The 57,671-nt window shown below is 66.4% G+C and carries 53 protein-coding genes and 1 tRNA gene (2 of these 54 running past the window's edge); 25 read left to right on the forward strand and 29 right to left on the reverse strand.

Annotation, left to right across the window (positions count from 1 at the left end):
* Positions 1–788, forward strand: the 3' portion of a protein-coding gene (locus tag AB4Z27_RS13125) for a cytochrome c oxidase subunit 3 (RefSeq protein WP_092291632.1). Its footprint begins 73 nt before the window's first position; 788 of the gene's 861 nt are visible here — the last part of the coding sequence; its start codon lies off the left edge, out of view; the stop codon is at positions 786–788.
* 100 nt (positions 789–888) lie between these two features.
* Here AB4Z27_RS13125 and AB4Z27_RS13130 read toward each other — a convergent pair whose 3' ends face one another.
* Positions 889–1,098, reverse strand: a complete 210-nt coding sequence (locus AB4Z27_RS13130; protein ID WP_092291634.1) for a twin transmembrane helix small protein — start codon at positions 1,096–1,098, stop codon at positions 889–891.
* A gap of 69 nt (positions 1,099–1,167) precedes the next feature.
* On the opposite strand from AB4Z27_RS13130, the gene AB4Z27_RS13135 reads away from it, so the two are divergent.
* The 5 genes from AB4Z27_RS13135 (at position 1,168) to AB4Z27_RS13155 (ending at position 5,364) form a co-directional block, all read left to right on the forward strand.
* The gene (locus AB4Z27_RS13135) at positions 1,168–1,935 is read left to right on the forward strand and encodes an SURF1 family protein (RefSeq protein ID WP_092291636.1); all 768 of its coding nucleotides are present in this window, start codon (positions 1,168–1,170) and stop codon (positions 1,933–1,935) included.
* Positions 1,936–1,942: 7 nt separating this feature from the next.
* On the forward strand, positions 1,943–2,599 hold the full coding sequence (locus AB4Z27_RS13140) for an SCO family protein (protein WP_092291638.1): 657 nt from the start codon (positions 1,943–1,945) through the stop codon (positions 2,597–2,599).
* Positions 2,600–2,605: 6 nt separating this feature from the next.
* Positions 2,606–3,718, forward strand: a complete 1,113-nt coding sequence (locus tag AB4Z27_RS13145; protein ID WP_441644589.1) for a COX15/CtaA family protein — start codon at positions 2,606–2,608, stop codon at positions 3,716–3,718.
* 8 nt (positions 3,719–3,726) lie between these two features.
* Positions 3,727–4,653 carry a heme o synthase gene (cyoE, locus tag AB4Z27_RS13150; RefSeq protein WP_177219866.1) on the forward strand — a complete coding sequence of 309 codons (927 nt, stop codon included), beginning with the start codon at positions 3,727–3,729 and terminating at the stop codon, positions 4,651–4,653.
* Between the two features lie 93 nt (positions 4,654–4,746).
* The gene (locus AB4Z27_RS13155; protein WP_092291642.1) at positions 4,747–5,364 is read left to right on the forward strand and encodes an SCO family protein; all 618 of its coding nucleotides are present in this window, start codon (positions 4,747–4,749) and stop codon (positions 5,362–5,364) included.
* Between the two features lie 67 nt (positions 5,365–5,431).
* Here the strand turns inward: AB4Z27_RS13155 and rpoH are convergent, their stop codons facing one another.
* On the reverse strand, positions 5,432–6,316 hold the full coding sequence (gene rpoH / locus AB4Z27_RS13160; RefSeq protein WP_255370730.1) for an RNA polymerase sigma factor RpoH: 885 nt from the start codon (positions 6,314–6,316) through the stop codon (positions 5,432–5,434).
* A gap of 417 nt (positions 6,317–6,733) precedes the next feature.
* Between rpoH and AB4Z27_RS13165 the strand changes: the two genes are divergently transcribed.
* On the forward strand, positions 6,734–7,609 hold the full coding sequence (locus AB4Z27_RS13165; RefSeq protein WP_441644590.1) for a pirin family protein: 876 nt from the start codon (positions 6,734–6,736) through the stop codon (positions 7,607–7,609).
* A gap of 35 nt (positions 7,610–7,644) precedes the next feature.
* On the opposite strand, the gene ybiB is transcribed toward AB4Z27_RS13165, so the two are convergent.
* From ybiB to AB4Z27_RS13185, 4 genes are all read right to left on the reverse strand, one after another.
* Positions 7,645–8,640 (reverse strand): DNA-binding protein YbiB, encoded by a 996-nt coding sequence (gene ybiB / locus AB4Z27_RS13170; protein WP_441644591.1) that lies wholly within the window; start codon positions 8,638–8,640, stop codon positions 7,645–7,647.
* A 93-nt stretch (positions 8,641–8,733) separates the two neighbouring features.
* The gene (locus AB4Z27_RS13175; RefSeq protein WP_441644592.1) at positions 8,734–9,537 is read right to left on the reverse strand and encodes an ABC transporter ATP-binding protein; all 804 of its coding nucleotides are present in this window, start codon (positions 9,535–9,537) and stop codon (positions 8,734–8,736) included.
* 24 nt (positions 9,538–9,561) lie between these two features.
* Positions 9,562–10,473 carry a nitrate ABC transporter permease gene (gene ntrB, locus AB4Z27_RS13180; protein WP_092291652.1) on the reverse strand — a complete coding sequence of 304 codons (912 nt, stop codon included), beginning with the start codon at positions 10,471–10,473 and terminating at the stop codon, positions 9,562–9,564.
* A 48-nt stretch (positions 10,474–10,521) separates the two neighbouring features.
* On the reverse strand, positions 10,522–11,829 hold the full coding sequence (locus AB4Z27_RS13185) for a CmpA/NrtA family ABC transporter substrate-binding protein (RefSeq protein ID WP_441644593.1): 1,308 nt from the start codon (positions 11,827–11,829) through the stop codon (positions 10,522–10,524).
* Positions 11,830–12,359: 530 nt separating this feature from the next.
* On the opposite strand from AB4Z27_RS13185, the gene AB4Z27_RS13190 reads away from it, so the two are divergent.
* Together AB4Z27_RS13190 and maiA are read left to right on the forward strand one after the other, a co-directional pair.
* Entirely contained in the window at positions 12,360–13,061 is a 702-nt protein-coding gene (locus tag AB4Z27_RS13190) for a fumarylacetoacetate hydrolase family protein (protein ID WP_441593640.1), read from the forward strand.
* Between the two features lie 7 nt (positions 13,062–13,068).
* Positions 13,069–13,713: a maleylacetoacetate isomerase gene (gene maiA, locus AB4Z27_RS13195; protein WP_177219867.1), complete on the forward strand. Its 645-nt coding sequence runs from the start codon at positions 13,069–13,071 to the stop codon at positions 13,711–13,713.
* A 94-nt stretch (positions 13,714–13,807) separates the two neighbouring features.
* On the opposite strand, the gene AB4Z27_RS13200 is transcribed toward maiA, so the two are convergent.
* Positions 13,808–16,144 carry a carboxypeptidase-like regulatory domain-containing protein gene (locus tag AB4Z27_RS13200; RefSeq protein WP_441644594.1) on the reverse strand — a complete coding sequence of 779 codons (2,337 nt, stop codon included), beginning with the start codon at positions 16,142–16,144 and terminating at the stop codon, positions 13,808–13,810.
* A gap of 236 nt (positions 16,145–16,380) precedes the next feature.
* Positions 16,381–17,706 carry a signal recognition particle-docking protein FtsY gene (gene ftsY, locus AB4Z27_RS13205; protein WP_441644595.1) on the reverse strand — a complete coding sequence of 442 codons (1,326 nt, stop codon included), beginning with the start codon at positions 17,704–17,706 and terminating at the stop codon, positions 16,381–16,383.
* A gap of 61 nt (positions 17,707–17,767) precedes the next feature.
* On the opposite strand from ftsY, the gene AB4Z27_RS13210 reads away from it, so the two are divergent.
* The 5 genes from AB4Z27_RS13210 (at position 17,768) to AB4Z27_RS13230 (ending at position 22,461) form a co-directional block, all read left to right on the forward strand.
* The gene (locus tag AB4Z27_RS13210) at positions 17,768–19,318 is read left to right on the forward strand and encodes a M16 family metallopeptidase (RefSeq protein WP_441644596.1); all 1,551 of its coding nucleotides are present in this window, start codon (positions 17,768–17,770) and stop codon (positions 19,316–19,318) included.
* A gap of 9 nt (positions 19,319–19,327) precedes the next feature.
* Positions 19,328–20,695: a M16 family metallopeptidase gene (locus tag AB4Z27_RS13215; protein WP_092291665.1), complete on the forward strand. Its 1,368-nt coding sequence runs from the start codon at positions 19,328–19,330 to the stop codon at positions 20,693–20,695.
* A 117-nt stretch (positions 20,696–20,812) separates the two neighbouring features.
* Positions 20,813–21,457 carry a 16S rRNA (guanine(966)-N(2))-methyltransferase RsmD gene (rsmD, locus tag AB4Z27_RS13220; RefSeq protein ID WP_177219859.1) on the forward strand — a complete coding sequence of 215 codons (645 nt, stop codon included), beginning with the start codon at positions 20,813–20,815 and terminating at the stop codon, positions 21,455–21,457.
* 192 nt (positions 21,458–21,649) lie between these two features.
* On the forward strand, positions 21,650–22,135 hold the full coding sequence (gene coaD / locus AB4Z27_RS13225) for a pantetheine-phosphate adenylyltransferase (protein ID WP_092291667.1): 486 nt from the start codon (positions 21,650–21,652) through the stop codon (positions 22,133–22,135).
* Between the two features lie 65 nt (positions 22,136–22,200).
* Positions 22,201–22,461, forward strand: coding sequence for a YfhL family 4Fe-4S dicluster ferredoxin (locus AB4Z27_RS13230; RefSeq protein WP_092291669.1), 261 nt, complete (start codon positions 22,201–22,203; stop codon positions 22,459–22,461).
* 108 nt (positions 22,462–22,569) lie between these two features.
* On the opposite strand, the gene pth is transcribed toward AB4Z27_RS13230, so the two are convergent.
* The 7 genes from pth to AB4Z27_RS13265 form a co-directional block, all read right to left on the reverse strand.
* Entirely contained in the window at positions 22,570–23,166 is a 597-nt protein-coding gene (gene pth / locus AB4Z27_RS13235; RefSeq protein ID WP_092291671.1) for an aminoacyl-tRNA hydrolase, read from the reverse strand.
* Positions 23,167–23,288: 122 nt separating this feature from the next.
* On the reverse strand, positions 23,289–23,906 hold the full coding sequence (locus AB4Z27_RS13240) for a 50S ribosomal protein L25/general stress protein Ctc (protein ID WP_092291672.1): 618 nt from the start codon (positions 23,904–23,906) through the stop codon (positions 23,289–23,291).
* A gap of 170 nt (positions 23,907–24,076) precedes the next feature.
* Positions 24,077–25,030: a ribose-phosphate pyrophosphokinase gene (locus AB4Z27_RS13245; RefSeq protein WP_092291674.1), complete on the reverse strand. Its 954-nt coding sequence runs from the start codon at positions 25,028–25,030 to the stop codon at positions 24,077–24,079.
* 98 nt (positions 25,031–25,128) lie between these two features.
* A tRNA-Gln gene (locus tag AB4Z27_RS13250) sits at positions 25,129–25,205 on the reverse strand.
* A 60-nt stretch (positions 25,206–25,265) separates the two neighbouring features.
* On the reverse strand, positions 25,266–26,144 hold the full coding sequence (gene ispE / locus AB4Z27_RS13255) for a 4-(cytidine 5'-diphospho)-2-C-methyl-D-erythritol kinase (protein WP_441644612.1): 879 nt from the start codon (positions 26,142–26,144) through the stop codon (positions 25,266–25,268).
* A gap of 8 nt (positions 26,145–26,152) precedes the next feature.
* Complete coding sequence (locus AB4Z27_RS13260) at positions 26,153–26,773, reverse strand: outer membrane lipoprotein LolB (protein WP_304441450.1); 621 nt, start codon at positions 26,771–26,773, stop codon at positions 26,153–26,155.
* Between the two features lie 137 nt (positions 26,774–26,910).
* The gene (locus AB4Z27_RS13265) at positions 26,911–28,824 is read right to left on the reverse strand and encodes a tetratricopeptide repeat protein (protein ID WP_441644597.1); all 1,914 of its coding nucleotides are present in this window, start codon (positions 28,822–28,824) and stop codon (positions 26,911–26,913) included.
* 215 nt (positions 28,825–29,039) lie between these two features.
* On the opposite strand from AB4Z27_RS13265, the gene mutM reads away from it, so the two are divergent.
* The 3 genes from mutM (at position 29,040) to mutY (ending at position 33,478) form a co-directional block, all read left to right on the forward strand.
* Positions 29,040–29,975, forward strand: a complete 936-nt coding sequence (mutM, locus tag AB4Z27_RS13270; protein WP_441644598.1) for a bifunctional DNA-formamidopyrimidine glycosylase/DNA-(apurinic or apyrimidinic site) lyase — start codon at positions 29,040–29,042, stop codon at positions 29,973–29,975.
* A gap of 318 nt (positions 29,976–30,293) precedes the next feature.
* Positions 30,294–32,237 carry a dynamin family protein gene (locus AB4Z27_RS13275; protein WP_441644599.1) on the forward strand — a complete coding sequence of 648 codons (1,944 nt, stop codon included), beginning with the start codon at positions 30,294–30,296 and terminating at the stop codon, positions 32,235–32,237.
* A gap of 71 nt (positions 32,238–32,308) precedes the next feature.
* Positions 32,309–33,478: an A/G-specific adenine glycosylase gene (gene mutY, locus AB4Z27_RS13280; protein ID WP_441644600.1), complete on the forward strand. Its 1,170-nt coding sequence runs from the start codon at positions 32,309–32,311 to the stop codon at positions 33,476–33,478.
* Between the two features lie 27 nt (positions 33,479–33,505).
* Here mutY and AB4Z27_RS13285 read toward each other — a convergent pair whose 3' ends face one another.
* The 11 genes from AB4Z27_RS13285 to AB4Z27_RS13335 all read right to left on the reverse strand — a co-directional run bounded on the left by AB4Z27_RS13285 (position 33,506) and on the right by AB4Z27_RS13335 (position 42,783).
* Positions 33,506–34,168, reverse strand: a complete 663-nt coding sequence (locus AB4Z27_RS13285; RefSeq protein WP_441593633.1) for an LON peptidase substrate-binding domain-containing protein — start codon at positions 34,166–34,168, stop codon at positions 33,506–33,508.
* Between the two features lie 45 nt (positions 34,169–34,213).
* Complete coding sequence (gene rapZ / locus AB4Z27_RS13290; RefSeq protein ID WP_441593632.1) at positions 34,214–35,116, reverse strand: RNase adapter RapZ; 903 nt, start codon at positions 35,114–35,116, stop codon at positions 34,214–34,216.
* 64 nt (positions 35,117–35,180) lie between these two features.
* Positions 35,181–35,513: a PsiF family protein gene (locus AB4Z27_RS13295; protein WP_092291688.1), complete on the reverse strand. Its 333-nt coding sequence runs from the start codon at positions 35,511–35,513 to the stop codon at positions 35,181–35,183.
* A 108-nt stretch (positions 35,514–35,621) separates the two neighbouring features.
* Positions 35,622–36,593 (reverse strand): HPr(Ser) kinase/phosphatase, encoded by a 972-nt coding sequence (gene hprK / locus AB4Z27_RS13300; RefSeq protein ID WP_008650955.1) that lies wholly within the window; start codon positions 36,591–36,593, stop codon positions 35,622–35,624.
* A 56-nt stretch (positions 36,594–36,649) separates the two neighbouring features.
* On the reverse strand, positions 36,650–37,105 hold the full coding sequence (locus AB4Z27_RS13305; RefSeq protein WP_092291690.1) for a PTS sugar transporter subunit IIA: 456 nt from the start codon (positions 37,103–37,105) through the stop codon (positions 36,650–36,652).
* Positions 37,106–37,583: 478 nt separating this feature from the next.
* Positions 37,584–37,937 (reverse strand): ribosome hibernation-promoting factor, HPF/YfiA family, encoded by a 354-nt coding sequence (gene hpf, locus AB4Z27_RS13310; protein ID WP_092291692.1) that lies wholly within the window; start codon positions 37,935–37,937, stop codon positions 37,584–37,586.
* A 50-nt stretch (positions 37,938–37,987) separates the two neighbouring features.
* Positions 37,988–39,469: an RNA polymerase factor sigma-54 gene (locus AB4Z27_RS13315; RefSeq protein ID WP_092291696.1), complete on the reverse strand. Its 1,482-nt coding sequence runs from the start codon at positions 39,467–39,469 to the stop codon at positions 37,988–37,990.
* Between the two features lie 133 nt (positions 39,470–39,602).
* Positions 39,603–40,403, reverse strand: a complete 801-nt coding sequence (lptB, locus tag AB4Z27_RS13320) for an LPS export ABC transporter ATP-binding protein (protein ID WP_092291698.1) — start codon at positions 40,401–40,403, stop codon at positions 39,603–39,605.
* A gap of 40 nt (positions 40,404–40,443) precedes the next feature.
* On the reverse strand, positions 40,444–41,088 hold the full coding sequence (lptA, locus tag AB4Z27_RS13325) for a lipopolysaccharide transport periplasmic protein LptA (RefSeq protein ID WP_441593631.1): 645 nt from the start codon (positions 41,086–41,088) through the stop codon (positions 40,444–40,446).
* Between the two features lie 63 nt (positions 41,089–41,151).
* Positions 41,152–41,787: an LPS export ABC transporter periplasmic protein LptC gene (gene lptC / locus AB4Z27_RS13330; RefSeq protein WP_092291702.1), complete on the reverse strand. Its 636-nt coding sequence runs from the start codon at positions 41,785–41,787 to the stop codon at positions 41,152–41,154.
* 12 nt (positions 41,788–41,799) lie between these two features.
* Positions 41,800–42,783 carry a KpsF/GutQ family sugar-phosphate isomerase gene (locus tag AB4Z27_RS13335; RefSeq protein WP_092292131.1) on the reverse strand — a complete coding sequence of 328 codons (984 nt, stop codon included), beginning with the start codon at positions 42,781–42,783 and terminating at the stop codon, positions 41,800–41,802.
* Between the two features lie 173 nt (positions 42,784–42,956).
* Here AB4Z27_RS13335 and AB4Z27_RS13340 point away from each other — a divergent pair, with 173 nt between their 5' ends.
* Positions 42,957–44,936 (forward strand): monovalent cation:proton antiporter family protein, encoded by a 1,980-nt coding sequence (locus tag AB4Z27_RS13340; protein WP_092291704.1) that lies wholly within the window; start codon positions 42,957–42,959, stop codon positions 44,934–44,936.
* A 24-nt stretch (positions 44,937–44,960) separates the two neighbouring features.
* Here AB4Z27_RS13340 and AB4Z27_RS13345 read toward each other — a convergent pair whose 3' ends face one another.
* On the reverse strand, positions 44,961–45,344 hold the full coding sequence (locus AB4Z27_RS13345; RefSeq protein WP_092291706.1) for a ribbon-helix-helix domain-containing protein: 384 nt from the start codon (positions 45,342–45,344) through the stop codon (positions 44,961–44,963).
* 76 nt (positions 45,345–45,420) lie between these two features.
* A complete protein-coding gene (locus AB4Z27_RS13350; protein WP_441593630.1) occupies positions 45,421–45,999 on the reverse strand; it encodes a DJ-1/PfpI family protein in 579 nt (192 codons plus the stop codon).
* Between the two features lie 135 nt (positions 46,000–46,134).
* Here AB4Z27_RS13350 and AB4Z27_RS13355 point away from each other — a divergent pair, with 135 nt between their 5' ends.
* Complete coding sequence (locus AB4Z27_RS13355; protein WP_092291710.1) at positions 46,135–46,707, forward strand: adenine phosphoribosyltransferase; 573 nt, start codon at positions 46,135–46,137, stop codon at positions 46,705–46,707.
* Positions 46,708–46,854: 147 nt separating this feature from the next.
* Positions 46,855–48,537, forward strand: a complete 1,683-nt coding sequence (locus AB4Z27_RS13360; protein WP_092291712.1) for a Na/Pi cotransporter family protein — start codon at positions 46,855–46,857, stop codon at positions 48,535–48,537.
* A gap of 18 nt (positions 48,538–48,555) precedes the next feature.
* On the opposite strand, the gene uvrA is transcribed toward AB4Z27_RS13360, so the two are convergent.
* Positions 48,556–51,420 carry an excinuclease ABC subunit UvrA gene (uvrA, locus tag AB4Z27_RS13365; protein ID WP_092291714.1) on the reverse strand — a complete coding sequence of 955 codons (2,865 nt, stop codon included), beginning with the start codon at positions 51,418–51,420 and terminating at the stop codon, positions 48,556–48,558.
* 291 nt (positions 51,421–51,711) lie between these two features.
* Here uvrA and AB4Z27_RS13370 point away from each other — a divergent pair, with 291 nt between their 5' ends.
* The 5 genes from AB4Z27_RS13370 to AB4Z27_RS13390 form a co-directional block, all read left to right on the forward strand.
* Positions 51,712–52,968 carry an MFS transporter gene (locus AB4Z27_RS13370; protein ID WP_441644601.1) on the forward strand — a complete coding sequence of 419 codons (1,257 nt, stop codon included), beginning with the start codon at positions 51,712–51,714 and terminating at the stop codon, positions 52,966–52,968.
* Between the two features lie 207 nt (positions 52,969–53,175).
* On the forward strand, positions 53,176–53,739 hold the full coding sequence (locus AB4Z27_RS13375) for a single-stranded DNA-binding protein (RefSeq protein WP_092291718.1): 564 nt from the start codon (positions 53,176–53,178) through the stop codon (positions 53,737–53,739).
* 284 nt (positions 53,740–54,023) lie between these two features.
* On the forward strand, positions 54,024–55,214 hold the full coding sequence (locus AB4Z27_RS13380; protein WP_441644602.1) for a tyrosine-type recombinase/integrase: 1,191 nt from the start codon (positions 54,024–54,026) through the stop codon (positions 55,212–55,214).
* Entirely contained in the window at positions 55,211–56,842 is a 1,632-nt protein-coding gene (locus AB4Z27_RS13385) for a tyrosine-type recombinase/integrase (protein WP_441644603.1), read from the forward strand. The genes AB4Z27_RS13380 and AB4Z27_RS13385 overlap by 4 nt, the downstream gene beginning before the upstream one ends.
* Positions 56,817–57,671: the start of an integrase gene (locus tag AB4Z27_RS13390; protein WP_441644604.1), read on the forward strand. Its footprint extends 1,176 nt past the window's final position; 855 of the gene's 2,031 nt are visible here — the first part of the coding sequence; the start codon lies at positions 56,817–56,819; the stop codon falls past the right edge of the window. Before AB4Z27_RS13385 ends, AB4Z27_RS13390 begins: the two co-directional genes overlap by 26 nt.

The following is a 57,671-nucleotide window of genomic DNA, read 5'->3' on the forward strand; positions in this document are numbered from 1 at the left end:
TCGGCCTGCTGATGACCGGCGCCGGCGCCGCGGGTTGGGTCAACGGCCAGTCGTGGGCCCCGTTCCTGTGCGGCTTCGGCCTGCTGTGGTTCCTGTTCGTGCTCAAGAGCTGGTTCGGCGACGCCATCCGCGAGTCGGAAGGCGGCCTGTACGGCAAGAACATCGACGTCTCGTTCCGCTGGTCGATGGGCTGGTTCATCTTCTCCGAGGTGATGTTCTTCGCGGCCTTCTTCGGCGCGTTGTTCTACGCCCGCACCATCGCCATGCCGTGGCTGGGCGACCTGAACAACAAGATCATCTGGCCGGACTTCGCGGCCGTGTGGCCCAACCTCGGCCCGGCGGGCACGGTGGAGAGCTTCCAGACCATGGGTCCGTGGCCGATCCCCACGATCAACACGGCGCTGCTGCTGACCTCCGGCGTCACGCTGACCTGGGCGCACCACGCGCTGCTGGCCGGCAAGCGCAGCCAGCTGATCCAGGGCCTGGTGCTGACCATCCTGCTCGGCGCGCTCTTCATGTGCCTGCAGGTCTACGAGTACATGCACGCCTACTCGGAACTGAACCTGAAGCTGACCTCCGGGGTCTATGGTTCGACGTTCTTCCTGCTGACCGGCTTCCACGGCTTCCACGTGACGATGGGGGCGATCATGCTGGCGGTGGTGCTGGGCCGCGTGCTGCGCGGACACTTCACGCCGCAGCACCACTTCGCGTTCGAAGGCGCCGCCTGGTATTGGCACTTCGTTGACGTGGTCTGGCTCGGCCTCTACGTGGTGGTGTACTGGCTGTAARGRCAGGAACGGGCCGCTGCGGCGGTCCTGCGGTACAAGACGAAGCGCCGCGGAGGACGATCCTCGCGCGGCGCTTTTTGTTTTGGGGACTGGCAKCCGCTCAGGGCGACATATGGATGCCGGTGCTGTGGATCCATCCCATCCAGTTGGCGAACAGGATGAACAGGAACAGCGCCACCGAGAAGCCGACGCGCAGCATCAACGAGCGCATCATGTTGGGGGTGCGGCCACGGTCGCGCATCATGAAGAACAGCGCGGAGGCCAGGCTGCCGATGATCAGAATGAAGGCGACGATGATGACGAAGCGCATGCTGGAGCGAAGGGAGGCCGCGGGTCACGAAAGTGGCCATTATGGCACCGTGGCCTCGCGAGGCCATTCGTGACGACCCGCAATCGGGGGAGCCTGTGGCGCTCGCCGGGGGCGGTGCCGCTGGTGGCGGCACTGACCGTGGTCGTCGTGACCTGCGCGCTCGGCAACTGGCAATTGCGCCGGGCCCACGAGAAGGTGGACCGCGCCGCGCGGCTGGCCGCGCTGGCGGCGCAGGCGCCGGTGGACCTGAACACGGCCCGCATCGACGCCACGCAGGTGGTCGACCGCCGCGTACGCGCCCGGGGCCGCTTCGACGCCGCCCGCACCGTGTTGCTGGACAACCGCCCGCACGGCAACGGCTCGGACGGCCGCGCCGGCTTCCTGGTGCTGACGCCGCTGAAGCTGGCCGATGGCGGCGCCAGCGTGCTGGTGCTGCGCGGATGGCTGCCGCGCGACGCCCAGGACCGCACGCGGATCGCCCCGTTCCCCACGCCCGATGGCGACGTCACGCTGGACGGCACGGCGGTGGCCACGGCGCCGCGCGTCTACGGCCTCGGGCAAGACGCGTCGGCCGAAGCAGGGCAGAAGATCCGCCAGAATGTAGACTTGGCGGCGTTCGCCCGGGAAACCGGGGCGCCGCTACTGCCGTTGGTGATGCAGCAGGCCACCGATACCGGCGATGGCCTCGCGCGCGACTGGGCGGCCGCCGACCTCGGCGCGGACCGCCACTATGGCTACGCCGCCCAGTGGTTCGGCCTGGCCGCGCTGACCGTGGTGCTGGTGGCCGTGCTGGGCTGGCGCCGTGCGCGCCGGGACACCGCCCTGCCGAACCGATAACCGAACGATGAACGTACAGACGAACTCCATGCCATCGCAAGACCCCACGGCCACGCCGGACTCCCGCATCGATGCGCGCACGCGCCGTGGCCGCCTGCAGATGCTGATGCTGCTGCTGGTCTGCGCGTCGCCGGTCATCTTCTCGTATTTCACCTATTACGTGGTCAAGCCGAGCGGCGCCAGCACCAACTACGGCACGCTGGTCGACCCGCTGCGCCCGATGCCGCCGCTCAACGTGACCGACGAGCGCGGCGAGGCCGTGCCGCTGTCGTCCTTCCGGGGCAAGTGGCTGATGGTGATGACCGCCGCGTCCGCCTGCGACGAAGCGTGTGCCAAGCGGCTGTTCACGATGCGCCAGATCCGCGCGGGGCAGGGCCAGGACCGCGAGCGCATTACCCCGGTCTGGCTGATTTCCGATACGGGCACCGTGGACGAACGGCTGTCCAGCGCCTACAACGAACCCTATGCGGGCGTGCGCTTCCTGCGCATGGACGGCGCCGCGCTGCGCCAGTGGCTGCCGGCCGAACCGGGCGCCAGGGCTGAAGACACCGTGTACCTGATCGACCCGCTCGGCAACCTGATGCTGCGCTGGCCGAAGGAACCCGACCCGAAACAGATCAGCAGCGACCTGAAGAAGCTGCTCAAATTTTCCCGAATTGGCTGATTTGCGATGCTGCTCCAACTCGCCATCATTGGCATCCTGATTGCCCTGCTGCCGCTCTCGTACGTGCTGGTGCGGGGCAGCCGCGACAAGTATCGCAAGCTGGTCTGGGTCACCGCCTTCCTCACGCTGGACCTGATCATGTTCGGCAGCTTCACCCGACTGACCGATTCCGGCCTCGGCTGCCCGGACTGGCCCGGCTGCTACGGCCACTCGAACCCGCACGCGGCCATGGAGCCGATCCGCGCCGCCGAGACCGCGCTGCCGAGCGGCCCGGTCACGCTGGCCAAGGCGTGGATCGAGATGATCCATCGCTATTTCGCCATGGCGGTGGGTGTGCTGATCATCTCGTTGATGGTGCTGGCGTGGGTCAAGCGGCGCGAGCTGAAGCAGTCGCCGTGGTTCGCCACGGGGGTGTTCGTGCTGGTCTGCGTGCAGGGCTTGTTCGGCGCGCTGACCGTGACGATGAAGCTCCAGCCGATCATCGTGGTGACCCACCTGCTGCTGGCGATGGCGCTGCTGTCGTCGCTGATCGTGCTCGGCTCCCGCAATGACCTGCCGCACGCGGTGGCGCCGCAGGCGGCCTCGCTGCGCTGGGCGGCGTGGGTGGCGCTGGGCTTGCTGGTGATCCAGATCTTCCTCGGCGGCTGGGTCAGCACCAACTACGCGGTGCTGGCCTGCACCGATTTCCCGCTYTGCAACGGCCAGCTGGTGCCCGAGATGGACTTCCGCCACGGCTTCACGCTCTGGCGCCAGCTCGGCATGACGGCCGATGGCGATTACATCCCGCACGCGGCGCTGGTGGCCATCCACTGGGTGCATCGCGGCTTTGCCTTCGTGGTGCTCGGCTTCCTGGCCTGGTTCGGCCTGCGCGCGCGCCGGATGGAGGGCCTGACGCGCCACGCCACATGGCTGCTGGCCGTGCTGGCGCTGCAACTGGCCACCGGCATGTCCAATATCGTGTTCGACTGGCCGCTCGGCGCGGCGGTGGCGCACAACGGCGGCGCGGCCCTGTTGCTGATGCTGTTGCTCCGTCTCCACTACAATATCGGCCTCGCGACCCTCGCGACACGTTATGCCGGCGCCGCTGCTCAATCCGCCTCAGCCGCGCGCGCCACATGAAGGACAAGATGCCCCCCGTGGTCTCCGCTACCCAACCTCATTCCTCCGTGGGCCGAATTCGGCACCTGGCTCGCCAATATGCCGCGCTGACCAAGCCGCGCGTCACGCAACTGGCCGTGTTCTGTGCCGTCATCGGCATGTTCCTGTCGACGCCCGGCATGGTGCCCTGGTCGGTGCTGCTCGGCGGTGCCGCTGGCATCTGGCTGCTGGCCGGTGCCGCGTTCGCCATCAACTGCCTGGTCGAGCAGAAAGTCGACGCGCTGATGCGCCGCACCGCGTGGCGGCCTTCCGCCACCGGTGAGATCTCCAGCGCGCAGACGCTGGTGTTCTCGGCCATCCTCGGCGGCGCCGGCATGTGGCTGCTGCACGTGTTCGCCAATGACCTGACGATGTGGCTGACCTTCGCCACCTTCCTCGGCTACGCCGTGGTCTACACGATCCTGCTCAAGCCGGCCACGCCGCAGAACATCGTCATCGGCGGGCTGTCGGGCGCCATGCCGCCTGCGCTGGGCTGGGCCGCCGTGGCCGGCACGGTGCCGGCCGAGGCGTGGTTCCTGGTGCTGATCATCTTCACCTGGACCCCGCCGCACTTCTGGGCGCTGGCCCTGTATCGCCGCGCCGACTACGCCAAGTCCGGCCTGCCGATGCTGCCGATCACCCATGGCGAAAAGTACACGCTGCTCCACATTTTGCTGTACACCCTGGTGATGATCGCCGCCACGCTGCTGCCGTTCGTCTACGGCATGAGCGGCTATATCTACCTCGCCGCCGCGCTGGGCCTGGGGCTGGTGTTCCTCGGCTACGCCTGGAAGCTGTTCCGCAACTACTCGGACGCGCTAGCGCAACGCACCTTCCGCTATTCGATCCTGTACCTCTCGCTGCTGTTCGCGGCGTTGCTGGTGGATCACTACTTCAAGTTCGTGCCGCAGGTCTGATGGCCCGCCTGCGGCATCTTGCCGCGCCCGGAGGCCAGCGCCGATGTGATCGGCGATACTTCCGGGCACCTCTCCCGACCACCGCGTATCCCGATGACTCTCCCCGGCTCTCCGTCCCTCCTTGCCCAGTTCCGCCGCCTCTGCCTGCTGGCACTCTGCACGGCTCTGCTGGCCGCCTGCGGGCAGCCCAAGCCCTCGTTCAAGAACGTGGATATCTCGGGCGCCACCGAGTTCGGCAAGGACTTCTCGCTGCTGGATCCGAGCGGCAAGACCCGCACGCTGGCTGACTTCAAGGGCAAGGCCGTGGTGATGTTCTTCGGCTACACGCACTGCCCGGACGTCTGCCCGACCACGATGGCCGAGCTGAAGGCGGTGATGGACAAGCTCGGCCCGGACGCCGACAAGGTCCAGGTGCTGTTCGTGACCGTGGACCCGGAACGCGACACGGGCGCGCTGCTCGGCCAGTACGTGCCCGCCTTCGACGCCCGCTTCCTGGGCCTGCGCCCGGCCGACGAGGCGGCGCTGAAGAAGGTGACCAAGGACTTCAAGGTCTTCTACGCCAAGGTGCCGGGCACCTCGCCGAACAACTACACCGTGGATCACTCGGCCGGCAGCTATGTGTTCGATACCAACGGCCAGCTGCGCCTGTTCCTGCGCCACGGCCAGGGGCCGGACCCGATCGCGCATGATTTGAAGCAGCTGCTGTCGTAAGGCGAAGGCAAGACAAAAAAAGGGCCGGTCGCAAGACCGGCCCTTCTGCATTGCGGGGAGCGGAGGATCAGGCGAAAGCCGCCAGCGCACCCTTCATCTTCTTCATCGCGGCCGCCTCGATCTGGCGGATGCGCTCGGCGGAGACGCCAAACTCGTCGGCCAGCTCATGCAGCGTGGCGCCGCCCGAGCCGTCGTCGTTCACGTCCAGCCAGCGTGCCTCGATAATGCGGCGGCTGCGGGCATCCAGACGCTCCAGCGCCTCGACCAGCCCTTCGACCTGCATGCGGTCCTGGCGCTTGGCCTCGAGCACGCGGGTCGGCTCGTTGTGGTTGTCCGCCAGATACGCGATGGGGGCGAATTCCTCCTCGCCGTCGTCGATCTGGCCTTCCAGCGCTAGGTCGCCGCCCGAYAGGCGGGTCTCCATCTCCATCACTTCTTCGGGCTTCACGTTCAGTTCGCGCGCCACGGCTTCCACCTGCTCGGGCGTGAACGTGTGTGCGCCGGTCTTGTGGCTGCGCAGGTTGAAGAACAGCTTGCGCTGGGCCTTGGTGGTCGCCACCTTGACCATGCGCCAGTTCTTCAGCACGTATTCGTGGATTTCGGCCTTGATCCAGTGCATCGCGTACGACACCAGACGCACGCCCTGATCCGGGTCGAAGCGCTTCACGGCCTTCATCAGCCCGATGTTGCCTTCCTGGATCAGATCCGCATGCGGCAGGCCGTAGCCCAGGTACTGGCGGGCGATGGACACCACCAGACGCAGGTGGGACATCACCAGCCGGCGGGCGGCATCGACGGATTCATGGTCGCGCAGGTCGCGCGCGAGGCGCTGCTCTTCCTCGGCGGTCAGCAGCGGAATCCGGTGGATAGCCTGGATGTAGCTATCCAGATTGCCCACTGCGGCCGGGAAGGCGAGCGCGAGGCTGCCAGCGGCGGCATTCTTGGGGGCCATCGGCAGACGGCCAGAAATCTTGGTTGGGTCGGCAGACAGAACTGCGGTCACGCTTATTGCTCCTTTCGCATCCGGCGGTAGGTTGCCGGCGTGCCTCGATTCCAGAATCGGAAGAGTCACTGCACTGCAACGCATATTAGCACTCAGGTTCGGCGAGTGCTAAGTTAGAGCTTCTATAGGGTTGATAGTTCCGGACAATGAATGTCGTTGTTGGGATAGTCTAATGGGCCTCGGTGCGGCGTCCGCGCCTTGTCTGGCAAGGGCTGGCGGGCCGCCAGCGTCGCGTACCATGATTAGAGGGAACTCGCCCCGATCGGTTTCATCGTGATTTCGGGATGCTGTATTGCGCATTTCGCTACACTGGCGGCCAGCTTTCCGCTGTTTTCCCGTTGTTATCCCATTGCCAGGAGTCCTGTCATGTCTGCCATCGAACACTTGCTCAAGCCCCATGTGCGGGACATCGGCGAGTTCACGGTCCGCCGCCTGCTGCCCGCCGCCGCCACGCAGACCGTGGGCCCCTTCATCTTCTTCGATCACCTCGGTCCTGTGTCGATGCCGCCGGGTAATGGCATGGATGTGCGGCCCCATCCACATATCGGCCTCGCGACCGTGACGTATCTGTTCGAAGGCGAGATCAYGCACCGTGACAGCCTCGGCAGCGAGCAGGTGATTCGCCCTGGCGACGTGAACTGGATGACCGCCGGCACCGGCATCACGCACTCGGAGCGTTCGCCAGACGCCGCGCGCCAGGCCGGTCCGCTGCTGCATGGCATCCAGACCTGGGTGGCGCTGCCGAAGGCGCATGAGAAGGATCCGCCGTCGTTCCACCACCACCCGGGCGCCACGTTGCCCAAGCTGGAGCTTCCCGGCGTGCGGATGATCGTGATTGCCGGCGACGCCTTCGGCGCGGAATCCCCGGTCCGCGTGTACAGCCGCACGCTTTACGTGGCCATCGACATGGAAGCCGGCGCGACGCTGGTGATTCCGCCCGAGCACGTGCAGCGCGGGCTCTATCCGGTGGAAGGCGATGTGACGATCGATGGCGAGGCGCTGGCGGGGGAACACCTCGCCGTGCTGGTGCCGGGCGAGCCGGCCACGCTGACCGCGACCACCGCCGCGCGCGTGATGCTGCTGGGCGGCGATCCGACCGACGGCCATCGCTTCATCTACTGGAACTTCGTGGCGAGCACCAAGGAAGACATCGACGACGCCGCGCGCCGCTGGGAGARCGACGAGTTCCCGCATGTGCCGGGCGAGACCGAGCGGATTCCGCTGCCTCCGCGCCGGCCTTAATCGGCCCTCTAATCGTCCGTAATCGTCCGTAATCGTCAGACCGGGCTYGYCCAGGCCACGCGCGTGGCCTGCTTCAGGCAGTCCTGGATGGTCGCTACCTGCGTGGCGATGGGCGCCGGCACCGGCGCGTCGCCATCGAGCACCTTGCGAATCCAGGCGGCGGTCAGGCCGACGTCGGTGCCCGGCGGCAGTTCGGGCACGTCGCCAATCGACCCGCCTACCGGATCGACCAGCGTCCGCTGATGGCCGTCGTGCAGCCAGTCGATGCGGCCGCTGCGGCGGGCATCCGCCACCACTTCCCCTTCGGTACCACGCGCCAGCAGCACGTTGGCGGGCTCGTGGGAGAAGTAATCGGTCAGCGTCTCGCGGTATTCCGGATGGGTGTAGCTATAGAGCCGCAGCGCCTCGGCCGGCGTGTGGCTGCCCACCGGYTGCAGCATCTTGACGATGGTGTGCGAGGAATTGCGCAGGCCGATGATYGGACGCTTGTCCAGCAGGCGCGAAAGCGCTGGAGACAGCACATCGATCGGCAGTACGGCCAGCGGATTGGCGGCGTCGCGCAACTGGTCCTGCGCGGCCTGCGTGGTGGCGCAGAGCGGCACGCCGAGCGCCTCGAACAGCTGCATGCTCGTCACCCGGCCGTTGAACTCGCGCGAGCCGTGCACCAGCGTCGGCACGCCTTCGCGCGCCAGCAGCAGCGCCAGCAGCGGCACCAGATTCGGCTGCTTGCGCGCGCCGTTGTAGCTGGGGATGACGACCACGGGCTTGTCCGGCGGCGGCGCCAGCGCGGCGCAGTGTCCGTGGGCGGCCTCGAGCATGCCGGCCAGCTCGTGCGGCGCCTCGCCCTTGATCCGGTAGGCCATCAGCACGGCGCCCAGTTCGATGTCGGAGACGCGGCCGGCCAGCATCGCATCGAACAGCACCTGGGCGTCCTCGCGGGGCAGCGCCCGGGCGCCATTGACCCCGCGGCCAATCTCCTTGATGTACTTGCTGGCYGAAAACGGCGGAAGGGTCGGGGCGGCAGATGTCATGGCGGGAGGGGATATGTGGATCGTTCTGCCGTTCATGATAGCGGAGCAGGGCGGCTTCGCCCACGCCCGCCATCCCACGCATCCCCGCCGGGGTCAGGCTGCCTCGCGCAGCGCCGGGTTGCGCTGTTTGCGGTAGAGGAAGTCCAGCACGGCGGTGCGGCAGGCGTGGTAGCCCTTGTCGTCGGCCAGCGCCACGCGGTCGCGCGGGCGGGGGAGGTCCACCTTCAGGATCTCGCCCACCGTGGCCGCCGGACCGTTCGTCATCATGACGATGCGGTCCGCCAGCAGCACCGCTTCGTCCACATCGTGCGTGACCATGACCACGGTGCTTTGGGTGCGGGCGACGATCTTGATGAGTTCGTCCTGCAGGTGGGCGCGGGTCAGCGCATCCAGCGCGCCGAACGGCTCATCCATCAGCAGCACCTTCGGCGACATGGCCAGCGCCCGGGCGATGCCCACGCGCTGCTTCATCCCGCCCGAAATCTCGTGCGGATACTTGYTCTCGGCGTGCGTGAGGCCGACCAGCGCCAGGGTGTCCTGGGTGCGCGCCTTGAGCTGGGCGCGGCTCTCCGTGGCGGCGAACACGCGCTCCACGCCCAGGTAGACGTTCTCGAAGCACGTCATCCACGGCAGCAGCGAGTGATTCTGGAACACCACGGCGCGCTCCGGCCCCGGYCCGGCAATCTCGCGCCCGGCGCAGATCAGCGCGCCCGTGGTGGGCGTGGTCAGGCCGGCAATCAGGTTCAGCAGCGTGGACTTGCCGCAGCCCGAATGCCCGATCAGCGTGATGAACTCGCCCTCGGCAATGCCCAGGTTGATGTCGCGCAGGGCCACGAACGGCCCCTTGCGCGTCTTGAAGGTCTGGCCCACGTTCTCGATGCTGACAAACTTTTCCATGGCGATGGCTCCTTCGGGGGGCGGTCAGTTGTTGCCGTAGCTGAAGCGGCGGGCCAGCGCGAGCAGCAGGTGCTCGAGGATCAGGCCCACCACGCCGATGATGAAGATGGCGATGACGATGTGCTCCACCTTGAGGTTGTTCCACTCGTCCCAGAGCCAGAAGCCGATGCCGGTGCCGCCCGTGAGCATCTCGGCCGCCACGATCACCAGCCACGCGGTGCCGATCGAGAGCCGCACGCCGGTCAGCATGTAGGGCAGCACGGCCGGGAACAGCACCTTGCGGAACACCTTCCATTCGGATAGATCGAGCACGCGCGCCACGTTCAGGTAGTCCTGCGGCACGCGCGTCACGCCGACGGCCGTGTTGATGATCATCGGCCAGATCGAGCAGATGAAGATGGCCCAGATGGCGGCCGGGTTGGCCGCCTTGAACAGCAGCAGCCCGATCGGCAGCCACGCCAGCGGCGAAACCGGGCGCAGCAGGCTGATCACCGGCGCCGCCATTGCATTCAGGAAGGCGAAGCGGCCCAGCAGGAAGCCGGCCGGAATGCCGACCACCGCCGCCAGCCCGAAGCCCGCCGCCACGCGCGCCAGCGAGGCGAGGATGTTCCAGCCGATGCCCTGGTCGTTCGGCCCGTTGCGATAGAACGGATCGGAGAAGAGCGGCACGGCGGCGTTCCAGGTGGCGCCCGGCGTGGGAATCGCCGGAATCATCGTGGCAATGCCGTGCCAGACCAGCAGGAACAGGACGAAGCCGACCAGCGGCGGCACCGTCTTGCGTACGACGGCGCCAAGCGCCTCGCGGCGGGCGGCCATCCGCTCCTGCGCGGCCAGTTGCGCCGCCCGGCGGCGGGTTTGCTCCTTGGTGTCGGTGTCGACAAGGTCCGAAGTCATGGCGGGTGTGCCTTCCGGCGCGGGGTGGGCAATGGCATTCACGTCTGGCTCCTGAGGTGAGGGCAGCGGGACATCAAGGAAACGACGAGGTCAGGCTTTGATCTTGAATCCATCGGCATAGGCCTTGGGGTCCTTGGTGGCATCCCAGGTCACGCCGTCGATCAGCTTGGCGGTGCGGAAATCGCTCTTGGGCACGGCCACCTGCGCGGCGGCGGCGGCCTGCTTGAAAATATCGATCCGGTTCACCTGCTTGGCCACGGCCAGGTAGTCCGGGTGCTCCTTGAGCAGGCCCCAGCGCTTGTGCTGCGTGAGGAACCACATGCCGTCGGACAGGAACGGGTAGTTGGCCGCGCCGTCCTGGTAGAACTTCATCGAATCGGGGTCGTCCCAGGTCTTGCCCAGGCCGTTGCTGTAGCGGCCCAACATGCGGTCCAGGATGATGTCCATGTCGGTATTCACATAGGACTTGGCGGCGATGGTCTCGGCGGTCTTGCGGCGGTTCGAGGTCGAGGCGTCGATAAACTTCGAGGCTTCGAGGATGGCGGCGACCATCGCCCGTGCGGTGTTGGGGTTCTTCTGGACGAATTCCGCCGTGGTGCCGAGCGTCTTCTCGGGGTGGTCCTTCCAGATCGCCTGGGTGGTTTCCACGGTAAATCCGATCTTGTCGGCGATGGCGCGCGCGCCCCACGGCTCGCCCACGCAGAAGCCGTCCATATTGCCCACGCGCATGTTGGCCACCATCTGCGGCGGCGGGACGGTGATGGCCTTGGCATCCTGCATCGGATTGATGCCGTTGGCGGCCAGCCAGTAGTAGAGCCACATCGCGTGGGTGCCGGTGGGGAAGGTCTGGGCGAACACGTAGTCGCGCCGCTCCTTCATCATCAGTGCCTTCAGGCTGGCGCCGTCCTTCGCGCCTTTTTCGGCGAGTTTCGATGACAGCGTGATGGCCTGGCCGTTGTGGTTCAGGTTCATCAGCACGGCCATGTCCTTCTTCGGGCCGCCGATGCCGAGCTGCACGCCGTAGATCAGGCCATAGAGCACGTGGGCGGCGTCGAGTTCGCCGTTGACGAGCTTGTCGCGCACGCTGGCCCAGTTGGCTTCCTTGCTCGGCGTGATCTTGATGCCGTACTTCTTGTCCAGGCCGAGCGTGGACGCCATGACCACCGAGGCGCAGTCCGTCAGCGGGATGAAGCCGATGCGGACTTCGGATTTTTCCGGGGCGTCGGAGCCGGCCGCCCAGGCGCCGCTGCGCACCAGCGGATCCACCAGCGTCATCACGCCGGCCCCGGCGATGGTGGCCAGCACGCGGCGCCGGCTCTGGCTGGCTGGGGCTGCGTCGGGRRTGGCMGGGACCACGGCKGCGGGCAGGGGCTTGGCGTCTTTGAGGCGAGAGGGCATGGCGATGGCTCCGAAAAAAGAAAAAGGCGTCCCGACCCGCAGCCCGCCTTCGCCAGCTTGCAGTTCAGGACGCCGTTGTCCCGCCGCGCGTGCCATGGTGGACAGCGCGGACGCGTTGTTCAGGTTGTGAGTTCGGGTGCTTCGAGCTTCGTGCTTCGGTACCACGCGGCCGTCGTTGGCCGTGCAGGCGATAACGCAAGCCACGTGCCAGCGTCGTTGCGGCGCACAAGCGCGCGGAAAACCTGCCGGAAATCCCGATCTGGAGGCAGCGCGGGGCGGGTCCGCCCGGGGTCGGTGCGGACGGTGGGCCGTGGCGGGGCACGGCGGATGGATGGGCGGGTAAGGGACTGCGCGAACTAGTGCGGGCCGGGCCGGCCCGCAGCGCCACAGTTGTGCAATGCACCAGCCGCGTGCGGGCGGGGAGGGTGCTCATTCGCCACTGTATGCGGCCGTACGCATGGGTGTATGCTTTTGGCCTACCGCGCCGCGCCGGCGCGGATTCCATCAGAAAAACAGTCTGGAGAGTTTGGATGACCGAGTTCGTTTTCGAGCCGCAAGCCCCCGTTGGCGTCCCCGTGCGCGGTAGCCGCGCAAGCTTTCCCGTGCGCCGGGTTTATTGCGTGGGCCGCAACTATGCCGCCCATGCGCGCGAAATGGGCTCGGACCCGGATCGTGAACCGCCGTTCTTCTTCTGCAAGCCGTCCGACGCGGTGAGCTACGTGGCCGACGGCACCGAAGGCACCTTCCCGTACCCGCCGGGCACCAGCAATTGCCACTATGAAGTGGAGCTGGTGGTGGCCATCGGCAAGGGTGGCAAGGATATCCCGGTCGAGCAGGCCGCCAGCCACGTCTACGGCTACGCCCTCGGCCTGGACATGACGCGCCGCGACCTCCAGAACGAATCGAAGAAGACCGGCCGCCCCTGGGAGACCGGCAAGGCATTCGACAAATCGGCGCCGATCGGCCCGATCCTGCCGGTGTCCGAGATCGGCCATCCGCAGAAGGGCGCGGTCACGCTGGCGGTGAACGGCGTGGAGAAGCAGCGCGGCGATCTGTCGGACCTGATCTGGTCGGTGCCCGAGATGGTGTCGTACCTCTCGAAATTGTTCGAATTGCAGCCCGGCGACCTGATCTACAGCGGCACGCCCGAAGGCGTGGGCCCGGTGGTGAAGGGCGACGTCATGCTGTGCCGCATCGAGGGTGTGGGCGAGTTGACCGTCAAGGTGGCCTGAGCCGATGCTGAAGCTCTACAGCTACTTCCGCAGCTCGGCTTCGTTCCGCGTGCGTATCGCGCTGGAACTGAAGGGCCTGCCGTACGAGTACGCGGGAGTGCACCTGCTCAAGGAAGGCGGCATGCAGCTCAAGCCCGAGTATCGCGCGCTCAACGCCGATGGCGTGGTGCCGACGCTCGTGGCCGACGGCAAGCCGCTGATCCAGTCGATGGCGATCATCGAATACCTGGATGAAACGCACCCCGAGCCGCCGCTGCTGCCGGCCAACCCGCTGGACCGCGCCATCGTGCGCGGACTGGCGCAGGAAATCGCCTGCGAGATCCATCCGCTGAACAACCTGCGCGTGCTGAAGTACCTCAAGCACACGCTGGGCGTGGCGGAGGAGGCGAAGGACGCGTGGTACCGGCACTGGATCGAGCAGGGCTTTGCCTCGCTCGAAGGCAACCTCCAGCAGATCGGCCGCGTGGGTCGGTACGCGTTTGGCGACACGCCGACGCTGATCGACCTGTGCCTGGTGCCGCAGGTATTCAACGCGCACCGGTTCAACGTCGATCTGGACCGATTCCCACAGATCGCGCGCATTCACGCGGCCTGCATGGAGCTGGAAGCCTTCCAGAAGGCCGCGCCGGCGGCGCAGCCGGATAGCGAGTAGTCCGCTTTTATCGGATGGTTCCGACGTTTGCAGGAAGCCCGGCAGCGATGCCGGGCTTTTTTGTTGCCGATTGGCCGATTGGCCGATTTGGCGGTTATGGGGCCAACGGCTTGCAGGCCGTATCACCGTGCCCGACGATGCAGCGCGTCAGGCGATTGCTGACGCCGCCAGCCGTCCATTCGGCCATCACGTAGAGATAGGCACCGCTCCACGGACCCGGCTGACCCGCCATGCCGGACAGGCGTCCGTCCGGCGTGAGCGTCGGCCGCCAGGCGGTAGAGGCGCAGGATGCGCCGCTTCTCGTCAGGCACACGAGGCTCCAGGTGACGGGGGCCGTGACATCGAGCGCGGGGGCGGTGCTGCGGACCGCAAGCTGGCCGTCGGTGACCACGTATTGGCCGTTAGGCACATCGGCCCCGGACGCCGCCGCGCCGGGCGTGGATAGGCCCAGTGGCAAGACGATCTCCACCTTGTCGCCCACCGGGTCTTCCACCGGCACCACCTTGAGCTGCATGACGCCGCGCAGACCGGGTTTGTCGGCCGAGGTGGCGCGCAGCCAGAGCGACGGCACGCCGTAGCTCGCCCCGACGACGAGGTCCATCGTGTGATCGGGCGGGATGATGGGCGACACATCGGGCATGGTCAGCGTGCCATCGGCGGCCATGGCAGCGCCCGGCGCCCACGGGGCGCAGTCGCTCACGCCGTAGTTGATGTCCATGCCGCACGAGAGCTCCCACTGCACCGACCGCAACGGATGGCCTGCATTGCCGAAGTAGGCCTGGAAGGTGTCGTCGTGCAGGTTGTGGACCGGGTAGGTCGGCAGGCTGTGCAAGCCGCTGTCATCGGTGTAGGTGGTCATGTCGTCGGTGGTGCGGCCGCCTGCGCCATAGCGTCGCCCGACGATGACGATCGTCGGCGCCTCCAGCGTCACCGATGCCTGGCGCATGACCAGATGGTCGGCCGTGCTGCGCACGGTGATCGAGACCTGCCGGCCGCCGGTGTTCAGTACAGCGTCCAGATCGGCGCCGCGCGGAGAGCGGTAGCGCCCGCTGGCCGAAATCGTGCCGACTGCCGGGTTGCCGCCGGGCACACCATCGACCAGCCATTCCAGGGGCGTCGTACCAAGGTTGCGCGTGGCGAGCGCGAACTGGATGGTCTTGCCGCCGGCCTTGTCGGCATCGAAGAACACCAGCGATCCGGTACCGGGTGTCAAGTCAATCTGGGGCAGCCCGGACAGGCGCACTACCACTTCGTCGGTCGCGCGCCATTGCAGCTTGTTCACGGTTGCGCCGCCGCCGAGGTTGCCGATGCGCACCGAGAACCTGCCGTCGACCGCATCGTCCGGCACGGACACGGACGTGATACCGGCGTCCAGCGTGATCGCGGCGTGGCCGCTGGTGGCATAGCCCCCGGGCGCCTCGGTGAACGTGGCGGTCAGGTACGCCTGGCCAGAGTAGGGCACGCCGGCTGGATCGAGCACCTTGATGCGCATGGCGCGGGTGGTCCGGAAGTAGTCGCAATTCCACCAGCTGAAGTGATCGACATCGGCCTGCATCGCCAGCCCGGTGGGACTGTCGGGCGATGCCACGACAACGCCCGAGATGCCGGTGGCCTGCCGCCACTGGCCGGTGCTGTCGTCCATGCTCCAGACCGGCACGGTATCGCCCGGCTTGAGCAGTCTGCCGTCCGGCGTGGTGGCGGCATAGAGCGGGACGGAGATCCGCGCGGTCTTGCCGGGCGCCAGTTTCAGCGGCTGGCCGTTCTGCGAGAACGAGAAATCGGCCATGCCCATGCTGACCATGATGCCGTCCACGCCGTCCTGGCGCAGGTACGGCGTGCCCGGGAAGCCTTCCGGATTGCCGGCCGCGCTGTAGGGCGTGATGTCAATCTGCACGGTGCCACTGACCGGCTTGCCGTCAGGGGTCACGAACGACCCGGGGGCCACCGTGACACTGGCGCCATCGCCGCCGGCAAAGGTGCCGCCGGACTGGAAGCCCGGCGCGGAGAGGGTCGTGCCGACGGGCAGCAGCGTGGCCTCGATGCGTGCGTCGCGCGTGGCGGTCACCGGCACCACCTGCTCGACGTAGCCGGTCTTCGACAGCCGCACCACGGCATTGCCGGCTGGCACCGCGAGCGCGGCAAAGTCGCCGCTGGCCGAAGTGGCGCCCTGCGCGACCACGGCCTTGCCATCGGCGCCGGACACCTTGACGGTGACATCGGCGGCATGGCCGTGGGGATTGCCCCCGCCGGCGGCCTGGTAGACCTGGCCCGACAGGGCGATGGTCTGGCGCGGCACGGGCGGCGGATCGACCTTGCCGGTGCCTCCGCCTCCGCCGCCATTGTCATCGCCGCCGCACGCCGCCATCAGCGTGGCGACGCAAAGCGATCCGAGCCAGGCGCGCATCCTGCGTGGCTTCAACGTTCCATTCATGGTTCTCGTCCTCAGGTGAAGAATGCCGGGGGGCGAGCCATTGCAGCAGCCATCCCTGGGACGACGGTTGATGTCAGTCAACGTTGGCCACGCAGCTAGTCCGGCCCCTTCCGGCAGCCAAAYGGGCCTGCCGGAGGGGCAAGTCGCAGCGAGGCGCTAGCGATAAAACGAAAATGGCGAGCCCGGGGGCTCGCCATGCTGGTTTTGCAGGGGAAGCTGGCCAAAGCCAGCCGTGCTCAACCGAGTAGTGCTTCAGCGAATTCGTCAGCCTTGAATGGYTGAAGATCTTCCACCTTCTCGCCCACGCCGATGAAGTACACCGGCACCGGGCGCTGCCGGGCGATGGCGGCGAGGATGCCGCCCTTGGCCGTGCCATCCAGCTTGGTCACGATCAGGCCGGTCAGGCCCAGCGCGTCGTCGAAGGCGCGGGTTTGGGACAGGGCGTTCTGCCCGGTGTTGGCGTCGATCACCAGCAGCACCTCGTGCGGGGCCGTCGGCATCGACTTGCCGATCACGCGCTTCACCTTCTTCAGTTCTTCCATCAGATGCAGCTGCGTGGGCAGGCGCCCCGCGGTGTCCGCCATCACGATGTCGATCTTGCGCGCGCGCGCCGCGTTCACGGCATCGAAGATCACTGCCGCCGGGTCGCCGCCTTCCTGGGCGACCACGGTGACGTTGTTGCGCTCGCCCCAGATCGTCAGTTGCTCGCGCGCGGCGGCGCGGAAGGTGTCGCCGGCCGCCAGCAGCACCGACTGGTGGTAGGCCTGGAAGTGCTTGCAGAGCTTGCCGATGCTGGTGGTCTTGCCGGCGCCGTTCACGCCCGCGATCATCATCACCAGCGGCTGCTCGCGGCCCAGTTCCATGGTCTTCTCGAGCGGGCGCAGCAGGTCGGTCAGCAGCTCGCGCAGGGCGATCTTCACGGCTTCGGCGGTCTCKAGGCGCTCGTTCTTCACGCGGCGGCGCAGTTCGCCGAGCAGGAACTCGGTGGCTTCGACGCCGGCGTCGGCCATCAGCAGCGCGGTTTCGAGTTCCTCGAACAGGGCCTCGTCCACCTTCACGCCGACGAACAGCGTGCCGAGGTTTCGGCTCGTCTTCGACAGCCCGGCACGCAGGCGCGTCATCCAGCCACGCTTGGCCTCGGCGGTCTGGGTTGGCGGCGGCGTTAGTTCGAGTTCCTCGACAACCGGCGGCTCATAGGCGACCGGCGCCGGCGGCGGAGGCGGCACTTGGGCGGGAACCGGGACCGGCACGGGCACCGGGGCAGGCACCGGAGCGGGAGCCGGAGCGGGAGCCGGGGCAGGTGCGGGGGCCGGAACCGGGACGGGGACAGGCACCGGAACAGGAACAGGCACCGGCACGGGGACCGGAACCGGGGCAGGCGTTGGAGCTGGAGCGGGGACAGGCAAGGGCGCCGGCGCCGGGCTGGGCGACGGCTGGGGTTGGGGGGCAGCGGTGGGCGAGGCCACCGGTGCCGGCGTGATGGCCGGCGYCGGCTCGGCAGCCGGCGGCTCGGCGGGCGCAGGGGCCGGCTCGGCCTTGCGCTTCTTCCAGAAACTAAACATTAGGGAAAGGGGTCAATACCCCGGTAGAATCAATCGCCAAAATTCTAGCAGACGGGGTCGCATGAACCATTGCGCTGTCTTGTCCGGAGCGGGCGCCGCCCGAATCCGATCAATGCCCACCGCCCGCCTCTCGCGGCGCGTCCTTCCCACACTGGTTGCTGCTTTCGCCTTCTCCGGCCTGTCAGGATTGCCCGGATTTGGCGGATTCGCCGGATTTAGTGGCGCGGCGATGGCCCAGACCACCGCGCCCACGCCGCAGGGCCCGCCTTCCGGAGCGCGGACCGCTTCCGCGGTGGGCCAGCCCCAGGCGGGCACCACCGAATTCCAGCTCTCCAACGGCATGCGCGTGATCGTCAAGGAAGACCATCGCGCGCCCACCGTGGCGCACCAGATCTGGTACCGCACGGGCGGCATCGACGAGGTGAGCGGCACCACGGGCGTGGCCCACATGCTCGAACACATGATGTTCAAGGGCACGCCGAAGGTGCCGGTGGGCGAGTTCTCGCGCCAGATCGCCATGCTCGGCGGTCGCGAGAACGCCATGACCAACCGCGATTTCACGCTCTACTACCAGCAGATCGCCAAGCAGTACCTGCCGAGGATGATGGAGCTGGAGGCCGACCGCATGGCCAACCTCATCATCAAGAAGGACGAATTCGACCGCGAGATGAAAGTCGTGATGGAGGAGCGCCGCCTGCGCACCGACGACTCCCCGCGCGGCACCGTCTACGAGCAGCTACTGGCCACGGTCTACACCGCCGCCGCCTACCGGCATCCGGTGATCGGCTGGATGGATGACCTCGTCAACATGCGCGTGGAGGACGTGCAGGCCTGGTACAAGGCCTGGTACGTGCCGAACAACGCGCTGCTGGTGGTGACCGGCGACGTCAAGCCGGACGAGGTGCGCGCGCTGGCCGAACGCTACTACGGCAAGCTCAAGCCGCGCGCGCTGCCGCTGCGCAAGACCCAGCTCGAGGCTACCCAGAAGGGCATCAAGCGCATCTGGGTCAAGGCGCCGGCCGAGAACCCGTACATGGTCATGGCCTACAAGGTGCCGCGCCTGCATGACGTGGAGAAGGATGTCGATCCGTACGCGCTGGAGGTGCTGTCCGCCGTGCTGAACGGCTACGACAACGCCCGCCTGACCCGCGAACTGGTGCGCGAGCAGCGCCTGGCCGACGACGTGAACGTGGGCTACGACAGCATCAATCGCGGCGAATCGCTGTTCGTGCTCGACGGCACCCCGGCCAACGGCCACACCACGGACGAGATCGAAAAAGCCCTGCGCGAGGAAATCCAGCGCATCGCGAAGAACGGCGTGTCCGAGGAAGAGCTGAAGCGCGTCAAGGCGCAGGTGGTGGCGGGCCAGATCTACAAGCGCGACTCGGTATTCGGCCAGGGCATGGAGATCGGCACGGCTGAGATCTCCGGCATCTCGTGGCGCCAGATCGACCGCATGCTCGACAAGATCAAGGRAGTCACGCCAGCCCAGGTGCAAGCCGTGGCGGCAAAGTATTTCAACGATGACAACCTGACCGTGGCCACGCTGGTGCCGCAGCCGATCGACCCCAACAAGCCCAAGACTGCCGCCCCGGAAGGGCTGCGTCACTGAGGAGCCACGATGTCCTTGTCCGTCATGACGATTGCCTCGCCACGGATGGTGCGCCGGCTGGCCGGGGTGGCCTGCGGGGCGATTGCCCTCCTGGCCGGCTCCGTGGCCCAGGCCGCGCTGCCCATCGAGAACTGGACGGCCTCCACCGGCGCGAAGGTGTTCTTCGTGCCGAGTCCGTCGATTCCGATGCTCGATGTCAATATCGATTTCGACGCCGGCGGCCGCTACGACCCGCCCGGCAAGGCCGGATTGGCCACGCTGACCGCCGCGCTGCTCGACAAGGGCGCGGCCGCCCAGGACGGCCAGCCCGCGCGCAATGAAGCCCAGGTGGCCGATGCCTTCGCCGACACGGGTGCCGATTTTGGCGGCGCGGCTGGCGGCGACCGTGGCGGCATCGGCCTGCGCACGCTGACCGCCTCGCCCGAACGTGAGCAGTCACTACGGCTGGCCGGGCAGCTGATCAAGGCGCCGACCTATCCGGCGGCCGTGGTCGAGCGCGAGAAGCAGCGCCTGATTACCGCGATCCGCGAGGGCGACTCGCGTCCCGGCGTGATCGCCGACAAGACGCTGTCGAAGGCCGTGTATCCGAACCATCCGTACGGAGTGTCGGCCACGCCGGAATCGGTGGCCGCCATCTCGCGTGATGACCTGCTGAAGTTCTGGCGCGACAACTACACCGCCAAGCGCGCCGTGGTCACGCTGATCGGCGCCATCGACCGCAAGCAGGCCGAGCAGATCGCCGAAGACCTGACGCGCGGCCTCCCCGACGGCGTGGCCGCGCCCAAGGTGCCGGACGTGCAGATGACGATTCCGGGCAGCGAGAAGCGCATCCCCCATCCGGCGCAGCAGGCCAGCGTGGCGATGGGCCAGCCGGCCATCGCGCGCGGCGACCCCGACTACTTCGCCCTGCTGGTGGGCAACTACGTGCTCGGCGGCGGCGGGTTCAGTTCGCGGTTGACTGACCAGGTGCGCGAGAAGCGCGGGCTGACCTACGGCGTGGACAGCTATTTCGCGCCGGCGAAGCAGCCCGGGCCGTTCGGCATCACGCTCCAGACCAAGAAGGAGAACACCGACGAGGCGCTGCGGCTGGTGCGCGAGATCCTGAAGCAGTACGTGCAGACCGGCCCGACCGACGCCGAACTGCGYGCCGCCAAGGACAACCTCGTCAATGGCTTCCCGCTGCGCATCGACAGCAACCGCAAGCTGCTGACCAACGTGGCGAACATCGGCTGGTACGGCCTGCCGCTCGACTATCTCGACACCTGGACGGCGCAGATCGGCAAGGTCACGCGCGAGCAGGTGCGGGCGGCTTTCCAGAAGCACGTGCATCCGGATGCCATGGCCACGGTCATCGTGGGCGGCCCGGTGCAACCCTGAGTTGGCGCTAACTTGGCGCCGGGTTGGCGCAGCATCGATCGTTGAGACGATTCTGATTGTGAAGCCGCGCAGCCGCCAGAGGGTGTGGCGGGGCGCGGCAGGCTCTACAATCACGGCATGAATTCGCGCACCAAACCATCGCCCGCACCGCGCGGGCGATCTGCTTCTCCCTCCCCTCGCCAGGCGCCGGCGCAGGTCCGCATCATTGGCGGGCGCTGGAAGCGCTCGCTGCTGCCGGTCCTCGAGGCCGAAGGGCTGCGGCCCACGCCTGACCGCGTTCGGGAAACCCTGTTCAACTGGCTCGGCCAGGACATGTCCGGGATGACCTGCCTCGACCTGTTTGCCGGCTCCGGCGCACTTGGCTTCGAGGCGGCGTCCCGTGGCGCGGCGGCCGTCACGCTGGTGGAGGCCAACCCGCGTGTGGCGCGCCAGTTGCGCGACAATCAGTACCGGTTCGACGCCGAGCAGGTCAAGGTGATCCAGGGCGACGCCTTCGCCGTGGCCGCGCAGATGCCGGGCGCCAGCTTCGACGTGATCTTCCTGGACCCGCCGTTCGCCGAGGACTGGCTCGGGCCGGCGCTCGAGCATGCAGCACGGCTGTCGCGGCCGGGTGGSGCGGTCTATGTGGAGACCGACCACGCGCTGATCGGGCCCGATGCGCCGGTGCCGGCCTCGCTCGAGATCGTGCGGCAGGCCCGCGCGGGCGCGGTGCACTTCCACCTGCTCCAGCACAAGGTGCCGGGGCAGGGCGAAGCAGGRTAGTCGTACGACGAGTTGCCGCGCCGGGCAAGCGTTTGCGGGCGTGCTGCAACGCCGCAGAAAGCCTGTGGATGGACTTCCAAATGCCGCATTTGGCGTTACACTACGCCGCTGTTGTTTGTTCAACGCTCGTCACGCAGCCAGAATCCATCGATCGGCCACAAGGCCGGCAGCGGGCACCCCAAAGGAGGAAATATGGTCGTCGCGGTCTATCCCGGTACATTCGATCCCATGACCCGGGGACACGAGGATCTCGTCCGTCGCGCGTCGAATATCTTCGACGAGCTGGTGGTCGGCGTGGCGCACAGCCCCAACAAGCGCCCGTTCTTCTCGCTGGAGGAGCGCATCGGTATCGCGAAGGAAGTGCTCGGGCACTATCCCAACGTGCGCGTGGAAGGCTTCTCGGGCCTGCTCAAGGACTTCGTGCGCAAGAACAATGCGCGCGTGATCGTGCGCGGCCTGCGCGCGGTGTCGGATTTCGAGTACGAGTTCCAGATGGCCGGCATGAACCGCTACCTGCTGCCGGACGTGGAAACGATGTTCCTGACCCCCTCGGACCAGTACCAGTTCATCTCGGGCACCTTCGTGCGCGAGATTGCCGTGCTGGGCGGCGATGTCAGCAAGTTCGTATTCCCCTCGGTGGAGCGCTGGCTGCAAGAGAAGATTGGCAAAGCGGAATAGAATGGAGCCTTCGAACCCGCCGACGCGGCCAGTCGGGCGCGGGCGGGTCGCAGGAAGGAAATATCATGGCGCTATTGATCACTGACGACTGCATCAACTGCGACGTTTGTGAGCCCGAGTGCCCGAACGAAGCAATTTCGATGGGGCCCGAGATCTACGAGATCGACCCCAACAAGTGCACCGAGTGCGTCGGCCACTTCGACGAACCGCAATGCCAGCAGGTATGCCCGGTGGCTTGCATYCCGAAGGACCCGAACCGCGTGGAGTCCCAGGAGGTGCTGATGCAGCGCTACCGGCTGCTGACCGCCGCGCGGCATGCGGCTTGAGCATTATTCAGCACTCGGGCCGTACCCGTTCCGGGTTGTCCGGCATATAAAAAACCCCGCATCGCGGGGTTTTTTATTGCCTGCTGACRYTGGGCCGGAAGATACCCTTCACTTGCCCGTGTGCAGCTCCATCATCGCGCGCTCGTTCTCGCCACGCGCCAGCAGCCCCAGCGGGCCGATGCTGCGGTCGATCGCCGTGTCGATGGCTTCCTGCTCTTCCTTGCGTGGCGGCTTGAGCACATAGTTGACCACATCCTCGCGGCCCGCCCCGGCGCCGCCCGGCGCATTGCGCGGATGGCCCACGCCGAGCCGCAGGCGCCAGTACTCCTGGGTGGTCAGGTGCGCGGCAATGTCCTTGAGCCCGTTGTGCCCGCCTGCGCCGCCGCCGCGCTTGAGCTTGACCGCGCCCGCAGGCAGGTCCATCTCGTCGTGCGCGACCAGGATCTCGTCCGGCAGGATCTTGTAGAAGCGCGCCAGCGACACCACGGCGAGCCCGGAGCGGTTCATGAACGTGGACGGCTTGAGCAGCCAGATGTCCTGGTCCCAGAGCCGGGCGCGGCCGGCCAGGCCGTGGAAGCGGCCCTCCACGCGCAGCGTTGTGCTGCCCATGCGGGCGAGTTGGTCGACGAGCCAGAAGCCGGCGTTATGCCGCGTGGCCTCGTATTCCGCCCCGGGATTGCCGAGGCCGACGATGAGCTTGATCATGCGATGAATCGGGAAGGTCGGGAGAGTCTGGCGCGAGACAGCATACGTCAAAACGCTGGCGAAAATCCCGCGCGAAAAAAAACCGCCGGCGAACCGGCGGTTTCTTCGATGCGCGAGAAGGCTTAGGCAGCCGGCGTTTCGCCAGCGGCTTCGCCACCTTCAGCAGCTTCGGACACACCACCGGCCGGCAGCGAGATGCTGGCAACGGCGGGGTTGTCGTCACCGTGGGTGATGGCGGTCACGCCCTTCGGCAGCTTCACGTCCGACAGGTGCAGGGTCTGGCCCAGTTCGGCCTGGCCCAGATCCACTTCGATGAACTCGGGCAGGTCGGCCGGCAGGCACGACACTTCCAGGTCGTTCAGGATGTGGTTCACGATGCCGTGGCCCAGCTTCACGCCAGGAGCGGATTCCTGGTTCATGAAGTGCAGGGGCACCTTGACGTGGATCTTGTCGGTGGCCGACACGCGTTGGAAATCAACGTGCAGCACMAGCGGCTTGAACGGGTGCATCTGGAACGCGCGCAGCAGCGCCTTCTCGGACGCGCCACCCACTTCCAGGTCCAGGATCGACGAGTGGAACGCTTCCTTCTTCAGGGCGTGCCACAGCGCGTTGTGATCCAGTTCGATCATCTTGGGCTCGGCGGCGCCGCCATAGATGATGCCGGGGGTCTTGCCGGAATTGCGCAGGCGGCGGCTCGCACCCGTTCCCTGTACGCTACGCTCGAAAGCGATGACTTTCATGGTGTACTCCAAATAGTAAGAAGGCTGTCCGCGACCAGACAGCCTCGACTGAAGCGGCACGACGAGAATGTAGTGCCGCTTGAAGCACATTGGCCGCCAAACCTGGCAGCCAATGCGGTAAAGCCCAAAATTCTAGCAGGTATCGCTATGCAGCGGCTACCCAGCGCGCATCAGTGGTCGGCAAACAGCGACATGATCGAGTCGCCCTTCACGATCCGGGTGAAGGTCTCAGCCAGCAGCGGGGCGGTGGAGACCTGGCGGATCTTGCCGGACTGGCGGGCCTCGTCGGACAGCGGGATGGTGTCGCACACCACCACTTCGTCCAGCTCGGACGCCGCGATGCGGGCTGCGGCACCGCCCGACAGCACCGGATGGGTACAGTAGGCGAAAACCTTCAGCGCGCCGCGCTCCTTGAGCACCTGGGCGGCCTTGCACAGCGTGCCGCCGGTGTCGATCATGTCATCCATGATCACGCAGTTGCGGCCTGCCACTTCACCGATGATGTTCATCACCTCGGCCACATTGGCCTTGGGACGACGCTTGTCGATGATCGCGAGGTCGCAGTTCAGTTGCTTGGCCAGCGCACGGGCGCGGACCACGCCGCCAACATCGGGCGAGACGACGAGCAGGTCGCCGTAGTTCTTCTCGCGCAGGTCGCCGAGCAGCACGGGCGACGCATAGATGTTGTCGACGGGAATATCGAAGAAGCCCTGGATCTGGTCGGCGTGCAGGTCCATCGTCAGGACGCGCTCTACACCGGCCACTTCGAGCATGTTGGCCACGATCTTGGCCGAGATGGCCACGCGCGCCGAACGCGGGCGGCGATCCTGGCGGGCATAGCCGAAGTAGGGCATGGCGGCGGTGATGCTGCGGGCCGAGGCGCGCTTGAGGGCATCGACCATCACCATCAGTTCCATCAGGTTGTCGTTGGTCGGCGCGCAGGTGGACTGCAGCACGATGACGTGCTTGCCGCGAACGTTTTCCTGGATTTCGACCTGGACTTCGCCGTCGGAGAAACGGCCTACCAGTGCCTTGCCCAGGGGAATGCCGAGGTGCTGTACGACAGCCTCCGCGAGTTTGGGGTTGGCGTTGCCGGTAAATACCATCAAGCCTTCGCTGCTCATTCGGGGCACCTGTCTTGCTGCTGGGGGAGATTTTGTGACCGCCGGCCATTGCCGGCAGCCGATTCTGCGAGTGTTCGTCAGAACACTATAGGAAGTAATGGCAGGGGAGGAAGGATTCGAACCCTCGCATGCCGGAATCAAAATCCGGTGCCTTGACCAACTTGGCGACTCCCCTACACAACCTTTATCGACTGTCGCGGCGCCAAACTGAAGCACCTCGCCAGACGAAAACTTGCTATGCGAATGTTGCGAGCGGGTGATGCGACAAACTACTCACACACCTGCCATCCCATTCCGATGGCACCTGTTCCACAACCTGCTGCGCAGTTTGCTGATCGTCGAAACGGGCAAACACGCAGGCTCCGGAACCGGTCATCCTTGCATGGGGACTGTATTGTCTCAGCCATTCAAGGGCYCGGGCAACTTCGCCGAATTTCGCTGTTGCTATCGCTTGCAGGTCGTTGCGACCGAAAGCGAATTTGTTTGTGCAAGCAGCGAAGTCGGTAATTATGGAGATGGGCGTATCCCTTGTCAAGCGTTCGTCCGAAAATATTGCAGCGGTGGGCACGTGCTGGCGCGGGTGGATGACGACGAACCAACTGGACGGCAAATCCACGGGCGTCAGTTCCTCGCCCACCCCTTCCGCGAAGGCGTTCTGGCCGAAGACGAACACCGGCACATCGGCGCCCAGCGAGAGGCCGATCCGCATCAGTTCGTCGCGCGGCAGCCGCACGCCCCAGAGGTGATTCAGCGCCAGTAGCGTGGTGGCCGCATCGGACGATCCGCCGCCGATGCCGCCGCCCATCGGCAGCCGCTTCTCGATGGCGATGTCCGCGCCGAAGCGGGTGCCGCTGGCCTGCTGCAGGGCACGCGCCGCGCGCACCACGAGGTCGGTGTCCGCCGGCACACCGGGGATGTCGGTGGTGCGGGCGATCACCCCATCGTCGCGGCGGTGAAAGTGCAGGGTGTCCGACCAGTCGAYTAGCTGGAATACGGTCTGGAGCGTGTGGTAGCCGTCCGGGCGGCGCCCGGTCACGTGCAGGAACAGGTTGAGCTTGGCCGGCGCCGGGCAGTCGCGCAGGTCCGGGGGCGGCAGGGAGGTATCGGTGGTCATGGCGGCGGTCATTGGCGGGCCTCCGGGTCGATCACGAGCCGCACGGTCATCGGCGACGGGCCGCCGTCGCGCGCCATGTCGATGCGACGCGGCCGGGCGGTGGCCACGGTGGCACCTTCCGGCGGCTCCTGCCAATCCACATAGCGCACGGTCCAGCCGGCCTGCGTGAGGGTGTCGAGGCGGCCGCGCACGTCGCGCGTGGCGTTGGCCGGCGCGCCCGGCGCGGGGCGGCCGTGCAGCCAGTCGCGCATGCCCGAGACGGGCAGCGAGAAGCCCAGCGCCTGTTCCATCAGCGCGTCCACCTCGGGCGCGTTGCGCGGCGGCTCATTGGGCAGGTCGAGCGTGGCGCCCGAGGGCGTGGACGTCACCACGGCCAGCGTCTGGCCCAGCGGCGAAACGAGGTCCAGTCGCACGTTGCGCCCCTGTTCCTCCCAGCGGAAGCTGCCCTGCACGCCTTCGTTGCGGCCATAGCGGGTGTAGTTGGCRGCGAAGCGGCCCGAGTAGTGCTCGCTGCGGGCGGTCTCGCCGGCGTCGAAGCCGCGCGAGGGCGCCACGCTGGCGCAGCCGGCCAGCCAGAGCGGGGCGGCAAGGCAGAACAGGGCCAGGCGACGGGATCGGAGCATGGTCATGAGTCGTCGGTCGGAAAAATCGGGATGTATGACGAGGTGGCGATGGCCGCCAGGGCGACCATCGCACAACAGCGCCCCGGCGCCCTCCATCGCACGGTATTGCATCGGATGGCGGGCGGCCCGGGCCGGTTGGCAGCTTACTTGGACAGCAGCACGTTCTGGTTGTAACGGCGCAGCGTGTCGATCAGGGTCTGGTTCTCGGGCTCCGCCTTGGCGGCCTCGGTCCAGGTGCGGCGTGCTTCGTCATGCTGGCCCAGTTGCCAGAGCACCTCGCCCAGATGCGCGCCGATTTCAGCCTCGGGCGCCTTCGAGTAGGCGTTGCGCAGCAGTTCGGCGGCCGGTTGCAGTTCGCCCTGGCGATACTTCACCCAGCCCAGGCTGTCCATGATGTAGGGATCGTCCGGGCCAAGCTCGGACGCGCGTTCGAGCAGCTTGCGGGCTTCGGCCAGCCGCTCGTTGCGGTCGGCCAGTGAGTAGCCGAGCGCGTTGTAGCCCTGCTTCTGCTCCGGCTGCATGGCGATGACCTTGCGCAGGCCGCGTTCCATGCTGTCGTAGCGCTTCTCGCGCTCGTCGAGCATCGCCAGTTCGTAGACCCAGTCGGCATTGTCCGGCTCCACGCGCACGCGTTCCTCCAGTGACTTGCGCGCGCGGTCGTAGGCCTTGGCGTCGATCAGCGTGGCCACTTCTGCCTGGCGGATCGCCGCCATGCGCTGGCCGCGCTGGCCGGGGTCGGCGATGTCCTCGGCATCGGCCAGCATGTCGCTGAACACGGCCTGGGCGTCGTCGAGCTTGCCCATGCGCGCCAGCAGCTGCGCGCGCTTGGCCTGGGCTGCCGGTGCGAGGCGGCTGTCTTCGATCCGGTCGAGCCACTGGATGGCCTGCGCGTAATCCTTCTTTTCCTCGGCGATCTGCGCCAGGTACTGGAAGGCTACGTCCGGATTGGCGGCTGGGGATTTCTCGGCCATGCGCAGGTATTCCTGCAGGTAGCGCTCGGCGTCGTCGTAGCTGCGCGCCTGGAGGCTGGTCAGGCCCAGCGCCAGCGGCACGCGCGGGTCGTTCGGGGCGACCTTGCGCAGCGCCTCGAACTCGGCGCGCGCGGCTTCCATGTCGTTCTTCTGCAGGTACAGGCGGGCCAGCGTGATGTGGCCGTTGACCGAGGCCGGTGCCTTGGCCAGGAAGCGCTTGAGCAGGGCGATGGACTTGTCCGGCGCGCTCTCGGCCTGGAGTTCGGCGGCCATCAGCGCGGCGGGCTCGAGGTCAGGCTTGATGCGCAGCGCCTCGTCCAGCTCGGCCAGCGCGCCGGCGTTGTCGCCGGCCGCTTCCTTGGCGCGGGCAATGGCCAGATGCGTCTCGGCGAACTTGGTGTCGTTGGCGGTCACGCGCTGGAGCACGGCCACGGCGCCGGCCGGATCGCTGGTGCGCGAGATCTGCTGCTGCATCTGCAGGATGGCTTCCGGGCGATGGCCCGGCGGCGAGCTGGCCAGCTGCTGCACCAGCAGCGGCTCGGCCTCGTCCCAGCGGCCGTTCAGCACCAGCAGGGTGGAAAGCACTTGCCGCGCGGCGGGCGAGGTGGGCGCCAGTTCGGTCCAGAGCCGGGCGGCGTCCAGCGCCTGCTGCGAAATCCGCGCGTTGAACGCGATTTCCGTGGCGCGCTGGGCCAGGCGCGGGTCACGCGTCTGGCGCGCGAGGTCCATGTAGGTGCGGTAGGCGGTGCCGACCAGGCCACGCTGGAGCGAGATCTCGGCGGCCAGCACCCGATAGAGGATGTCCGGCGTCAGCGACACATTCGGCAGCGGCGTGCGCGGCGCCCGGGGCTTGGTCACGGAGGCCGGCGGCGGCACGTCGATGGCTTCTTCGTCGCCCTGCGCCACCCGGGGTGGCGCGGCGTGCGCCACCGTGGCGAACGCGCCGAATGCTAGGCAGGCGGAGACGGCCAGCGCACGCGCATGGCGGCGCAAGCCGCTGGCGGGGCCGGCGGGCGCGGCGGGAAATGCTGTCATCGGAATGAGGTCCGGGCGCATGGCCTGAAGGGACGAACGGAAGTCCGGCATGAAATCGATGCTCCGGGCGCGCGGGGGCGTAGGAATGGATGAGAGGCATTGTAGCCTGCCGCTACAATGCCCTGCTTGCCGCGAGGGGCCAATGCGTTTGGGAACCCGCACAGCGCGCCGCGCGCGCCGCKGGTTCCTGCGAGGTTGGAGCGCCAAACCGGGCAAGAGGTTCTGATGGGAAGGCCGACGGAAGTCGAGAAGGAGGTCCTGGGGCGATGCCGGAATTGCCGGAAGTGGAAGTCACGCGGCGCGGACTGCTGCCGCACGTGGTGGGGCGGCGTATTGTCGACGTGACGGTGCGTCACCGCGGCCTGCGCTGGCCGGTGGAGCCGGAACTGGAGGCGCGGCTGGCCGGGCGCGTGATCGGGCGCGTCGAGCGGCGCGGCAAGTACCTGCTGATCGAATGCCTGCCGGCGGCCGGCACCGGATGTGGCGCGGAGGGCCTGGAAGGTGACACCGACACCGGCTGGCTGCTGATTCACCTCGGCATGACCGGCACGCTGCGGGTCTATCCCGATGCACCATCCCCGGGCACCCACGATCACCTCGACCTCGTCCTGGCCGCGCCCGACGCCCCCCCTGATGCCCCCAATGTCCCTGAAGCCCCGGATTCCCCCGATTCCCGTCCGGTGACCCTGCGCTTCCGCGACCCGCGCCGTTTCGGGGCGATTATCTGGAGCCCCTTGCCAGAGGCGGACCTCGGCGAGCATCCGCTGCTGCGCAAGCTCGGCCTCGAGCCGTTCGATCCGCGCTTCGACGGCGCCTGGCTCCATCGCCATACGCGGGGTCGGTCCGTGGCGATCAAGACCGCGCTGCTGGCCGGCGAGATCGTGGTGGGCGTGGGCAATATCTATTGTTCGGAAAGCCTGTTCCGGGCCGGCATCCGGCCGACCACGGCGGCGGGCCGGCTCAGCCTCGCGCGCTGCGACAAGCTGGCCGTGGCCGTGCGCGAGACGCTGGCCGAGGCCATCGCCCGGGGCGGCAGCACGCTCCGCGACTTCGTCGGCAGCGACGGCAGCAGCGGCTACTTCCAGCTGGATTGCTTCGTTTATGACCGGGCCGGCGAGCCGTGTCGCGTTTGCGGCACCCCGATCCGCCAGATCGTGCAGGGCCAGCGTTCCACCTTCTATTGCCCGCATTGCCAGCATTGACGGGGGTCTCGGCGGCTTGGTGCGCGTGACGATCCAATGTCCATACATTGTCGTCCGGCATTGCCGATGGCTCCGCGCAACACTCTGTGACGGCGGCGCGCGCAAGGGACGTGAATTCCACAAAATCCGACACAAACCATGTATCGTGTGCGCAGACATAAAAAGTTACAAAAAGCGCCGAATCTCCCACTAATGTGGCATTGATCCGGTGCGCGTCTCGTGGCGGGGTCCGAGGGTCAACGGGTAGCCTTGCGCGAGGCGGGTCGTACGAGTTCGAACCAATAAATCCGAGCCGAAACAGCGAACGCGCACAACTCCATGACGAGCCTCGCCCATCAATTCGAACAATATGGCGCCTGGAGAACCGGGGTCCTTCAGTCTCTCGCCGAATTCCAGTCGTGGCTGCAACAGTACGACCTCTATGACGCTACCGCGGATGACCGCGTCCAGCGCATTCAGAACGTTCTCAAGAGCGACCGCCTCAAGGTGGCGTTCATCGCCGAGTTCTCGCGCGGCAAGAGCGAACTGATCAACGCGATTTTCTTTGCCGACTACGGCCGGCGCATCCTGCCGTCGTCGGCGGGCCGGACCACGATGTGTCCGACCGAGCTGCGCTACGACGAGAACGAGCAGCCGAGCATTCGCCTGCTGCCGATCGAGACGCGCCTGCACGACGCCTCCACGGCCGATTTCATGGAGCCCGGCTCGTCCAATTCGCATTGGACCACGGTGCCGCTGGATCCGTCGTCGCCCGAGGGCATGCTGGCCGCGTTCCAGCACGTGGTGGAAACCACGCGCGTGACGCCGGCCGTGGCCGAATCGCTCGGCCTCTATAACGAGAACGACCCGGACGCCGCGTGGTCGGTCGATGCCGATGGCATGGTCGAGATCTCGCGCTGGCGCCATGCGGTGATCAACTTCCCGCACCCGCTGCTGCGCCAGGGCYTGGTCATCCTCGACACGCCGGGCCTGAACGCGATCGGTACCGAGCCGGAACTGACGCTGCGGCTGATCCCCGATGCGCACGTGGTGGTCTTCGTGCTGGCCGCCGACGCCGGCGTGACCAAGAGCGACCTCGAACTGTGGCGCAGCCACGTGGGCGCCGGCCATCGCCGGGGCTGCCTGGCCGTGCTGAACAAGATCGACGGGCTGTGGGACCCGCTCAAGTCGTCGCCGGAGATTGCCTCGGAGATTTCGCGGCAGGTTCGCTCGACGGCCCAGATCCTCGGCATCGAGGAGCGCCGCGTCTACCCGGTGTCGGCGCAGAAGGGCCTGGTCGCCAAGGTCACCCATGACCAGCCGATGCTGGTACGCAGCAACCTGCCGCAGTTCGAGCACGTGCTGTCCGACCAGCTGATTCCGCAGCGGCGCGAGATCGTGTCCGATCAGGTCCAGCGCCTGGTGCAGGACATGTCGCGCGGCGCCCAGCAACTGCTGCAAAGCCGCCGCCGGGACATCGTCGAGCAGTTGTTCGAGCTGCGCGGCCTGCGCGGCAAGAACCACGCGATGGTCAAGCACATGCTGCTGCGCGTGCAGGGCGAGAAAGAGGAATTCGAACAGAGCATCTCGAAGTTCCAGGCGCTGCGCCTGGTCTTCGGCCGCCACAGCGCGGACATCATCAAGAGCCTGCAGTTGCGCGACGTGCGCCGCACCATGCGTGACGCCCGCGAGCAGATGAAGGAGCGATTCTTCTCGCGCGGCCTGCGCGAGGACATGGAGGCGCTGTTCGGCCAGTTGACCGGCCTGATCCACGATGCCGACCAGAAGATCGCCGGCCTGCATCAACTGGTGGACAGCATGTATCGCCGCTTCAACGCCGAGCACGGTTTCACGCTGCCGGCGCCGATGCAGTTCGTCACCTCGCGCTACGCGGTGGAGCTGCAGGAAACGCTGCAACTGGTGAACAACCACTTCGGCACGGTGAACATGCTGACCCGTTCGCGGCCGCAGTTGGTGCAGAACGCGTTCGCGACGATGGCGAGCCGGGTTCTGGAGAATTTCCGAGACCTGAACCGCGATATCGAGATCTGGCTGAAGTCCGTGATGACGCCGCTCGAGGCGCAGGTGCGCGAGCATCAGAAGCAACTGCGCCGCCGGGTGGATTCGATCGAACGCATCCACGAGGCCACGGACACGCTGGAAAGCCGCATCGCCGAACTCGAACAGGTGCTYAACGGCCTGGACGAGCGCAGCACCAAGATCGAGGGSTTTGCCAAGGTTCTCGTCGAACCGGCAGTCGAGCACGGCGCGCGCGCGGCCTGACCGGGCACCGCATCGCGGTATCATGTGGCGCCGCCTTAGAGCGGCGCTTTTCTTTTCCCCACCGCCCCGCAATGCCCCGCAAGTCAGCCGCCGCCCCCMCCCTCCCAGCCAGCCCCGACATTGCCGTGCCCGACGACTTCGGCGCCCGCGTGGTGACGTGGCAGCGCACGCATGGCCGGCACGACCTGCCGTGGCAGAACACGCGCGACCCGTACCGGATCTGGCTGTCCGAGATCATGCTCCAGCAGACCCAGGTGGCGGCGGTGATCGAGTACTTCCAGCGCTTCGTGACCGCGCTGCCCACCGTGGCCGCGCTGGCCGCCGCGCCGGCCGACGCCGTCATGGCGCTCTGGGCYGGCCTGGGCTACTACTCGCGCGCGCGCAACCTGCACCGCTGCGCGAAGACGGTCATGGACGACCACGGCGGCGAGTTCCCGACCGATCCGGCCGTGCTGGTCACGCTGCCCGGCATCGGCCGCTCGACGGCGGCTGCCATCGCCGCGTTCAGCGCCGGCGTGCGCTCGCCCATCCTCGACGGCAACGTGAAGCGCGTGTTCGCGCGCGTGTTCGGCATCCACGGCTATCCGGGCGAGCGGGCCATCGAGATGCGGATGTGGGCGCTGGCCGAGCGCGCCTTGCCGCCCGCCGGCCCGCRTCAGGCCGAAGACATGGTGGCCTACACGCAAGGGTTGATGGACCTGGGCGCGACGATCTGCTCGCGCGGCAAGCCGGCTTGTCTGGYCGATGCGGCGGCCTGCCCGCTGGCCGCGGAATGCGTGGCGCGCCGCGAGAACCTGACCGGCACGCTGCCGACGCCCAAGCCGCGTGCCGCGATTCCCGAGCGCAGCACCGTCATGCTGATCATCCGCCACGGCCGCGACGTTCTCGTCAATCTACGACCCGACAGCGGTATCTGGGGCGGCCTGTGGAGCCTGCCCGAGATCCCCGTCGACACGGTGCCCTTCGATGCAGACGCAGCCGAGGACGCCGCGCGCGAGGTCGCCCGGCAATTCGGCGAGCCGACCTCTGCGACGCTGGCCGGGGAGCTGACGCACGTGTTCACGCACTTCCGCCTGTTGATCCGCGCGGTGCGGGTGGACCTGGGCGCGCTGGCGCTGCGCGGCGGCGCGGACGATGGCGTCAGCCGGCGCTGGCTGTCGATCGACGATCTCGATGCGCTCGGCACGCCCGCACCGGTGCGGCGGCTGCTCGAAGATCAGGCGCGCGGCGGCTTGTTCTAGGGAAAATTCAGGAAACGGCGAGGGGCGTCAGACGATGTGATGCTGACGCATGTAGCGGTGGACGATCTCGATGCGCATGCCGGCATCGGGTAGCGCCATCAGCATTTGCTTGGCCTTGAGCGGCACGGGCAGCAATTCGCAGAGCCGGTTGGCGACCCAGCTCGGGTCGTCCCAGTGATACGGCTCGTTGAAGGGCAGGCGCGACTTGTCGGCCTGCTCTGCATGGATGGCGCTGACGATGCGCCGCAGCGCCGACAGGCATTCGCCGAGCAATTCGAGCTTGCAGTCGATCTCGTCGGGCGGCAGCAACTCCACCCGGGCCACGATCAGGCCGTCATCACGCGTGCTGTGGGAAAGGACCTGGAAGCGTTGCCGGCCGCGCGCCTCGATCAGCAGCACGCCCAGTTGCTCCATATTGCAGTCGACGATATCGGCCAGGCAGCCCACGTCTTCGGGCACGGTGGGCTGGTCCTGCTGCGCCACCTCGTTGCCACTCGCGATCAGGCAGACGCCGAACGGCGTGTGGTCGCGCATGCAGTTGCGCACCATGTCCACATAGCGCGCCTCGAATACGCGCAGCGGCAGGCGGCCATCGGGAAACAGTACCGTGTGGAGCGGAAACAGGGGCAGCGCGTCCAGATCAGGCGCGGGATGCGTCGAATGACCAGTGTCTGGTGGATGTGACGACATGCGATGCCGGTTCCGGTTCCACTACCAGGGAGGGACGTTGGCGCGTCAGCCTGCCGGGGCAAGCTCGCGGTGYCTGACCAGCACATTACCATGTGCCCGGAAGTAGTTGGCAAGTCTTTCCGCGATAAACACCGAGCGGTGCTGGCCGCCCGTGCAGCCGATCGCCACGGTCAGGTAGCTGCGGTTATCGGCAATGAAACTCGGYAGCCACTTCTCCACGTAGGCGCGGATGTCCTCGGCCATCGCCAGCACCATCGGCTGGCTTTGCAGGAAGTCGATCACCGGCACGTCGCGGCCCGTGAGGGGGCGCAGCGCGAGGTCGTAGTAGGGGTTGGGYAGCGAGCGCACGTCGAAGACCATGTCCGCGTCACTCGGCACGCCATGCTTGAAGCCGAACGATTCGAACAGCAGCGTGAGCTGCTGGCTGTCCTCGCCCCGGATCAACTCTTTGATCCAGCTGCGCAGCGTGTTGGTGCGGACGTTGCTGGTGTCGATACGGTGCGCCGATTCGGCCAGCGGGCTCAGCAGCTCGCGCTCCATCTCGATGGCTTCGATCAGCGAGGTATCGTGCGGTGCCGCATCGGCATTGGCGCTGCCCGGCAGGGCGGGTACCTCGGCCACGCGCCCGGACAACGGGTGGCGGCGGCGTGTTTCGGAGTAGCGCTGCACCAGCGCGTCGGTGTTGGCGGTCAGGAACAGCACCTGCACCTGATGGCCGGCGGCGGCCAGTTGGCGCACGGTGTCCGGCAGCCGCGCCAGCGACTCGCGGCTGCGAATGTCGGTGGCCACGCCCAGGTGGGTATAGCCCTGCTCGGCCAGGTAGCTGGTCAGCTCGGGCAGGAATTGTGCCGGGAGGTTGTCGACGCAGTAGTAGCCTGCATCTTCCAGGACATTGAGGGCGACAGACTTGCCGGAGCCGGAGATTCCGGTGATGAGGAGGATCCGCATAGCCCTGCAAGGATAGCACCGGGTGATGGCTGCGTCATGACACCCGGCGCACAAAAAGTGACGATCAGGCCGCCGGCTTGGACAGGCAATCGCTCATGAACTTCTTGTAGTCGTCGCCCTTCTTGCCCTTGCCCTGCTTGCTGCAGGCGGTCATCTTGTCCTGCTGGGTCTTGGGTTCGGCGGCGGCGGCGGGCTTGTTGGAGAGGCAGTCGCTCATGAACTTGTTGCGCTCGTCGCCCTTCTTGCCGGTGGCCTGGGCGTTGCAGGCCTTCATCTTGTCCTGTTGGGCGTTGGGGGCCTTGGCGCCAGAGGCGGCGGGGGCCGAGGCACTCTGGGCAAACGCGCCCGTGGCCAGCAGCGGGGTCACCAGCAAACACATCGCGATCAGCTTCTTCATGCTTCTCTCCTTGGCTGTGGAAACACTACGAATGGGTCCGATCCATTGGCTCGATGCCCATTACAGCACAAACGATGGAGAGCCGTGGCGCGTTGACGCGCCACCGCATCAGAGCAGGCGGCCCTGGCCGCGCGAGACCACGTCCGCCTGCATGGCGGCGCGCTGACGGTCCATGAAGTCGCGCAAGGTGTCGATGCCGCGCAGGCGCAGTATCGTATTGCGCACCGCAGCCTCGACCAGCACGGCCAGGTTGCGGCCGGCTGCCACCTGGATCTTCACCATGTGGATTGGCAGGCCCAGGACATCGAGGTATTGCGAGTCAAGCGGCAGGCGCTCGAACTCGCCGTCGTTGCGGCGCACGAGCTGCACCACGAGCTTGAGCTTCATCTTCCGGCGCACGGCCGTCTCGCCGAAGATCGTCTTGATGTCGAGCAGGCCCAGGCCGCGCACTTCCAGCAGGTTCTGCAGCAGCGGCGGGCAGCGGCCCTCGATGAAGTCGGGTCCGAGTCGCACGAAATCCACCGCATCGTCGGCCACGAGACCGTGGCCGCGCGAGATCAGTTCCAGGCCCAGTTCGCTCTTGCCCAGGCCGGACTCGCCCATGATCAGCACGCCCATGCCGAGGATGTCGAGGAACACGCCGTGCATCGTCACGCGCGGGGCGGAGATGCGCGACAGGTAGAGCCGCAGATGGTCGATCACAGCCGCCGACGACACCGGCGTGGTGAACAGCGGCGTGGACGAGCGCGTGCAGCGCAGCTCCAGGTCTGGCGGCGGCTCCATGCCATCCGCCACGACGAGGAACGGCGGCTCGAGCAGGATCAGCTCSCCCATCTGGCGCTTGCGCGGCTCGTCGTCGAGGCGCTGGTAGTAGAGGATTTCCGGCTTGCCGAGCACCTGGATCCGGTTCGGGTGGATCAGGTTCAAGTGGCCGACGAGGTCCGCCGCCGAGGTGGCTTCGCGGGCGAATTCCACGTCGAAGGCCCGGTCGGCCCCTTCCAGGCCAGCRACCCACGAGAGCTTGATATCGGCTGCGTTGTCGTCGAAGATCGACTGCGAGGTGACGCCGGTGAGTTCCATGCGCGTATGACTTTCGGGGGCGGACAGGCCGTTTCAGGCGGCCGTTGGGGCGGGAGTCAGGGGTGCCACTGCGTCAGCAGATCATGCACCGCTTCCGACGTGGGCAGTGTGGCGAGGCCCTCGCGCATCTCGCGGTCCGAGAGCAGTTGGGCGATTTCCGACAGGATTTCCAGATGTTGTTGCGTGGCCTGTTCCGGCACGAGCAGGAAGATCAACAGCGACACCGGCTTGCCGTCCGGCGATTCGAACGGAATGGGCTCGGCCAGGCGCATGAAGCCGGCCAGCGGCTGCTTGAGACCCTTGATGCGGCCATGCGGAATGGCCACGCCGGCACCCAGACCCGTGGAACCCAGCGATTCGCGCGCGAACAGGTTATCGGTCACGGTAGCACGCGCCACGCCATGGTTGTTCTCGAACAGGAGCCCGGCTTGCTCGAACACCCGCTTCTTGCTGGTGACGGTGACGTCGAGATGGATGTTGCCGGGTGGCAGCAATTTGGCCAAACGATTCATGGGCGATGCGCGAGAAGTCAGGTTAGCGGGCCGGGGCGCGAAGGCCGTCCCGCCGGATTCGGGGCGAAACTTGGGTACCGAGATCTTGTCTGGGACGCCCGCATTGGAGCGTCCGGCCATTATAGAGCAGGGCTCCACCGCGATTTTGCGATGCAGCGCCGGGGTCGCGGCGGTGCCACGACGTGCCGGCCGGCTTGCCCACCCGGGGTGTCCCGGGGCCGTCCTGTCGTTATTTGTATGGCGGAGCATACACCGAGGCGGGCGGCTTGCGAACACTTGTTCCCATTTTGACCGCTCCCGGGGGCCCCGGGTCGCCCTCCGGCGTGGCAATAAGGTAACGAAACATTCCAGGTGCCCGCACCGTCACCGCCATGGCGCGCGCCCATCAAAAAAGCCGCGCTGATTGCGCGGCTTGAGCTCTTCTTTTCAGTCCTCTGCAGGGTCGGCAACCGCTCTGTTTTCGGTTGCCTGCAGGTCTCTACTGCTGCGTCAGTTGCTGGGCGGCCATCTGGTACTTCACCGCCTCGCGATCGTGGCCCTGTACGCGGTCCTTGTAGCGGATGACCTGGCGGTCGAGCTTGTCGACCAGACAGTCGATCGCCGCATACAGATCTTCATGATGCGCTTCGACGAAGATGTCCTTCCCCTTCAGATGCAGATTGATTTCCGCGTACTGGCGCCGGTCCTTCTCCTTGTGGTTGTCCACCGATAGCAGCACGCTCACGCCGATGACCTGATCGAAATGCCTGACAATTCGCTCCAGTTTCGTTTCCACATACTCACGCAGCGGGGGCGTGATGTCGAGGTGGTGTCCACTGATCTTGAAGTTCATAGCGCTTCTCCTTCTGAAAGAGCCGCACCAGGCAGGCGGTTGCGGCTCGGCTACAAAGTCTTGCGGAGATTGACTGCGGGGATCTTGAGCGCTTCGCGGTATTTCGCCACCGTGCGGCGTGCGACCACGAAGCCTTGCTCACCCAGCAGTTCGGCGATCCGGCTGTCGGAAAGAGGATTCCTGGGGTCTTCGGCTCCTATCAGTTGCTTGATCAGCGCGCGGATTGCCGTGGAGGAGGCCGCGCCGCCAGTCTCCGTAGAGACGTGGCTCCCAAAGAAGTACTTCAACTCGAAAGTACCCATGGGCGTGGCCATGTACTTATTCGTGGTGACCCGGGAAATGGTCGACTCATGTAAACCGAGTGTATCGGCTATTTCCCGCAAAACCAAGGGGCGCATCGCGATTTCGCCATGCGTGAAAAAGTTCTTTTGACGTTCCACAATTGCCTGCGAAACACGCAGGATCGTATCGAATCGTTGCTGGATGTTCTTGATAAGCCACCGCGCCTCCTGAAGCTTCTGCTGCAGGCCTGCCGTCCCCGTTTCGCCCTTCGCGCCGCGCAGGATCTGCGCATACATGTCGTTGATGCGCAGCCGTGGCATGACATCCGGATTGAGCGCCGCGATCCACCCGCTGCCGCTCTTGCGCACGAACACGTCGGGCACCACGAAGTCGGCCTCGGGACGGTTGAACGCGTGCCCCGGATACGGCGCCAGCGAGCGAATCAGTTCGTGTGCCGCCTTCAGTGCTATTTCGTCCACCTGGAGCGCTTTCTTTAGCCGCGTGTAGTCGCGCACGGCCAGCAGTTCCAGATGATGATTGACGATGGTCAGCGCCAGCTCACGATGGGAGTGCTTCAGGCGACGCAATTGCAGGCTGAGGCACTCCGCGGCATTGCGCGCGCCCACGCCGGGCGGGTCGAAGCTCTGCAGCAGGGTCAGGATCGCGTGGACTTCGTCGATCTCGAATTCGAGTTCCTCGGGCAGTTCGGTGCAGATTTCCTCGAGCGAGGCGCTCAGGTAGCCGTCATCGTCGAGCGATTCGATCAGGAAGATGGCCAGGCCCTTGTCGCGCACCGAGATCTTCAGCGGGGCCAACTGCCCCATCAGGTGCTCGCGCAGCGTGGGCTCGGCATCGCGCAACTGCATCGGCGACTTTTCGTCCTCGTCGCCCTGGGGGCGGCGGGCGAAGTCGTCGAGGCTCCAGTCRCTGCCGTAGTCCTCGCTGCCGTTGTCGTTGTAGTTGTCGTCCTCACCGCCGGACGCGCCATCGGTGCGCGCGTCGCCGTTGGGCTGAGGCTCGGAGGAGGCCGGCGCGGGGGCGCTCTGGAGGTTGACCGAGCCATCGGCGGCTACCCGCAACGGGCTTTCGATCCAGTCGTTTTCGCGTTCGAGCAGGGGATTTTCGGTCAGCGCCTGTTCCACTTCCTGCTGGAGTTCAAGCGTCGAGAGCTGCAACAATCGAATCGACTGTTGCAGCTGCGGGGTCAATGCCAGATGTTGCGAGAGACGAAGCTGAAGCGACGGTTTCATGCGACCTATTCTATGCGCATCCTTCCGACTATGGAACGGAAATTGCTATCGCCTATCGCTCTGACTTCCTGATCGACCCCGGCTGTCGCCGTGGAGGCCGGGAGAAGCGCGGCCGCACGCGGCGGCCGATGGGTCACATGCGGAAATTTTCGCCCAGGTACACGCGTCGCACGGACTCGTTGGCGATGATTTCCTCAGGCTGGCCGGCGGCCAGCACCGTGCCTTCGCTGATGATGTAGGCGTGGTCGCAGATGCCGAGCGTCTCGCGCACGTTGTGGTCGGTGATCAGCACGCCGATGTTGCGCGCCTTCAGGAAGCTCACGATGCGCTGGATTTCGCCCACGGCGATGGGGTCCACGCCGGCGAACGGCTCGTCCAGCAGGATGAAGCGCGGCGCGGAGGCCAGCGCCCGGGCAATTTCCACGCGGCGGCGCTCGCCGCCGGAGAGCGACAGCGCCGGGTTGTTGCGCAGATGGGCGATCTGCAGGTCGTCCAGCAGCGAATCCAGGCGGCGTTCGATCTCGGCCTTCGGCAGCGGCTTGCCCTTCTCCAATTGCAACTCGAGCACGGCGCGGATGTTTTCCTCGACGTTGAGCTTGCGGAAGACCGAGGCCTCCTGCGGCAGGTAGGACAGGCCCATGCGGGCGCGCTCGTGGATCGGCAGGCCGCTGATGTGCTGGTCGTCCAGCACGATGTCGCCCTCATCCAGTGCCACCAGGCCCACGATCATGTAGAACGACGTGGTCTTGCCGGCGCCGTTCGGACCGAGCAGGCCGACCACCTCGCCGCTCTTCACGTCCAGCGAGACGTCCTTGACCACGGTGCGCGAACCGTAGCGCTTCTTCAGGTGGCGCACGACCAGCGTGCTGCTGTCGGTACGGGCGGCCGACGGGGCTGCGGAGGCGTTCGGGGCGAGCGTGGCGGAGTCGTTCATCAGGTCAATGCATGCGTGACGCGGCGGGCGCGTCCGGGGTTCAGGGCTTGCCGGGCGCGGGCGCCGGCTTCAGTTCCAGCGGCGGTGGCGGCGCGGCGGCGCCGCTGGCCGGGTCCGCGCGCGGCGAGAGCACGGCGCGCACGCGGCCGGACGGGTTGCCGGTGGAGGTGTTGTTGTCGCCGCCGGCAGCCGTGTAGTACTCGTTGCGGCTGTCGTAGGTGATCACGGCGCCGCGGATCTCGTCGACGGTCTTCGCGCCGGCGATGCGCGCCGCGCGGGCATGACCGATCAGCTTCGACATTTCCTGCTTGCCGTCGTACTCGATGCGGTCGCCCCAGCCATCGATGTATTCGTCCACGCCGTCGCGCTTCTGGCGGATATACGCCTGGCGTCCCGGATTGGCCGTGGCCACCGCGTACTGGTAGCCCTCGGGGTCGGTGCGGATCTGCGCGGCGTCCGACTTCAGCACCATCGTGCCCTTGGTCAGCACGACGTTGCCGGTCAGCGTATAGATCTGCTTCACGTCGTCATAGCTGGCGTTGTTGGCCTCCAGCACCAGCGGCTTGTCCTTGTCGGCACGCTCCGCCAGGGCCGGCTGGGCCAGGGTCGCGCCGAGCGCGGCGATTGCCACCGCCAGGGCGGGCACGATGCGGCGACAGGACAACGTCGTCAGGGATGGGGTCATGTTGGTCAGCTGAGAGAATGACGGGCGATCCGTTGCCGGCGCCTGGCGTGCGTGTTGTTGTGCTTACTGCGTGGTCCGGGCCTGCCCCGACGGCGGATTCATGACGATGGTGCCGCGTACGTTGCCGAGCAATTGTACTTCGCGCGTGACATTGTTGAAGACCAGTCCGTTGGCCGTCATCACCGACGGGCCGCGCGTGAGTTGTACCGCTTTATCGGTCTTGACGATGTCGTCATTGACCAGCAACTGGAAATATTGCGATGCAGCGGTCATGCGCGGGTCCTTCGACGGATCCACGCCGGGTTGCCGTACCAGGAAGGCATTGCCGTACAGGTCGATGACCGAGCCCTCCGAGTTCATCACGCCCCGGTCCGCGTTGACCGTGACCGGGGGGCGGTCCGGCTGGTAGGCGCGCATGGCCGGCGTGGTCACCTCGTAGGTCTGGTCGTCCTCGAAATGGATCATCTTCACGCCGGTGAAGCGCATCTTGGTGGCGCCGGTCGTGTCCAGTTCCGTGGCCGAGAAGCGGTCCATGTAGTAGTCCGCCTCATGGCGCTTGGCGCGGTTCTGGGCGGCCTCGTCCTCATGGGGCGAGTTGATCTGCACCAGCCAGAACGTGCTGCCGGCGACCATCGCCATTAGCAGCAGCGGCAGCAGCCGCATGACCAGACCGGAGATCCTGCCGAAGAAGTCGCGCATCGCCGGCCCCGCTCAGATGACCTTGGCGCGGGTCAGGTCATGGATGTGGAGCGCGCCCACGAGCTTGCCGTCGCCATCGACCACCAGCAGCTGGTTGATGCGGTTCGCTTCCATGATCTGCACCGCTTCCACGGCCAGCTGGTCCTGGTTCACCACGTGGGGGTTACGGTGCATGACCTCGCCGATGGGCACGGTGCGCCAGTCGCGCGGGGTTTCCAGCAGGCGGCGCAGGTCGCCGTCGGTGAACACGCCGATGGCGTGGCCGTCCGGGTCCACCACGGCCGTCATGGCCAGGCCCTTGCGGGTGATTTCCATCAGCGCCTGGGCCAGCGGGGTGTTTTCACGCACCTCGGGCACGCCGTTGCCGGTGCGCATGACGTCGCGCACGTGGGTCAGCAGCTTGCGGCCCAGCGCGCCGCCCGGGTGCGAACGGGCGAAGTCTTCCTCGCCAAAGCCGCGCGCRTCCAGCACGGCCACGGCCARGGCGTCGCCCAGCGCCAGCGCCGCCGTGGTGCTGGCCGTCGGGGCCAGGTTCAGCGGGCAGGCCTCCTGGGCCACGGCGCCGTCCAGATGGGCATCGGACAGCTTGGCGAGGTTCGATTCCGGGTTCCCGGTGACCGAGATCAGCCCGGCGCCGATGCGCTTGACGATCGGGACGATCGACAGCAGCTCGGCCGTCTCGCCGGAATTGGAGAACGCAATCAGCACGTCGTCGCGGGTGATCATGCCCAGGTCGCCGTGGCTGGCCTCGGCCGGGTGCACGAAGAACGACGGCGTACCCGTGGAAGCCAGCGTGGCCGCCACTTTGCGGCCGATATGGCCGGACTTGCCGATGCCGGACACGACCACGCGTCCGGTGCAGCCCAGGATCATCTGGACCGCCTTGGTAAACGCGGGCGTCAGTCGGTCAGCCAGCGCGGAAACGGCGTCGGCTTCGATCTGGAGGGTATGGCGGGCGAGCTTAAGTGCTCGTTCCGCATCGAAATTGGCTATCATGGCGACGAAGTATACCAACGAATGCGATGGCGACCGGCCCGGCTTTTCTGCCACGGGGTCCGGGCGACCGCCGCTTGCCGTGTTTCCCCGGCGAGGCACCGATGCCGGGACGGCGCGCGTGCCCGGCCGGCTCGTTCCAGGTCAAGCCCCAAGTCTTCCCCGAAGCCCGCCGAATGCATTCTCCGCTGGAACTGACCCTCGTGCTGCTGGCCGCCGCCGTTCTTGGCGTGGTGGCCTTCCGCATGCTGCAACTGCCACCCATGCTGGGCTACCTGGCGGTGGGCATCCTGATCGGTCCCCACGCGCTCGCGCTGGCCAACGATTCCGCCCAGACCAAGTACCTGGCCGAATTCGGCGTGGTCTTCCTGATGTTCTCGATCGGGCTCGAGTTCAACCTGGGCAAGCTCCGCTCGATGAAACGGCTCGTATTCGGGCTGGGCGGCTCCCAGGTGGTGCTGACGATGCTGCTCGTGGTAGCGGCCGGATGGGCGCTCTCGGCCTGGATCGGGCTGACCTGGCAGGCCTCGGTGGCGCTGGGCGGGGCGCTGGCCATGTCCTCGACGGCCATCGTCTCCAAGATGCTTTCCGAGCGCATGGAGCTGGAGGCGGAGCACGGCCGCAACATCATCAGCGTGCTGCTGTTCCAGGATCTGGCCGTGGTGCCGCTGCTGATCGTCATCCCGGCGCTCTCGCGCGACCCCGGCGAGCTGGCGGCGGCGCTGGGGGTGGCCACGGTCAAGATCGTGGTGGCCCTCGGCCTGATCTTCTTCCTTGGCCAGCGCGTGATGAGCCGCTGGTTCCACGTGGTGGCGGCGCGGCGCTCGCAGGAACTGTTCATGCTGAACCTGCTGCTGGTCACGCTCGGCATGGCCGCGCTGACCGAGCGGCTGGGCCTGTCGATGGCGCTCGGCGCGTTCATGGCCGGCATGCTGATCTCGGAAACGCCTTACCGGCACCAGGTGGAGGAGGACATCAAGCCGTTCCGCGACGTGCTGCTGGGGCTGTTCTTCGTCACCATCGGCATGCTGTTGAACATCAATGTGGTGATCGACCACATCTGGCTGGTGCTGGGCCTGCTGTTCGTGCCGATCCTGTTCAAGCTGGTGCTGATCACGGTGCTGGCGCGGCTGTTCGGCTCCCGGCAGGGCGTGGCCATCCGTACCGGGCTGGGGCTGGCGCAGGCGGGGGAGTTCGGCTTCGTGCTGCTGAACCAGATCGATGGTATCGGGCTGGTGGATCCGGTGCTGATCCAGGTCATCCTGGCCTCGATGCTGCTGTCGATGCTGGCGGCGCCGTTCCTGATTCAGTACAGCGACACCATCGTGCTGCGCTTTGCCGCCAACGAATGGCTGATGCAGTCGCTGAACATGACCCGCATCGCCGCCCAGAGCCTGCAGACCGAGAAGCACGCGATCATCTGCGGATTTGGCCGCAGCGGGCAGAACCTGGCGCATATGCTCGAGCGCGAGGGCATCAACTACGTGGCGCTCGACCTCGACCCGGACCGCGTGCGCGAGGCCGCCGGGGCCGGCGACACCGTGGTCTATGGCGATGCCGGCCGCCGCGAGGCGCTGATCGCCGCTGGTATCCACCGCGCCGCCGCGCTGATTGTGACCTATGCCAACACGCCGTCGGCGCTGCGGGTGCTGCACCACGTGCAGGAGCTGGCGCCGGCGCTGCCCGTGATCGTGCGGACAGTGGACGATTCCGAGCTGGACACGCTCCAGAAGGCCGGCGCCACCGAGGTGGTGCCCGAGATCATCGAGGGCAGCCTGATGCTGGCCTCGCACGCGCTGGTGCTGCTGGGTGTGCCGATGCGCCGCGTGGTGCGCGGCGTGCAGCAGGCCCGTGACGCGCGCTACAGCCTGCTGCGCGGCTACTTCCACGGTCGGGACGACGAAGAGGACATGATCGAGCGCGACACCGTGCGGCTCCATTCGGTCTCGCTCGGCGCCGAGCACACGGCCGTGGGCCGCCGGCTGGGCGCGCTGGGGCTGGAGCGGATTGGGGTGGAGGTGACGGCGGTGCGCCGGCGCGGCATCCGCGCCTTCGATCCGCAGCCGGAGACCGTGCTGGAACCGGGCGATATCGTGGTGCTGCGCGGCACGCCGGAGGCACTGGAGTCCGCCGAGGAACGGCTGCTGCGGGATTGAGCGCCTCTATATATAGAGAGCGGCTCAGGAATTGAGGGAGGAGCCTTCGCCGCCCCAGGACGGCGGCAGGCCGTCCAGCACCGCGTGGGCGTCAAGTGATCGGATCGGCACGTGGCTATCGGCTGGAATCCGCCCTTCGCCCTGCAGCATCAGGTAACGCAAGCAGCACACACGCAGGAATGACGCGAAATTGGCCGACAGCGACACTTCGCCGCGATGCTCGGCCAGTTCGTCATGGAGCCGGGTCAGCAACTGGTTGACCGTCATCGCGTCGCGCTGCGCCAGTTCCTCCAGCACTTCCCAGAACAGGTTTTCCAGGCGGATGCTCGTGGCCACGCCGTGCAGCCGCAGCGAGCGGGACTGGGTCTGGTAGGAATCGGGATTGGCCCGGACGAAGATCTCGCACATCGGCATGCCTCCTGCGACGGCGGCGCCGGGGGCTGGCGCCGCGTTCGGAAGGCTCTACTGTACGTCGACTGGATGACTACTGGGTGATCCGGGTTCCGATCACGGTCAGGAACTGGGCCAGCCATGCCGGGTGGGCCGGCCACGCGGGCGCGGTGACGAGGTTGCCGTCGGTATGGGCCTGATCGACCGGAATATCGGCGTACTTGCCGCCCGCCAGCCGGACTTCCGGCGCGCAGGCCGGGTAGGCGGAGCAGGTGCGGCCTTCGAGCACGCCGGCCGCGGCCAGCAACTGGGCGCCGTGGCAGACCGCCGCGATCGGCTTGTTCGCCGTGGCGAAGTGGCGCACGATCTCCAGCACGCGGTCGTTCAGGCGGAGGTATTCGGGGGCGCGGCCGCCCGGAATGACGATTGCGTCATACGCAGCCGGATCGACATCGGCAAACGTCGCGTTCAGCGTGAARTTGTGGCCGCGCTTCTCGGTGTAGGTCTGGTCGCCCTCGAAGTCGTGGATGGCCGTGGCGCAGTGGTCGCCGGCCTTCTTGTCCGGGCAGACGGCGTGGACCACGTGGCCCACCATCTGGAGTGCCTGGAAGGGCACCATCGTTTCGTAGTCTTCGGCGAAGTCGCCAACCAGCATCAGAATTTTCTTGGCCATTGCAGTCTCCTGTATGGTTACGGGTGTCCGGAGCCGGTCCAGGCCGGCCGGGCCATTGTGCGGCGGCCCTGCGCGGGGCGGGTGGTAGCCCGTTACCGCAGGCGGCACGCGATTTCCATTTCGACGCAAATCCCCATGGCAGATTCCCTCATCCAGTCCCCCGACCTCGGCGACGTCACCGGTTACCTGCGTGACCGCATCCGCACCGTGCCGGACTGGCCCCAGCCCGGCGTGATGTTCCGCGACATCACCCCGCTGCTGCAGAACCCCAAGACCCTGCGCGTGCTGATCGACGTATTCGTGCACCGCTACATGGACCAGGAGCTGGACCTCGTGGCCGGCATCGACGCGCGCGGCTTCATCCTCGGCTCGATCATCGCGTACGAGCTGAACCTCGGCTTCGTGCCGATCCGCAAGAAGGGCAAGCTGCCGTTCCAGACCGTGGCCGAGGAGTACGAGCTCGAGTACGGCAGCGCCACCGTGGAGATCCACGCCGATGCCTGCAAGCCCGGTGATCGCGTGCTGCTGGTCGACGACCTGATCGCCACCGGCGGCACCATGATGGCCGGCCGCAAGCTGCTGGAGCGTCTGGGTGCGACCGTGGTGGAGGGCGCGGCGATCGTCGACCTGCCTGAACTCGGCGGCTCGAAGCTGTTGCACAAGAGCGGCCTGCCGCTGTTCACGGTCTGCAATTTCGAGGGCCACTGAGCCCTGCGCCCGCGCCCGCCGTTGTTTTCCCCTCCATTGCCGGGTCCGGGGGCGCGGCGCATAATGCCCCCTTGACAACAACATGATGACCGGGCGGAGCCTCGATTGCTGACATCGGCACCGGTCACGAAGGAATAAGGACGCGCAATGGGCGTACTTCTCCATCTTCTATCTGGCGTGGCGCTCCTGGTCTGGGGCACCAACATCGTCAAGGTCGGCATCCTGCGCGTGTATGGCGCCAATCTGCGCCATGTGCTGTCAGTCAGCGTGTCGAACCGCTTCACGGCTTTCGCGGCCGGGCTCGGCGTGACCGGGCTTGTGCAGAGCAGCAACGCCACCGCCGTCATCGTCAGTTCGTTCGTGGGACAGGGCCTGATCGCCGTGGCGCCCGCGCTCGCCATCATGCTCGGCGCCAACGTCGGCACCGCGCTGATGGTGCAGGTCTTCTCGATGGACCTGTCGTGGCTCTCGCCGCTGCTGATCTTCGTCGGCGTGATTCTCCACCTGAGCTGGAAGGGCAGCCGCCCCGGGCACGTGGGCCGGGTGCTGATCGGGCTCGGGCTGATTACGCTCGCGCTGGAGCTGATCTCGATCGCCACGCGCCCCGTGGTGCAGGCGGCCGGCGTGAAGGTGCTGTTCAGCACGCTGACCGGCGATGCCGCGCTCGACATGCTGATTGGCGCGGTGCTGACCATCCTCTGCTATTCGAGCCTGGCCGTGGTGCTGTTCTGCGGCGCGCTGGCGTCGGCGGGCGTGGTGTCGATCCATGTGGCGCTGGCGCTGGTGCTCGGCGCCAACCTGGGGTCGGGGATCTCGGCGCTGCTGACCACCTCGGGCAACAACCAGCCGGGCAAGCGCGTGACGCTGGGCAACCTGCTGTCGCGGCTGCTCGGGTGCGTGATCGCGCTGCCGCTGCTGAACCAGGCCGAGGAACTGCTGGCGCTGGTCAGCACCGACCCGCAGCGGCTCATCGTCAATTTCCACCTGCTGTTCAACCTGGCGCTGGCCGCGCTGCTGCTGGGGGCCACGGCGCCCCTGGCGCGGATCTGCGAGGCCATCCTGCCCGGCCGCAACACCGGCGACAGCCAGGTCACGCCGCGCCACCTCGACCCCGCCGCGCTGCCCACGCCCACGCTGGCGCTGTCCAATGCCGCGCGCGAGGTGCTCCGCATCGGCGACCGCATCGAGCAGATGCTGGACAACATGCTGCGCGTGCTGCGCACCAACGACGCCAAGCTCGCCACGGCCACCTGCCGCATCGACAACGAGGTGGACGACCTCTACACGGCCATCAAGCTGTACCTGACCCAGATCAGCACCGAGGCGCTGGACGAGCACGACGGCCAGCGCTGGACGGAAATCATCTCGCTGACCATCAACCTCGAACATGCGGGCGACCTGATCGAACGGGTGATCCTGGACGCCAAGGACAAGAAGATCGCCCACAACCTGGCGTTCTCCGAGGCCGGCATGCAGGAGATCACCGAGATGCATGGCCGRCTGGTGGCCAACCTGCGCCTGGGTTTGTCGGTGTTCCTGAACGGGGATATCCGCAGCGCCCAGCAGCTGATGGGCGAGAAGGCCAACTTCCGCGAACTGGAGCGGAAGTACGCGCGGACGCATTTGCAGCGCGTGGCGGTGCAGACGACGGAGAGCATCGAGACCAGCTCGCTCCACCTGGACGTCATCAGCGAAATGAAGCGACTCAACTCGCTGTTCTGCGCCACGGCCTACCCGGTGCTGGAGCAGGCCGGGCTGATGAACCGCAGCCGGATGAAGGAAGACCCGCCCGCCGGCGTGACCGGTGTGCCGGAAGCCCAGACGCGGTAGCGCGCCCGGGGTGCGGTCTTATCCCCGCTTGAGCAGCGGGGCGAGGTACTTGCCAGTGAAGCTGGCGCGGCTCTTGGCCACGGTCTCGGGCGTGCCCTTGGCGATCACCTGCCCGCCGCCGGCGCCGCCTTCGGGGCCCATGTCCAGCAGCCAGTCGGCGGTCTTGATGACATCCAGGTTGTGTTCGATGATCACCACCGTGTTGCCCTGGTCGCGCAGCTTGTGGATGACCTTGAGCAGCAGCTCGATGTCATGGAAGTGCAGGCCCGTGGTCGGCTCGTCGAGGATGTAGAGCGTGCGGCCGGTGTCGCGCTTGGACAGTTCGAGCGACAGCTTCACCCGCTGCGCCTCCCCGCCAGACAGCGTGGTGGCCGACTGGCCCAGCCGGATATAGCCCAGCCCCACATCCAGCAGTGTCTGCAGCTTGCGGCGCACCACCGGCACGGCGCTGAAGAACTCGTGGGCCTGCTCCACGGTCAGGTCCAGCACCTCGGAAATGCTCTTGCCCTTGTAGAGGACTTCCAGCGTCTCGCGGTTGTAGCGCTGGCCGTGGCAGACATCGCACGGCACGTAGACGTCGGGCAGGAAGTGCATCTCCACCTTGATCACGCCGTCGCCCTGGCAGGACTCGCAGCGGCCSCCCTTCACATTGAACGAGAACCGGCCCGGATCGTAGCCGCGCTCCTTGGCCGACGGCACGCCCGCGAACAGCTCGCGGATCGGCGTGAACAGGCCGGTGTAGGTGGCGGGGTTCGAGCGCGGCGTGCGACCGATCGGGCTCTGGTCGACGTTGATGACCTTGTCGAAGTGCTCCAGCCCTTCGATATGGTCGTGCGCGGCCGGCTCGGCCGTGCTGCCGTACAGGTGGCGCGCCACGGCGTGGTAGAGCGTGTCGTTGATCAGCGTGGACTTGCCCGAGCCGGACACCCCGGTGATGCAGGTCAGCAGCCCCACCGGAATCTCGGCGGTCACGTTGCGCAGGTTGTTGCCGGTGGCGTTGACGATGCGCAGCAGCCGCTCCTCGTCCGGATTGGCGCGCGTCTTGGGCACCTCGATGCGGCGCTTGCCGGACAGGTACTGGCCCGTCAGCGAGCCCGGCGCCTCCTCGATCTGCGGCGGCGTGCCCTCGGCCACGATCATCCCGCCATGTACCCCGGCACCGGGGCCGATGTCCACGACGTAGTCGCAGGCGCGGATCATGTCCTCGTCGTGCTCCACCACCAGCACCGAGTTGCCGATGTCGCGCAGATGCTTGAGCGTGCCGATCAGGCGGTCGTTGTCGCGTTGGTGCAGGCCGATGGATGGCTCATCGAGCACATACATCACGCCGGTCAGCCCGGAGCCGATCTGGGAGGCCAGCCGGATGCGCTGGGCCTCGCCGCCCGAGAGCGTGTCGGCGCTGCGCTCCAGCGACAGGTAGTCCAGCCCCACGTTGTTCAGGAAGTTCAGCCGCGCAGTGATTTCCTTGACGATCTTGTCGGCAATCTCGCGCTTGGCGCCGTGCAGGTTCAGGGTCAGGAACCACGTCAGCGCGTCGCGCAGCGGCCAGCCGTTGACCTCGTAGATGGCCCGCGCCTGGTCGTCCTCGCCCACCTTCACGTGGCGCGCCTCGGTRCGCAGCCGGGTGCCTTCGCAGGACGGGCAGGGCTGGTTGTTCTGGTACTTGGCGAGTTCCTCGCGCACGGCCGCCGAATCGGTCTCGCGGTAGCGGCGCTCCAGGTTCGGGATGATCCCCTCGAACACATGGGCGCGCACCGTGGTGCGGCCTTTCTCGTTGATATACGTGAACGGGATCTCTACCTCGCCCGAGCCGTGCAGCACCACCTGCTGGACGTTGGCGGGCAGGTCCTCGAACGCGGTATCGGTGTCGAAGTCGTAGAACGCCGCCAGGCTTTGCAGCATCTGGAAGTAGAACTGGTTGCGGCGGTCCCAGCCCTTGATGGCGCCCGAGGCCAGCGAGAGATTGGGGAAGGCCACCACGCGCTTCGGATCGAAGAAGGTGATCTGGCCCAGCCCGTCGCAGCTCTGGCAGGCGCCCATCGGGTTGTTGAACGAGAACAGCCGGGGCTCCAGTTCCTGAAGGGAATACGAGCAGATCGGGCAGGCGAAGCGCGAACTGAACACGTGCTCGTGCCCGGTATCCATCTCCAGCGCGATGGCACGGCCGTCGGCCAGCCGCAGCGCGGTTTCGAACGATTCGGCCAGGCGCTGCTTGAGGTCGGCGCGTACCTTCACGCGGTCCACCACCACCTCGATGCTGTGTTTCTCGGTCTTCTTGAGCTTGGGCAGCGAGTCGATGTCGTAGACCTTCGCCTCGGCCTCATGGGCCGTGCCGCCGCCCGAGCGCACGCGGAAACGCACGAAGCCCTGGGCCTGCATCGTATCGAACAAGTCCGAATGCTCGCCCTTGCGGTCCGCCACCACGGGCGCCAGGATCATCAGCTTGGTGTCCTCGGGCAGGGCCAGCGCGGCGTCCACCATCTGGGAGACGCTCTGCGCCTGGAGCGCGATGTGGTGGTCCGGGCAGTAGGGCGTGCCGGCGCGCGCGAACAGCAGGCGCAGGTAGTCGTGGATCTCGGTGACCGTGCCCACGGTGGAGCGCGGGTTGTGGCTGGTGGCCTTCTGCTCGATCGAGATGGCCGGGGAGAGGCCCTCGATGAGGTCGACATCGGGCTTCTCCATCAACTGCAGGAACTGGCGGGCGTAGGCGGACAGCGATTCGACGTAGCGGCGCTGGCCCTCGGCATAGAGCGTGTCGAACGCCAGCGACGACTTGCCGGACCCCGACAGCCCCGTGATCACGATGAGCTTGTTGCGCGGCAGGTCGAGGTTGATGTTCTTCAGGTTGTGGGTACGCGCCCCACGGATCTTGATTTCTTCCATATACCGATTAGTTGCCCAGCCAGGCCGCCGCTGCCGCCGGGGGCGGACAGGTCGGTCTCACGGAATGTTCAAAGTGCCTTGCACAACGCCTGAAGCGCCGCTCCGAYCCAGGCGCCAGGCGGCGGTTCGGCCGCCGCGTGACCCGGAAAGCGCGGGGAAGCAAACCTGCTAATATACCGAACTTCGGTTTCCCGGGTTGCCCGTTGGCCATCCGGCATGCGGACGGGCGCCACATGGCCCACCATCCGGGTGCTTCGCATCGACCGAGTCAGATTTCCATTCACGAGCGCAATGCCGTCGATTCCTTCTTCTCCCCAGCCCGCCAATCTTGCCGACCCGGCCGCCCAGACGGCGCCCGCGCGCGACCGCATGACGAAAAGCGAGTTGCGTGCCAGTCTCTCGCTGGCGAGCATCTTCGCGCTGCGCATGCTGGGCCTGTTCCTGATCCTGCCGGTGTTCGCCGAGTACGCGCGCGGCCTGCCCGACGGACAGGACGCCCAGCGCATCGGCCTGGCCATGGGCATCTATGGCCTGATGCAGGCCTTCCTCCACATTCCGCTGGGCTGGCTGTCCGACCGCATCGGCCGCAAGCCGGTCATGGTGGCCGGGCTGCTGCTGTTCGTGGCCGGCGCGCTGGTCGCGGCGTTCTCGGACACCCTGGCTGGCATCACCATYGGCCGGGCGATGCAGGGCATGGGCGCCATCTCGGCGGCCATCACCGCCTGCATTGCCGACCTGACGCGCGAGCGCCATCGCACCAAGGCCATGGCGATGGTCGGCGGCAGCATCGGGCTGACCTTCGCGCTCTCGCTGGTGATTGCCTCGCCGCTGCTGAAGAGCATCGGCATGTCCGGCATCTTCGGGCTGATGGCGGTGCTGGGCGTGCTGGCCATCGGCGTGACGCTGTTCCTGGTGCCGGCCCCGCCGCCGCCGCATCCGGTGCGCATGCCGTTCCGGCAGGTGCTGCTGAATGCGGACCTGATCCGCATGAACGTGGGCGTGCTGGCGCTGCACGCCAGCCAGGTGGCGATGTTCATGGTCGTGCCGGCCATGCTGGCCGACGCCGGTATGCCGCTGGACCAGCATTGGAAGGTCTACCTGCCCGTGGTGCTGGTCTCCTTCGTGCTGATGCTGGGGCCGATGATGGCTGCCGAGCGCTATGGCCGGGTGCGCCCGGTGCTGCTGGCCTCGGTGGCGCTGATGACGGTGGTGCAGCTGCTGTTCGCGGCGGTGCAGGGCCTGTGGCCGATAGTGGGTGTACTGCTGCTGTTCTTTGTTGCATTCAACGTGCTGGAGGCCATGCAGCCGTCGCTGGTGTCGCGCTACGCGGCGGCCGGGCGGGGCGCGGCGCTGGGGGTTTACAACACCACSCAGGCGMTGGGGCTGTTCCTGGGCGGTGTGGTGGGCGGCTGGCTGCTCAAGCACGAGGGGCGCAGCGCGGTATTCCTCGGTTGCGCGGCCGTGCTGGTGCTCTGGCTTATAATCGCGTGGAGCATGAAGGCGCCACCGGCCCGCGGGCAGGAGGGTGCGTCGGCAGTGGCGGGTTAGACACACTTGTTGTCATATCCGTAGCAGTCCGAAACGCTTTTTCGTCTTAACGGGGTTAGCATCTACACGCGCCCGACCGGATATCCGGGGGCGCGTGATGTCGTTTACCGTGTTGTCGTTTACGTCCTGTGACGGACGACCCACAAGCAAATCAGTCATGCCGTGCCGCCGCAGGGAAGCGGGGCGCGGTTCTTGGAGAACATTTACATGGCATCGGTCAACAAAGTCATTCTCGTCGGTAACCTGGGCGCCGACCCGGAAACCCGCTACATGCCCAGCGGCGACGCCGTGACGAACATTCGCCTGGCGACGACCGATCGCTACAAGGACAAGCAGTCCGGCGAGTTCAAGGAAGCCACCGAGTGGCACCGCATCGCGTTCTTCGGCAAGCTGGCGGAGATCGCCGGCCAGTACCTGAAGAAGGGCTCGTCGGTCTATATCGAAGGCCGCATCCGCACGCGCAAGTGGCAGGACCAGGCTGGCCAGGACAAGTACAGCACCGAAATCGTCGCGGACCAGATGCAGATGCTGGGCGGCCGCTCGGCGGGCGGCGGTGAGGAAGGCAGCTTCGGCGGCGGTGGCGGCGGCTACAGCCGCGAGGCCCAGGGCGGCGCCGGTGGTGCTGGCGCAGGCGGTGGTGGTGGCGGCTACGGCGGCGGCCGTGCCCAGGGCGGCGCCCAGGGTGGCGGCGCACAAGGCGGCGGGCAACGCCGCCCGCAGCAAAGCCCGTCGAACGGCTTTGAAGATATGGATGACGATATTCCGTTCTGAGATTGCGTAACGGAAAACTGTAAACATCAACCCCGCCTTTGTGCGGGGTTTTTCTTTTTAATCAGTACTTTATGGGCAGTGGTGCTGTGTAAAGATTTGGCGGCCATCCATCTAAGAAAAGTGAGAATCACAGCACAAAGCGAGAATGTCGACTTCGGCGGAGGCAACGCATAGCGGGGTTGGCATTGAGCGGTGCAGTTGTCTATGGTTTGACGATGCAGTGAAAGGCGCGAGCCCACCGGAGCCTCGCCGCCAGAGTCTCGATTCCTTGCGGAGGGCGATCCATGACTCCTCACTTCCACGTCGTCATGGTCCGACACCAAACCGGTGAGCGGATACCGATCCTGCTCGACGTGGACCGCCAGCCGATCACATGGATCAACATGTACCTGCTCTTGCGCTTGCGGCCCCGGCTGGCATCCAGCAGTCAGGAGAAGGCGCTGTATGTGCTCGGCCTGTTCTGGGCATGGTGTTCCATGCAGACCATTCCTGTGAGAGAGCGGCTAGAAAGCGGGGATGGACTTACGCCCGAAGAGATCGTCAGCCGGCTGTACCCCTGGCTGCGCCATAGCTTTCAAAGCCGCGGATCGGTGAGGCAATTGGTCGTTTCACCGAATACGGTGGCCTATCGTATGCGGGTCATATCGCAGTTCATCACCTGGCATCTCGAGAACGCGATGGCTAAGTGGCCGGTCGGCAGCCCCGAGATCGGACAGATCCGCGCCAAGCTTCAGGTCCTGCAGCGGACGTTCGCTTCCACGGGAATTGCTCGAACCGAACTGCAGGAACACGCGACCGCGCTGAGTAGCGACGAGCTTGCGTCTCTGGTGGAGATCTGTCGCCCGGGAAGTGACGGCAATCCGTGGAAGCCAGCCTATCAGCCACGAAACTACCTTATCTTGTTGCTGATGGCGACGCTTGGCCTGCGACGAGGCGAGGTGCTCAAGCTGCGCATGGGGGACTGCTTGCTATCGCGACCGGTACCAATGGTGCAGATCCGGCGGTCCCCTGACGATCCAGACGACCCTCGGCTTGACGAGCCGCAGGTCAAGACGGAGTCGCGCATACTGCCGTGCGATATGTCTCTCGCACGGCTGCTCGATGACTACATCTGCAGCGGACGCCGAGAGATTGCAGGATCCGATCGGACGCCGTTCCTGTTCCTCGCGCGGAGTGGGCAGCCGATGAGTCTGTTCCGTGTCAATGGCATCCTGGATCAGATTGGCGCCGTACATCCGCAGTTCCGGGATCTGCATCCGCACGCCCTGCGCACAACGTGCGCGACGCTCTTCCGAGCTCAAGGCGTGAACCGCGGTCTCGACGAAGACCGGATCGACAAGAACATGATGTACTTCTTCGGATGGCGCTCGCCGACTTCCATCAGGGCATACATCGCCGATGCGATCCGAAAGGAGGCGAGCGAGATCAGTCTGAGCTATCAGGCCTCACTCCTTGGGACCGTTCGTCGCTCATGACGAATGCCGAAATCAACCGCGAAATGGCGCCGCTACTTCGAGAGCACGACCTGGCGGAGTTGCCAGACCATGTGGTTGATCGGGACGGTCGAGTGATGGATCTGACCCAATCGGTGTGGAAATTCAATGTACCGACCGGCCATCAGGCGTTCGACTGGGCATGTTGGTCGCAATCGAACTTCATCGTCGCCTATGCATTAAGGCGTTGGACGATCTTGCTGCTGACGCAGGTCGCAAGTGCCAGCGCAGGTAACGCCCTTCGACACGCGCTTAGTGCGTTGAGCGGCGGCGCGTCCAGCGGTGAGCCGATGGCGGAAGACATCCAGCAGCGATGGCATATCCTCACGCACTTCTCCAGTATTCCGAGCCTGCGCGTCTCACTGCGCAGCTTGGTGGACCGATGCGTGCAGGTTCTGCGGGAGCGCAAGGCACTCGATCAATTCTATGCACTGCGCAGTTGGTATCGATGGTCCGCGGAGATGCTGGAGTGCCTCGGCTTTGACGAGGAGTTTGCGTTCCGGCTGGATGAGGTCCGCATCCCCGCACGATATTCCAGGCTTGCAGTGGAGTTGGATGACGAAGACTGCGGCCCGCTCTCGGACACAGAGTTGATGGCACTGCGCCGGGCGTTGAAAGAAGACCGTTCGCCGGATAGGCAGCATGTCATGGAGCGAGCTGCAGTCGCGCTCAGCCTCGCCTACGGACGTAATCCGGCCAACTATTGCCTGCTTCGCGAAGCGGACTTCAAGAACAGCCTGGATGGCCTCGAGGTTCCACCGAACTGGGTGCTCTCCATTCCGCGGATCAAGAAGCGAGGGCGGGCCCCTCGGCAGGACTTCATTGACGAGCGCGTCGGGGACGAGCTGGCGCGTGTTCTCAGAGAGCTGCTGGAGGTCAATTGTTCCGTCGATTGCGGAGAGCACCCACGTGCGCTGTTCTTACGGGACACTCCTGATGCATGGAAGCAGAACACCGGGGTGGGAGAGTACGTGCATCACCTCACATCGAAACAGTTCCTCGCCCTCATTAGAGGATTCGGCACGCGGATGCGTGTGTTCTCGCCGCGTACGATGGCGCCGTTGCACCTGTCGTCCCGCCGGCTGCGCTACACCTTTGCGACGACGATGGTGGAGCTTGGCGTCTCCCGGCGTGTCCTGGCGGCTATGCTGGATCATTCCGACACGCAGAGTGTGCACGTCTATTACGCCTTGAAGGGGCGGCGTCTCACGGCGATGCTCGACCGTGCCGCAGCGGTGCGCCTGGGTCCCCTCCTGAAGCTGTTCCGTGGCCAGCCAGCCTTGGAAGATTCAGTGGGCTCGGTACCGCTCCACAAGCGGGTGCACTTCCTGGGCGATATGCACGCCGTGCCGGACGTCGAGATTGGTGCCTGCGGCAAGTCGCAACGTTGCGATCTCGATCCGCCGTTCTCCTGTTATGTCTGCCCGAAGTTCCGGCCATACGTGGAGGCGGATCATGAGGCAGTGCTGGCCGAATTGCTGCGTAGCCGGGAAGAGCGCCGAGAGCGTTACGGTGAACGTGTGGCGATCCAGATGGATGAAGTCATCTATGCGGTTGGTGAGGTCGTGCAGGAGGTGGCGCGATATGGCAAACGAACCAATAAGACGTAAATCCATGGCGGCGGTCGGGCGCTCCAGCAATGCCGTCTCTGCGAACTGGATCGAAAATGCATCGCGCCTTGTTGCGACCGCGAAAGCGAGCTTGCCGTTCGCGGGTGTGCGATGGAGTGATGCGGTGTGGGACGTGTCGGCGAGCTACCGTCACCGCACGCGCGCCTATAAGGCTTGCCGGCCTGCATTGCGGTTGCTGTTCACCCAGCATCGCGAGACCGCTAGGGTTGCAGCACCCCCCTTGGATCGGCCGTTCGCGGACATCTTAAAGGCCCTGGTGTGTCTGCGGCACCAGCAGCGTGGTCAATCCGCTGGCAGCCATATGGTGTTCATTCGGGCGGCGCGCTATGTATTCGACCAACTGGACGCAACTGGCCTGGCGCTTCCCGATCTCCGGTCCGACCATCTCGATCTCGCGGCCGCGCAGTTGTTTGCACGAGAAATGGCCTCCAGCGCCTACAAGGCCGTCGGTCACATGGAAGAGCTTGCGGATGCCCTCGATCACCATGGACTCTGCCGGATCAGGCTCGACTGGCGCTGTCGCAACAAGGTGCGGCCCCAGTCGATGATCGAGGGTTCCACGGATGGCTTCCTGGGTGGTGCGGGCACCTCTGATCGTCTGCCCACAGAGGAGGCCATGCGGGCGATTGGTCACCTGTATCAAATCATTCCCCGCAACGCACCACCAGGTGATCCGGTCAGCGCGGACCGGATCCTGATCCTGATCGCTACCATCATGGTCTGCACAGGCCTGCGCGTTGGCGAAGGGCTGACGCTGCCCGAGCAACCGATCTCTGTGGCACGAGACGGCAGCCGAAGCCTGCGCTAC

The organism is Cupriavidus sp. KB_39 (assembly GCF_052114485.1).
Taxonomy (GTDB): domain Bacteria; phylum Pseudomonadota; class Gammaproteobacteria; order Burkholderiales; family Burkholderiaceae; genus Cupriavidus.

Coding starts and splice junctions, on each gene's coding strand:
- AB4Z27_RS13190 (WP_441593640.1), top strand. CDS start 12,360: ATGACCGAGTTCGTTTTCGAGCCGCAAGCCCCCGTTGGCGTCCCCGTG.
- coaD (WP_092291667.1), top strand. CDS start 21,650: ATGGTCGTCGCGGTCTATCCCGGTACATTCGATCCCATGACCCGGGGA.
- hpf (WP_092291692.1), bottom strand. CDS start 37,937: ATGAACTTCAAGATCAGTGGACACCACCTCGACATCACGCCCCCGCTG.
- AB4Z27_RS13380 (WP_441644602.1), top strand. CDS start 54,024: ATGACTCCTCACTTCCACGTCGTCATGGTCCGACACCAAACCGGTGAG.
- AB4Z27_RS13355 (WP_092291710.1), top strand. CDS start 46,135: ATGGCAGATTCCCTCATCCAGTCCCCCGACCTCGGCGACGTCACCGGT.
- AB4Z27_RS13285 (WP_441593633.1), bottom strand. CDS start 34,168: ATGTCGTCACATCCACCAGACACTGGTCATTCGACGCATCCCGCGCCT.
- mutM (WP_441644598.1), top strand. CDS start 29,040: ATGCCGGAATTGCCGGAAGTGGAAGTCACGCGGCGCGGACTGCTGCCG.
- AB4Z27_RS13345 (WP_092291706.1), bottom strand. CDS start 45,344: ATGTGCGAGATCTTCGTCCGGGCCAATCCCGATTCCTACCAGACCCAG.
- AB4Z27_RS13200 (WP_441644594.1), bottom strand. CDS start 16,144: ATGAATGGAACGTTGAAGCCACGCAGGATGCGCGCCTGGCTCGGATCG.
- AB4Z27_RS13140 (WP_092291638.1), top strand. CDS start 1,943: ATGAACGTACAGACGAACTCCATGCCATCGCAAGACCCCACGGCCACG.
- AB4Z27_RS13265 (WP_441644597.1), bottom strand. CDS start 28,824: ATGCCGGACTTCCGTTCGTCCCTTCAGGCCATGCGCCCGGACCTCATT.
- AB4Z27_RS13385 (WP_441644603.1), top strand. CDS start 55,211: ATGACGAATGCCGAAATCAACCGCGAAATGGCGCCGCTACTTCGAGAG.
- AB4Z27_RS13245 (WP_092291674.1), bottom strand. CDS start 25,030: ATGAGCAGCGAAGGCTTGATGGTATTTACCGGCAACGCCAACCCCAAA.
- AB4Z27_RS13295 (WP_092291688.1), bottom strand. CDS start 35,513: ATGAAGAAGCTGATCGCGATGTGTTTGCTGGTGACCCCGCTGCTGGCC.
- AB4Z27_RS13375 (WP_092291718.1), top strand. CDS start 53,176: ATGGCATCGGTCAACAAAGTCATTCTCGTCGGTAACCTGGGCGCCGAC.
- AB4Z27_RS13155 (WP_092291642.1), top strand. CDS start 4,747: ATGACTCTCCCCGGCTCTCCGTCCCTCCTTGCCCAGTTCCGCCGCCTC.
- AB4Z27_RS13130 (WP_092291634.1), bottom strand. CDS start 1,098: ATGCGCTTCGTCATCATCGTCGCCTTCATTCTGATCATCGGCAGCCTG.
- AB4Z27_RS13340 (WP_092291704.1), top strand. CDS start 42,957: ATGCATTCTCCGCTGGAACTGACCCTCGTGCTGCTGGCCGCCGCCGTT.
- lptC (WP_092291702.1), bottom strand. CDS start 41,787: ATGCGCGACTTCTTCGGCAGGATCTCCGGTCTGGTCATGCGGCTGCTG.
- lptA (WP_441593631.1), bottom strand. CDS start 41,088: ATGACCCCATCCCTGACGACGTTGTCCTGTCGCCGCATCGTGCCCGCC.
- lptB (WP_092291698.1), bottom strand. CDS start 40,403: ATGAACGACTCCGCCACGCTCGCCCCGAACGCCTCCGCAGCCCCGTCG.
- pth (WP_092291671.1), bottom strand. CDS start 23,166: ATGATCAAGCTCATCGTCGGCCTCGGCAATCCCGGGGCGGAATACGAG.
- cyoE (WP_177219866.1), top strand. CDS start 3,727: ATGCCCCCCGTGGTCTCCGCTACCCAACCTCATTCCTCCGTGGGCCGA.
- AB4Z27_RS13305 (WP_092291690.1), bottom strand. CDS start 37,105: ATGAATCGTTTGGCCAAATTGCTGCCACCCGGCAACATCCATCTCGAC.